52 protein-coding genes and 1 pseudogene (2 of these 53 running past the window's edge) are annotated in these 56,578 nt (G+C 64.3%); 25 read left to right on the plus strand and 28 right to left on the minus strand.

Translation table 11 applies throughout. The features are described 5' to 3' along the window. Nucleotides 1–637, minus strand: the start of a protein-coding gene (locus IVB29_RS06720) for a GMC family oxidoreductase (RefSeq protein WP_247502609.1). It extends 962 nt beyond the left edge of the window; the window shows 637 of its 1,599 coding nt (coding positions 1–637); its start codon is at nt 635–637; its stop codon lies off the left edge, out of view. Nucleotides 638–839: 202 nt separating this feature from the next. Here IVB29_RS06720 and IVB29_RS06725 point away from each other — a divergent pair, with 202 nt between their 5' ends. After that, nucleotides 840–1,628, plus strand: coding sequence for a thermonuclease family protein (locus tag IVB29_RS06725; RefSeq protein ID WP_247502610.1), 789 nt, complete (start codon nt 840–842; stop codon nt 1,626–1,628). Nucleotides 1,629–1,842: 214 nt separating this feature from the next. Here IVB29_RS06725 and cyoD read toward each other — a convergent pair whose 3' ends face one another. Genes cyoD through IVB29_RS06745 form a run of 4 tightly spaced genes read right to left on the minus strand, consistent with a single transcriptional unit; the run spans nt 1,843 to nt 5,693 of the window. Next, nucleotides 1,843–2,232 carry a cytochrome o ubiquinol oxidase subunit IV gene (gene cyoD, locus IVB29_RS06730; protein WP_247502611.1) on the minus strand — a complete coding sequence of 130 codons (390 nt, stop codon included), beginning with the start codon at nt 2,230–2,232 and terminating at the stop codon, nt 1,843–1,845. Then, on the minus strand, nt 2,229–2,870 hold the full coding sequence (locus IVB29_RS06735; protein ID WP_247502612.1) for a cytochrome (ubi)quinol oxidase subunit III: 642 nt from the start codon (nt 2,868–2,870) through the stop codon (nt 2,229–2,231). The genes cyoD and IVB29_RS06735 overlap by 4 nt, the downstream gene beginning before the upstream one ends. Beyond that, nucleotides 2,870–4,870 (minus strand): cytochrome o ubiquinol oxidase subunit I, encoded by a 2,001-nt coding sequence (gene cyoB / locus IVB29_RS06740; RefSeq protein WP_247502613.1) that lies wholly within the window; start codon nt 4,868–4,870, stop codon nt 2,870–2,872. The genes IVB29_RS06735 and cyoB overlap by 1 nt, the downstream gene beginning before the upstream one ends. After that, a complete protein-coding gene (locus IVB29_RS06745) occupies nt 4,860–5,693 on the minus strand; it encodes a cytochrome ubiquinol oxidase subunit II (protein ID WP_247502614.1) in 834 nt (277 codons plus the stop codon). Before IVB29_RS06745 ends, cyoB begins: the two co-directional genes overlap by 11 nt. A gap of 233 nt (nt 5,694–5,926) precedes the next feature. On the opposite strand from IVB29_RS06745, the gene IVB29_RS06750 reads away from it, so the two are divergent. From IVB29_RS06750 to IVB29_RS06760, 3 genes are read left to right on the plus strand one after another with little or no spacing between them, the layout of a single operon-like run. Next, nucleotides 5,927–6,208: an SDR family oxidoreductase gene (locus tag IVB29_RS06750; protein WP_247502615.1), complete on the plus strand. Its 282-nt coding sequence runs from the start codon at nt 5,927–5,929 to the stop codon at nt 6,206–6,208. Between the two features lie 13 nt (nt 6,209–6,221). Next, nucleotides 6,222–6,776 (plus strand): carboxymuconolactone decarboxylase family protein, encoded by a 555-nt coding sequence (locus IVB29_RS06755; RefSeq protein WP_247502616.1) that lies wholly within the window; start codon nt 6,222–6,224, stop codon nt 6,774–6,776. Nucleotide 6,777: 1 nt separating this feature from the next. Next, entirely contained in the window at nt 6,778–7,578 is an 801-nt protein-coding gene (locus IVB29_RS06760; protein WP_247502617.1) for an SDR family NAD(P)-dependent oxidoreductase, read from the plus strand. Between the two features lie 170 nt (nt 7,579–7,748). Here IVB29_RS06760 and IVB29_RS06765 read toward each other — a convergent pair whose 3' ends face one another. Then, a complete protein-coding gene (locus IVB29_RS06765; RefSeq protein WP_247502618.1) occupies nt 7,749–9,080 on the minus strand; it encodes a sorbosone dehydrogenase family protein in 1,332 nt (443 codons plus the stop codon). Between the two features lie 256 nt (nt 9,081–9,336). Here IVB29_RS06765 and IVB29_RS06770 point away from each other — a divergent pair, with 256 nt between their 5' ends. From IVB29_RS06770 to IVB29_RS06785, 4 genes are all read left to right on the plus strand, one after another. Then, nucleotides 9,337–10,527, plus strand: a complete 1,191-nt coding sequence (locus IVB29_RS06770) for a urate hydroxylase PuuD (RefSeq protein WP_247502619.1) — start codon at nt 9,337–9,339, stop codon at nt 10,525–10,527. 142 nt (nt 10,528–10,669) lie between these two features. Further along, nucleotides 10,670–11,527 (plus strand): VOC family protein, encoded by an 858-nt coding sequence (locus tag IVB29_RS06775; RefSeq protein WP_247502620.1) that lies wholly within the window; start codon nt 10,670–10,672, stop codon nt 11,525–11,527. Nucleotides 11,528–11,604: 77 nt separating this feature from the next. After that, complete coding sequence (locus tag IVB29_RS06780) at nt 11,605–11,880, plus strand: hypothetical protein (protein WP_247502621.1); 276 nt, start codon at nt 11,605–11,607, stop codon at nt 11,878–11,880. A 205-nt stretch (nt 11,881–12,085) separates the two neighbouring features. Then, entirely contained in the window at nt 12,086–13,039 is a 954-nt protein-coding gene (locus tag IVB29_RS06785; RefSeq protein WP_247502622.1) for a lytic transglycosylase domain-containing protein, read from the plus strand. 1 nt (nt 13,040) lies between these two features. Here IVB29_RS06785 and IVB29_RS06790 read toward each other — a convergent pair whose 3' ends face one another. From IVB29_RS06790 to IVB29_RS06800, 3 genes are read right to left on the minus strand one after another with little or no spacing between them, the layout of a single operon-like run. Continuing rightward, a complete protein-coding gene (locus IVB29_RS06790) occupies nt 13,041–13,424 on the minus strand; it encodes a cupin domain-containing protein (protein WP_247502623.1) in 384 nt (127 codons plus the stop codon). A gap of 11 nt (nt 13,425–13,435) precedes the next feature. Further along, nucleotides 13,436–14,140 carry an SDR family oxidoreductase gene (locus IVB29_RS06795; protein WP_247502624.1) on the minus strand — a complete coding sequence of 235 codons (705 nt, stop codon included), beginning with the start codon at nt 14,138–14,140 and terminating at the stop codon, nt 13,436–13,438. Nucleotides 14,141–14,185: 45 nt separating this feature from the next. Continuing rightward, nucleotides 14,186–15,985: a thiamine pyrophosphate-binding protein gene (locus IVB29_RS06800; protein ID WP_247502625.1), complete on the minus strand. Its 1,800-nt coding sequence runs from the start codon at nt 15,983–15,985 to the stop codon at nt 14,186–14,188. Nucleotides 15,986–16,214: 229 nt separating this feature from the next. On the opposite strand from IVB29_RS06800, the gene IVB29_RS06805 reads away from it, so the two are divergent. The 4 genes from IVB29_RS06805 (at nt 16,215) to IVB29_RS06820 (ending at nt 21,953) form a co-directional block, all read left to right on the plus strand. Further along, the gene (locus IVB29_RS06805) at nt 16,215–17,126 is read left to right on the plus strand and encodes an IclR family transcriptional regulator (protein WP_247502626.1); all 912 of its coding nucleotides are present in this window, start codon (nt 16,215–16,217) and stop codon (nt 17,124–17,126) included. A gap of 142 nt (nt 17,127–17,268) precedes the next feature. Next, nucleotides 17,269–18,513: an ABC transporter substrate-binding protein gene (locus tag IVB29_RS06810; RefSeq protein ID WP_247502627.1), complete on the plus strand. Its 1,245-nt coding sequence runs from the start codon at nt 17,269–17,271 to the stop codon at nt 18,511–18,513. Between the two features lie 27 nt (nt 18,514–18,540). Next, nucleotides 18,541–19,416 carry a branched-chain amino acid ABC transporter permease gene (locus IVB29_RS06815; RefSeq protein WP_247502628.1) on the plus strand — a complete coding sequence of 292 codons (876 nt, stop codon included), beginning with the start codon at nt 18,541–18,543 and terminating at the stop codon, nt 19,414–19,416. Continuing rightward, nucleotides 19,413–21,953 (plus strand): branched-chain amino acid ABC transporter ATP-binding protein/permease, encoded by a 2,541-nt coding sequence (locus IVB29_RS06820; RefSeq protein WP_247502629.1) that lies wholly within the window; start codon nt 19,413–19,415, stop codon nt 21,951–21,953. The genes IVB29_RS06815 and IVB29_RS06820 overlap by 4 nt, the downstream gene beginning before the upstream one ends. Before the next feature lie 6 nt (nt 21,954–21,959). Here the strand turns inward: IVB29_RS06820 and IVB29_RS06825 are convergent, their stop codons facing one another. Further along, nucleotides 21,960–22,943, minus strand: a complete 984-nt coding sequence (locus IVB29_RS06825; RefSeq protein WP_247502630.1) for a tripartite tricarboxylate transporter substrate binding protein — start codon at nt 22,941–22,943, stop codon at nt 21,960–21,962. A 431-nt stretch (nt 22,944–23,374) separates the two neighbouring features. On the opposite strand from IVB29_RS06825, the gene IVB29_RS06830 reads away from it, so the two are divergent. From IVB29_RS06830 to IVB29_RS06835, 3 genes are all read left to right on the plus strand, one after another. After that, on the plus strand, nt 23,375–23,983 hold the full coding sequence (locus IVB29_RS06830) for a hypothetical protein (RefSeq protein ID WP_247502631.1): 609 nt from the start codon (nt 23,375–23,377) through the stop codon (nt 23,981–23,983). A gap of 29 nt (nt 23,984–24,012) precedes the next feature. After that, a complete protein-coding gene (locus tag IVB29_RS38485; RefSeq protein ID WP_276576848.1) occupies nt 24,013–24,249 on the plus strand; it encodes an HGGxSTG domain-containing protein in 237 nt (78 codons plus the stop codon). A gap of 159 nt (nt 24,250–24,408) precedes the next feature. Beyond that, a complete protein-coding gene (locus IVB29_RS06835) occupies nt 24,409–27,486 on the plus strand; it encodes a patatin-like phospholipase family protein (RefSeq protein ID WP_247502632.1) in 3,078 nt (1,025 codons plus the stop codon). A gap of 55 nt (nt 27,487–27,541) precedes the next feature. Here IVB29_RS06835 and IVB29_RS06840 read toward each other — a convergent pair whose 3' ends face one another. The 6 genes from IVB29_RS06840 to xylB form a co-directional block, all read right to left on the minus strand. Continuing rightward, nucleotides 27,542–28,111, minus strand: a complete 570-nt coding sequence (locus IVB29_RS06840) for a c-type cytochrome (protein ID WP_247502633.1) — start codon at nt 28,109–28,111, stop codon at nt 27,542–27,544. Between the two features lie 123 nt (nt 28,112–28,234). Beyond that, on the minus strand, nt 28,235–29,500 hold the full coding sequence (locus tag IVB29_RS06845; protein WP_247502634.1) for a PQQ-dependent sugar dehydrogenase: 1,266 nt from the start codon (nt 29,498–29,500) through the stop codon (nt 28,235–28,237). Between the two features lie 238 nt (nt 29,501–29,738). Continuing rightward, nucleotides 29,739–30,686, minus strand: a complete 948-nt coding sequence (locus tag IVB29_RS06850; RefSeq protein WP_247502635.1) for an ABC transporter substrate-binding protein — start codon at nt 30,684–30,686, stop codon at nt 29,739–29,741. A 97-nt stretch (nt 30,687–30,783) separates the two neighbouring features. After that, the gene (locus tag IVB29_RS06855) at nt 30,784–31,824 is read right to left on the minus strand and encodes a ribose ABC transporter permease (protein ID WP_247502636.1); all 1,041 of its coding nucleotides are present in this window, start codon (nt 31,822–31,824) and stop codon (nt 30,784–30,786) included. Next, nucleotides 31,817–33,340: a sugar ABC transporter ATP-binding protein gene (locus tag IVB29_RS06860; protein WP_247502637.1), complete on the minus strand. Its 1,524-nt coding sequence runs from the start codon at nt 33,338–33,340 to the stop codon at nt 31,817–31,819. Before IVB29_RS06860 ends, IVB29_RS06855 begins: the two co-directional genes overlap by 8 nt. 210 nt (nt 33,341–33,550) lie before the next feature. Beyond that, entirely contained in the window at nt 33,551–34,996 is a 1,446-nt protein-coding gene (gene xylB / locus IVB29_RS06865; RefSeq protein ID WP_247502964.1) for a xylulokinase, read from the minus strand. Between the two features lie 105 nt (nt 34,997–35,101). Here xylB and IVB29_RS06870 point away from each other — a divergent pair, with 105 nt between their 5' ends. The 6 genes from IVB29_RS06870 to IVB29_RS06895 all read left to right on the plus strand — a co-directional run bounded on the left by IVB29_RS06870 (nt 35,102) and on the right by IVB29_RS06895 (nt 42,002). Continuing rightward, nucleotides 35,102–36,346 carry an MFS transporter gene (locus IVB29_RS06870; RefSeq protein WP_247502638.1) on the plus strand — a complete coding sequence of 415 codons (1,245 nt, stop codon included), beginning with the start codon at nt 35,102–35,104 and terminating at the stop codon, nt 36,344–36,346. A gap of 233 nt (nt 36,347–36,579) precedes the next feature. Next, nucleotides 36,580–37,341: an outer membrane beta-barrel protein gene (locus IVB29_RS06875; protein WP_247502639.1), complete on the plus strand. Its 762-nt coding sequence runs from the start codon at nt 36,580–36,582 to the stop codon at nt 37,339–37,341. 157 nt (nt 37,342–37,498) lie between these two features. Beyond that, nucleotides 37,499–38,704 carry a M20/M25/M40 family metallo-hydrolase gene (locus IVB29_RS06880; protein ID WP_247502640.1) on the plus strand — a complete coding sequence of 402 codons (1,206 nt, stop codon included), beginning with the start codon at nt 37,499–37,501 and terminating at the stop codon, nt 38,702–38,704. 12 nt (nt 38,705–38,716) lie between these two features. Continuing rightward, nucleotides 38,717–39,556 (plus strand): alpha/beta hydrolase, encoded by an 840-nt coding sequence (locus IVB29_RS06885; RefSeq protein ID WP_247502641.1) that lies wholly within the window; start codon nt 38,717–38,719, stop codon nt 39,554–39,556. 103 nt (nt 39,557–39,659) lie between these two features. Next, nucleotides 39,660–40,748 (plus strand): mandelate racemase/muconate lactonizing enzyme family protein, encoded by a 1,089-nt coding sequence (locus IVB29_RS06890; protein ID WP_247502642.1) that lies wholly within the window; start codon nt 39,660–39,662, stop codon nt 40,746–40,748. Nucleotides 40,749–40,853: 105 nt separating this feature from the next. After that, complete coding sequence (locus IVB29_RS06895) at nt 40,854–42,002, plus strand: amidohydrolase (protein WP_247502643.1); 1,149 nt, start codon at nt 40,854–40,856, stop codon at nt 42,000–42,002. A 28-nt stretch (nt 42,003–42,030) separates the two neighbouring features. On the opposite strand, the gene IVB29_RS06900 is transcribed toward IVB29_RS06895, so the two are convergent. Next, nucleotides 42,031–45,135: a DEAD/DEAH box helicase gene (locus tag IVB29_RS06900; protein WP_247502644.1), complete on the minus strand. Its 3,105-nt coding sequence runs from the start codon at nt 45,133–45,135 to the stop codon at nt 42,031–42,033. 494 nt (nt 45,136–45,629) lie between these two features. Further along, nucleotides 45,630–45,845: a hypothetical protein gene (locus IVB29_RS06905; RefSeq protein ID WP_247502645.1), complete on the minus strand. Its 216-nt coding sequence runs from the start codon at nt 45,843–45,845 to the stop codon at nt 45,630–45,632. A gap of 124 nt (nt 45,846–45,969) precedes the next feature. Here IVB29_RS06905 and IVB29_RS06910 point away from each other — a divergent pair, with 124 nt between their 5' ends. Continuing rightward, on the plus strand, nt 45,970–46,692 hold the full coding sequence (locus IVB29_RS06910) for a DUF72 domain-containing protein (protein WP_247502646.1): 723 nt from the start codon (nt 45,970–45,972) through the stop codon (nt 46,690–46,692). A gap of 8 nt (nt 46,693–46,700) precedes the next feature. On the opposite strand, the gene IVB29_RS06915 is transcribed toward IVB29_RS06910, so the two are convergent. From IVB29_RS06915 to IVB29_RS06925, 3 genes are all read right to left on the minus strand, one after another. Continuing rightward, complete coding sequence (locus tag IVB29_RS06915; protein ID WP_247502647.1) at nt 46,701–46,874, minus strand: hypothetical protein; 174 nt, start codon at nt 46,872–46,874, stop codon at nt 46,701–46,703. Nucleotides 46,875–46,893: 19 nt separating this feature from the next. Continuing rightward, nucleotides 46,894–47,970 (minus strand): flavodoxin family protein, encoded by a 1,077-nt coding sequence (locus tag IVB29_RS06920; protein ID WP_247502648.1) that lies wholly within the window; start codon nt 47,968–47,970, stop codon nt 46,894–46,896. Between the two features lie 253 nt (nt 47,971–48,223). Then, nucleotides 48,224–48,832, minus strand: coding sequence for an isochorismatase family cysteine hydrolase (locus IVB29_RS06925; protein WP_247502649.1), 609 nt, complete (start codon nt 48,830–48,832; stop codon nt 48,224–48,226). Nucleotides 48,833–49,145: 313 nt separating this feature from the next. Between IVB29_RS06925 and IVB29_RS06930 the strand changes: the two genes are divergently transcribed. Beyond that, on the plus strand, nt 49,146–50,030 hold the full coding sequence (locus IVB29_RS06930; protein ID WP_247502965.1) for a hypothetical protein: 885 nt from the start codon (nt 49,146–49,148) through the stop codon (nt 50,028–50,030). A 62-nt stretch (nt 50,031–50,092) separates the two neighbouring features. Here IVB29_RS06930 and IVB29_RS06935 read toward each other — a convergent pair whose 3' ends face one another. The 3 genes from IVB29_RS06935 to IVB29_RS06945 all read right to left on the minus strand — a co-directional run bounded on the left by IVB29_RS06935 (nt 50,093) and on the right by IVB29_RS06945 (nt 51,685). Continuing rightward, nucleotides 50,093–50,485: a VOC family protein gene (locus tag IVB29_RS06935; RefSeq protein ID WP_247502650.1), complete on the minus strand. Its 393-nt coding sequence runs from the start codon at nt 50,483–50,485 to the stop codon at nt 50,093–50,095. Between the two features lie 86 nt (nt 50,486–50,571). Continuing rightward, nucleotides 50,572–50,874 carry a hypothetical protein gene (locus IVB29_RS06940; protein ID WP_247502651.1) on the minus strand — a complete coding sequence of 101 codons (303 nt, stop codon included), beginning with the start codon at nt 50,872–50,874 and terminating at the stop codon, nt 50,572–50,574. 25 nt (nt 50,875–50,899) lie between these two features. Next, a complete protein-coding gene (locus IVB29_RS06945; protein ID WP_247502652.1) occupies nt 50,900–51,685 on the minus strand; it encodes an SDR family NAD(P)-dependent oxidoreductase in 786 nt (261 codons plus the stop codon). Between the two features lie 122 nt (nt 51,686–51,807). Here IVB29_RS06945 and IVB29_RS06950 point away from each other — a divergent pair. Beyond that, nucleotides 51,808–51,876: pseudogene (locus IVB29_RS06950) on the plus strand (oxidoreductase); the annotation flags it as partial. 153 nt (nt 51,877–52,029) lie between these two features. On the opposite strand, the gene IVB29_RS06955 reads toward IVB29_RS06950, so the two are convergent. Beyond that, the gene (locus tag IVB29_RS06955; protein ID WP_247502966.1) at nt 52,030–53,055 is read right to left on the minus strand and encodes an ATP-dependent DNA ligase; all 1,026 of its coding nucleotides are present in this window, start codon (nt 53,053–53,055) and stop codon (nt 52,030–52,032) included. A 62-nt stretch (nt 53,056–53,117) separates the two neighbouring features. Next, a complete protein-coding gene (locus IVB29_RS06960; RefSeq protein ID WP_247502653.1) occupies nt 53,118–53,306 on the minus strand; it encodes a hypothetical protein in 189 nt (62 codons plus the stop codon). A gap of 102 nt (nt 53,307–53,408) precedes the next feature. Between IVB29_RS06960 and IVB29_RS06965 the strand changes: the two genes are divergently transcribed. Next, a complete protein-coding gene (locus tag IVB29_RS06965; protein WP_247502654.1) occupies nt 53,409–53,924 on the plus strand; it encodes a ferritin-like domain-containing protein in 516 nt (171 codons plus the stop codon). Nucleotides 53,925–53,975: 51 nt separating this feature from the next. Here IVB29_RS06965 and IVB29_RS06970 read toward each other — a convergent pair whose 3' ends face one another. Then, entirely contained in the window at nt 53,976–54,263 is a 288-nt protein-coding gene (locus IVB29_RS06970; RefSeq protein ID WP_247502655.1) for a hypothetical protein, read from the minus strand. Between the two features lie 136 nt (nt 54,264–54,399). Further along, nucleotides 54,400–56,578, minus strand: partial view of a two-component system VirA-like sensor kinase gene (locus tag IVB29_RS06975; protein WP_247502656.1) — the 3' portion only. The gene runs 323 nt beyond the window's last position; the window shows 2,179 of its 2,502 coding nt (coding positions 324–2,502); the start codon falls outside the window, past its right edge; its stop codon occupies nt 54,400–54,402.

The raw sequence follows: 56,578 nt of genomic DNA on the forward strand, positions 1-56,578 counted from the left end.
ACTTTGCGCCCTGCGCGCAAGCGGGCGTGCAATGGCCGAGATTGATGCAGCGCGCGCGGCCCTCATAGTCAGTGGTCGCGACCGTCGTGTCGGACGGCCACCAGTGCCAGCCGAGCTTGTTCATGGCCTTGCCGAAGATCGCCCCCGTCAATCCCATCGGCTGCTGCGGCATCGGCGGGTGCGTCAGCGGCGACAGCGGATCGCCCGACAGGCCTGAAGTCCCCATCATGCGGTCGTTCTCTTCGAAGAACGGGGTCAGCGCGTCGTAGTCGATCGGCCAGTCGTCGGCGACGCCGTCGAGCGTCTTCACCTTGAAATCGGACGGATGCAGCCGCGGCCAGTGCGCGGTGTACATCACCGTCGAGCCGCCGACCGCATTATAGTTCACGACCTTGATCGGCGAATTGTCGTCGTTGATCGGATAGTCCTCGGGACGGCCGCGGATGTTGGGGCTGGTCGCCCACTCGCCGTAGAACTTGGCCTCCCAGTCGCGGCCCGTGCTCGGATATTCCGCCGGGTTCATCCAACCGCCCTGCTCCAGGCAGAGGATGTGCATCTTGGTCTCGGCCAGCGACCACGCCATCGCCGCGCCTGAAGCGCCGGCGCCGATGATCAGGACGTCCACGGGGTCTTTCATTGAAGCACTTTCCTCCCGCCCTCGCCGCTTCCCGGGCGATTCGGCCTACGCTGGCTTGCCTATTCTGCCAAACGATAGGATCAGAGCTACGGCCGAGTAAAGCCACAGGCGGGGAATGTCGCACTTCGCAGGGCGCAGACCATTGGTGTTGCCACGCCCGGATGCTAGGAACGAGGCGCCAGAGCAATCGTAGCGAGACCGTATGTCCTTCAGGAATTCATTTGCCGCCGCCCGCGCTTTCGCGCTTGTTCTGTTTCTCGCTCTGCCCGGGTTTCTGGGATCTGCCGGTCCGGCCTCCGCGCTAACGGCGGCTGCAACCGTCCGGGATGCCAATTCGATCCAGCTCGGCGACGTCACCTATCGGCTCGACGGTGTCGACGCCCCCGAGCTGGACCAGGTCTGCATCGACGATCATGCCGACCCCTGGACCTGCGGCATCGAGGCCCGCGACCAGTTGGCGAAGCTGATCAACAAGCGCTCCGTGCGCTGCGACGATGTCGGACCGGAAAAGAGTTTCGGCAAGCGCCACCGCGCGATCTGCACGGCCGAGGGCGACAAGACCAGCCTGAACGAGCAGCTGGTCAAGCTCGGCTTTGCCATTGCCCGCGAGCCCATCAAGGCGAACGTCAAGCCGGCGGCAGCGGATGCCAAGTCCGCCTCGGCCGGCTTGTGGAAGGGCTGCTTTGTTGCGCCGCAAGAGTTCCGCACCGGCAAGAAGGACGGCACGCTGCTGGGCGCCGCCTGCCGCGCCGACCGCGACAAGGAGATTCGCGGCGTTCTGTTTCCGGAGGACCTGACGATGCCGCCGAGCTGCGCCATCAAGGGCAAGCTCGCCGTGCGTGCGCGCGTCACCGGCAATATCGGCATCTATCATTTACGGGGCTGCCCGAGCTATCCCGCGACGACCAAACCAGACCGCTGGTTCTGCTCGGAGGACGACGCCCAGGCCGCCGGCTTCCGTAAGGCCTACAATTGCCGCCGGCCAAAGTGAACAATTGGTTCACGCAGCCGTGAGTGGTAGCCGGAGACAGTATTGATCCGGAATTGAACTCCAACGCGAGTTGCTGCACCTATATGTGTACGCAAGCGCTTTGCGCGAGCGTTTCCTTGGCAGACGATCCTCATCGGATTGTTTTTGCTCGGGCGTTTCCTCCCTAGACTTGGGCCGCTTGTCACAACAGGCGGCTCTTCTTTTTTGGATGCCTCTACATTCGCGTCTTCATGATCTGGTCCATCGGCGGCATGTTCGCGTTCAGATGCCCCATGATCCAGACGGTGCCGCCGACCACCAGGAAAACGACCATGAGGCCGAAAGCCAGCGCCAGCACATTGTTGGTGTTGTCGGGCCCCGTCGTGATGTGGAGGAAAAACACGAGGTGTACGCCCATCTGAGCGATCGCGAGCACGATCAGCGCAACGGGGATCGAGGGTTGCCAGACCAGATCGGTGCCGGCGATGAAGAACGAGGTCGCCGTGAGCAGCAGCGCCAGGCCGAGACCAACGACGTAACCGATCACCCGCTCGGCGACGCTGTGTTGCTCTTCATCGCCCGGTGCGATGTCATGTTCGGTCCGCGTGTGCGCTTGATCGCTCATACGCCACTCCCAAGCAGGTAGACGACGGAAAAGACTCCAACCCAGACGATGTCGAGCGCATGCCAGAACAGCGCAAAGCACATCATCCGGCGCAGGACATCGGCGCGAAAGCCTTTTGCAAAGACCTGGGCCATCATGGTGAGGAGCCACAATATGCCGGCCGAGACGTGCAGGCCGTGGCATCCGACCAGCGAGAAGAACGACGACAGGAACGCGCTGCGCGACGGGCCATAGCCGCGCGCGACGAGGTCGGAGAATTCGCGGAACTCAATGACGAGGAAGATCAGGCCGAGCACGCAGGTCACAGTCATGCCGAGATAGAACCAGAACCGATTGCGCACGTCGGCGGCAATACTGGCCATGCCGCAGGTGAAGCTCGACAGCAGCAGGCAGACCGTCTCGATCGCGACGTTCCTTTGCTCGAAAATCTCCGAACCCTTCGGGCCGCCGGCGGTCTGGCCAGACAGCACCGCATAGGCTGCGAAGAAGCAGGAGAACATCACGATGTCGGAGAGCAGGAAGACCCAAAATCCGTAGGCGGTCACGGTACGTTTCGGTGCCGGCCCGGGATGCTCGATCACGACGCCGATGTGATGGGGATCGGCGTGAGCGCGGCCTGCGGTCGCAGTCATGGCCATCAGATTGTCCCCGCCATGCTGACGAGGCCGCGACGCTCCTCGAGGTTGACGCGGTCGATCGCTGCGACCTCATCGGCCGGGATGACGTATTCGTCATGGTCGCGCCAGGCAAACACGACGAACGTCGCGAACGCGCCGATGCCGCCAAGAATCACCATCCACCAGATGTGCCAGATCAGCGCAAAGCCCATGATGGTGGCGAAGAACGCACAGATGAAACCGGTCGGCGAGTTCCTGGGCATCTCGATGTCACGATACTCGGGCGGTTCGTGCTCCAGCGATTGCTGCTGGGCGCTCGCCTTCATATCCCAATAGGCATCCTCGCCGCGCACGTCGGGGTAAAAGGCGAAGTTGAATACCGGCGGCGGCGACGAGGTTGCCCATTCCAGCGAACGGCCGTCCCAGGGATCGCCGGTGCGATCACGCAGCGCCTCGCGATTGCGGATACTGACGACGATCTGCATGATCTGGCAGATCACGCCGATCGACAGGATCAGCACGCCGAATGCCGCAACGAACATCCATGGCCGCCAGGCAGCGACATCGTAGTGCTGCAGGCGTCGGGTCATGCCCAGCATGCCGGCGATGTAGAGCGGCAAGAACGTGACATAGAAGCCGAGGAAGGTGAACCAGAACGCGGCCTTGCCCCAACGCTCGTCGAGGCGGAAGCCGAACGCCTTCGGGAACCAGTATTCGAAACCGGCGAAGGCGCCGAACAGCACGCCGCCGATGATGACGTTGTGGAAATGCGCCACCAGGAACATGCTGTTGTGGAGCATGAAGTCCGCCGGCGGCACCGCGACCAGCACCCCCGTCAGGCCGCCGATGATGAAGGTGACCATGAAGCCGACCGCCCATAGCATCGGTGTCGCAAAGCGGATGCGGCCGCCATACATCGTGAACAGCCAGTTATAGATCTTCACCCCCGTCGGCACCGCGATGATCATGCTGGCGATGCCGAAAATGGCGTTGACGTCGGGCCCCGCCCCCATCGTGAAGAAATGATGCAGCCAGACCATGAAGGAGATGACGCAGATCGCCATAGTCGCCAGCACCATGGAGCGGTAGCCGAACAGCGGCTTGCCGGAGAAGGTCGAGACGACTTCCGAGAAGATGCCGAACGCCGGCAGCACCAGGATGTAGACCTCGGGATGCCCCCAGGCCCAGATCAAATTCATGAACATCATGACGTTGCCGCCGGCTTCATTGGTGAAGAAGTGGAAGCCGAGATAGCGGTCGAGCAGCAGCATCGCGAGCGTGGCGGTGAGGATCGGGAACGCCGCGACGATCAGGAGATTCGATGCCAGCGTGGTCCAGCAGAACATCGGCATGCGCAGATAGTTCATGCCCTTGGTGCGCAGCTTCAGCACGGTCGTGACGAGATTGATGCCGGCCACCAGCGTACCGACGCCAGATATCTGCAACGACCAGGCGTAATAGTCGACGCCAACGCCGGGCGAATAGGAGAGTTGCGAGAGTGGCGGAAAGGCGAGCCAGCCGGTGCGCGCGAACTCGCCGACGACGAGCGAGAGGTTGACCAGCAGCGCGCCGGTCGCGGTCAGCCAGAAACCAACCGAATTGAGCGTCGGGAATGCGACATCGCGCACGCCAAGCTGGAGCGGAACGATGAGGTTCATCAGCCCGATCACGAACGGCATCGCCACGAAGAAGATCATGATGGTGCCGTGCGCCGAAAAAATCTGGTTGTAGTGCTCGGGCGGGAGAAACCCCTGCGACTGGTACGCCACCGCCTGCTGAATCCGCATCATGATGGCGTCGCTGCCGCCGCGCAGCAGCATCACCGAGGCCAGCAGGATGTACATGACGCCGATCCGCTTGTGATCGACGCTGGTGATCCATTCGTGCCAAAGATAGGGCAGATGCCCCTTCGCCACGACCCAGATCAGCACGGCGAGGATTGCCACCAGCACGATCGCGCCCGCGATGAGCGGAATGGGTTGATCGAACGGAATGGCCGACCAATCGAGCTTACCGAGCATCGTGGGCTCCACTGTGGGGACGGCCTGCGTCGGATAGCAGATCCGGTCCTGGTCCAGGCGGAATGTGCTGGGTCGCGATCAGGTCGAACAGCCGGGGATCGTCGAGGCGAAAGGTCAGTCTGTTCTTCTCGATGCCCTGCTGCATCAGCTTTGTGTAGCTCTCCTCGTTCAGCACGGCATCGGTCTTCGCTGTGGCCGCCACCCAGTCCGGAAAGGCGAGCGGCGAGACCACGTTGACGTCGAACATCATGTCGGGAAAGCCGTCGCCGGAGAAATGCGCCGACAGGCCCTTGAGCTTGCCCTCATTGTCGGCGCGCAGGTTCAACCGCGTCACCATCCCGTTCATGGTGTAGATCATGCTGCCGAGTTGTGGGATGAAGAACACGTTCATCACGCTCGACGAGGTCAGCTGGAAATTCAGCTCGGCGCCGGCCGGCACCGTCAACGTGTTGACGGTGGCGATGCGCTGGTCCGGATAGATGAACAACCATTTCCAGTCGAGCGAGACGGCTTGAATCCTCACCGGGCTGCCGGTGCCCGGCACCGGCGCGGCAGGATCGAGCTGATGCGAGCCGATCCAGGCGACGCCGCCGAGCAGGATCACGGTGAGCGCGGGGATTGCCCACACCACCATCTCGACGCGCCCGGAATAGACGAAGTCCGGTTGGAAGCGCGCCTTCGGATTGGAGGCGCGAAACCAGAACGCAAACCCAAGGATCGCGATGATCGTCGGCACGACGATCGCGAGCATGATGAAGACGGAATCGACCAGTATGGTGCTGTTGGCGGCAGCCACCGGCCCTTGTGGATCGAGCAGATTCATCGGCAAGCCACTGGCGATTGGGAAACCCCGAGAAGGAGCGTAACGCGAAAAACGCCCCCGCAGCAAACGCAAGCGCGTGAGGACGGTTCCTCAATACGCCCGCTCGATCGCACGCCATGCCGCCCGGCGGCATGCAATTCCATGCGATGTCAATGACATCTGCGCGGAACAGCCGGCCTTCTCACCCCCGCACTCGATTGCTAATCTGCACGAAAATATTGGGATGAAACAACATGAAGGGCCCCGAGGACGATGCCGGCCTCGCCGGCAAGGTGGCGCTGATCAGCGGCGGCGGCGCTGTGGGCATCGGCAACGGCCGCGCTGCAGCAATTCTGTTGGCCCGCGCCCAGCGGGCCAAAGCTTCTTTATTGAAGACCGAAGGCACCGGTTGGGATGTCGGCCATTCCGTCAAATTCCTGCTCAGCAATTTTTCCCGCTACATCAACGGCCAGTTGCTGGTGGTCGACGGCGGCGTGACGCTGCAAGCTCCCGAACGCGAGTCACAAGAACACTAGAGGAAACACAGAAATGGCCCGCTTGCCCTATCTCGAAGCCGATCAGGTCGCACCCGAATATCGCGACATGCTCAAGCGCAACACCAATCTGCACAAGCTGCTGGTCAACTCGCCGGAGATGGCCCGCGCTTTCAACGGCATCGGCGGTTACATCCGCTTCAAGAGCAAGCTAGATCCGCGCCTGCGCGAGCTTGCGATCCTCCAGGTGGGCTGGATGGAGAAGTCGGAATACGAGTTCACCCATCATGTGAAGATCGGTAGGGAGTTCGGTGTCACCGACGAGGACATCGCCGGCCTGATGGCGGAGACCGAGGGCAAGCCGTCGAAGCTCGAGCCGCTCGCCAAGGCAATCCTGAAAGGCGCCCGCGAGATGGTGCGGGAGCTCGCGATGTCGGATGCGACCTTCGCCGAGATCAAGAAAGATCTTTCCGACGAGCACATGGTCGACCTCGTCCTCACCATCGCCTTCTATTGCGGCGTGGTGCGCGTGCTCGCCACCATGAAGATCGACAACGAGCCGTATTACAAAGAGGTACTCCGGCAGTACCCGATTCCCGGAGTGAACTGAGATGCGCCTGAAGGACAAGGTTGCGATCGTCGTCGGCGCAGGGCAAAGCCCCGGCGAAGGCATGGGCAATGGCCGCGCCACAGCACTGACCTTCGCACGCGAGGGCGCAAAGGTGCTGTGCGTCGATCATCATCTGGAATCGGCGCAGGAAACAGCCGCCATGATCACTGCGCAGCAAGGCATCGCCGCAGCCTTCAGGGCGGACGTCACAAGATCCGCCGACATCAAGGCGATGGTGGCGGAGGCGCAGGTGCGCTGGAGCCGGATCGACGTGCTGCACAACAATGTCGGCGTCAGCCTCTCCGGAGGCGACGCCGAGCTGCTGCAAATCACCGAGGAAGCCTTCGATCGCGTCGTCGCCATCAACCTCAAGAGCTGTATTCTGGCGGCCAAAGAGGTGATCCCGATCATGCGCGCCCAGCAAAGCGGCGTCATCATCAACATTTCCTCGATGGCCGCCATCACCACTTACCCTTACGTTGCCTACAAGGCGACAAAGTCGGCGATGATCGCCTTCACCGAACAGCTCGCCTACCAGAATGCCGAATACGGCATTCGCGCCAACGTCATCCTGCCGGGCCTGATGAACACGCCTATGGCCGTCGATACCCGCGCCCGCGAATGGCACAAGACCCGCGCCGAAGTCGAAGCCGAACGCGACAGCAAGGTGCCGCTGCGCAAGAAGATGGGCACGGGGTGGGATGTCGCCAATGCGGCGTTGTTCCTGGCGTCGGACGAAGCGAACTTCATCACCGGCGTGACGCTGCCGGTGGATGGCGGTGCCAGCGTGAGAAGGGGGTAGGTCCTCTCCCTCTCCCCGTTCTTACGGGGAGAGGGGCGGGGTGAGGGGCCGCCTCCGCGAAAACGGCGACAGATGGACTCGCGGAGACTTCCCCTCACCCGGAATTCGAGCTGCGGTCGAATTCCGGCCTCTCCCCGCATGCGGGGAGAGGCGAAAGAGCTCGCTTGGCGTTAATGCGTCACCCGCCAGATCGTGCCGTTGCCATCCTCCGACACCAGCAGCGATCCATCTTTCGCTACCGCCACACCCACCGGCCGCCCCCACACCTCGGTATCACTCACCACGAATCCCGTGACGAAATCCTCGTACTCCCCGGTCGGCTTGCCGTCCTTCATCTTGATGCGGATCACCTTGTAGCCGGTGCGCTTCGACCGATTCCAGGAGCCGTGCTCGGCGGCAAAGGCATCGCCCTGATACTCGGACGGAAACTGGGTGCCCTGATAGAAGATCATGCCGAGTGACGCCGAGTGCGGCTGCACCAGCACATCGGGCACTGTCACCTTGTCCTTCAGATCCGGCCGCGCGCCGGGGTGGCGCGGGTCTTCATTGCTGCCGATGTAGAACCACGGCCAGCCGTAGAACGCGCCCTCCTTCACACTCGTGACATAGTCGGGCACGAGATCGTCGCCGAGGCCGTCGCGCTCGTTGGTCGAGCACCACGGCAAACCGGTCTGCTGCTGGATCGCAAGGCCGACGCAGTTGCGGATGCCGGTAGCGTAGATCTTCCGCTCCTTGCCGTCAGGGGCGAAGGCCAGCACCGTGGCGCGCTCGGTCTCGCTTGCCCAGGCCGCACCAAGCGGTTGCGCTTTCAACCACGCCTCCAACCCGCCCGGCGGCGTGCCCATGCCCTCGGCGACGTTGCTGAGCGAGCCGACCGAGACCAGCATGCGTTTGTTGTCAGGCGTGAAGACGATATCGCGAGTGGAATGGCCGCCGTCATGCGGCAGGGTCGCCACGATCGTCTCCGCCTTGCCGCGCGCCTTGAGATCGCCGGCCTGATATGGAAAGCGGACGACGCTGTCGGTGTTGGCGACATAGACCCATTGCGGATTGTCGCCGTTCGGAAAGAAGGCGATGCCGAATGGCTGCCGCAGTCCACTGGCGAACAATTCGTTGGTGGCGACCTTGCCGCCCTCGCCGGCGCGAAGCACGCGGATGGTCCCTCCCCGTGTCTCCGCGACGAAGACATCGCCGTTCGGCGCAACCCTCAGGATGCGCGGCGCGCGCAGGCCTTCGGCGAACAGCTCGATCTTGAAACCTGCTGGCACCTGAAGCGCGGCCTCAGGCGGACGCGGCACCACCCGCGACGAACTCGCGACCGATCGCGTGGCGCCGGGCCTGACCAGATCCTGCGGCCGGATCAGCCTGACGGTGCCGGGCTTGTCGGCCTGCCAATCGCCGTAGGCGTCCTTGCCCTGTAGCACCGGCTCGGCCTGCGCAGATGTCGCAGCCGCAACCAGAAATCCCACGACCAACGCCACTGACCATACCATGCTTTTCACGTCGTCTTCCTCCCGGCCTGCATGTCTCGCGCGTCAACGCCGATCGACCCGCAATTGGTCTGCAACAGGCAAAACGCCTGCCGCATCCCACATCAGCTCATGCCCGCACGATGTGCATCAGCCGCAGCCCATCGTACTGGAAAACACCACGGATAGGTGCGACACATTGGAAGGGCAAGATAGGGCCGAGGCCGCCGGTTGCGGTCATCAAAGCTACGAAAGCTACGGCATTTCTGTCGCAATTGATGGGGTGATCATGTGGGGATCCATCATATCGGAATGGGCGAGCCTGCTGCTCCGCTGGCTGCACGTGGTCGCCGCGATCGCCTGGATCGGCAGTTCCTTCTATTTCATCGCCCTCGACCTTGGCCTCAAGCCGAAGTCTGACTTGCCAGACGGCGTGCAAGGCGAAGCCTGGCAGGTCCATGGCGGCGGCTTCTACCGGATCATGAAATATCTGGTCGCCCCGAGCCAGATGCCGGACGAGCTGACCTGGTTCAAATGGGAGGCCTACACCACTTGGCTGTCCGGCTTCGCGCTGATGGTGGTGGTGTATTATCTCGAGGCCGATCTGTTCCTGGTCGACAAGTCGATCCTCGACCTCACGCCGTTCCAGGCCGGGCTGTTCAGCTTCTTTAGCCTCGCGCTGGCGTGGCTGCTTTATGAAGCAGCCTGCCGCACCGGGCTCGCGCAGCGCGAGTTGCCCTTCGCCATCGGCGGCTATGTGTTCCTGGTCGTGTTGACCTTTGCCTTCACCCATGTGCTGAGCGGCCGTGGCGCCTTCAACCAGATCGGCGCACTGATCGGCACCATCATGGTCGCCAACGTCTTCGCGGTGATCATCCCGAACCAGAAGAAGATCGTGGCGGCGCTGATCGCGGGACAGGCGCCCGATCCGAAACTCGGCAAGACCAGCAAGGAGCGCTCGGTTCATAACAACTATTTGACGCTCCCCGTCGTCGTGCTGATGATCAGCAACCACTATCCCCTGCTCTACGCCACCCGCTTCAACTGGATCATCGTCGCGATCATCTTGGCGCTCGGACCGGTGATCCGCCATTTCTTCAACGAGGGCCATGCCGGGCGCAAATCGCCATGGTGGGTGTGGGGCGTGGCAGCCGTTGGCGTGATCGCGATCCTCTTCCTCTCCGCCGCCGGCCCGCGCGAGGTAAAAACGGGAGCGCTGTCGGCGCCGGTCACGGTCGCCAATGTCGAGGAGATCGTGATGTCCCGCTGCAGCATGTGCCACGCAGCTGAGCCGGTCTGGGCCGGGATCGTGACCGCGCCGAAGGGCATCTTGCTCGATGCGCCCGAGCACATCCATCGCAACATCCGCCTGATCGGCCGGGTCGCTGCGTGGTCCAATGCGATGCCGCCCGGCAATATCACCGAGATGACCAGCGAGGAGCGCGCCATCCTCGCTGCCTATATCGAGCAGGCGCGTTGACGCCGTCGCCTCGACGTTTCGCCGAACGGAATTCCGCATTTCCCACCGATTTGAAAATGACTTGACCGCTCATCCGGCGTAGACAGGGCCAGCGGCCGTTGATGCCGCGGTTCAAGTCAGTTTGCATTCGGGGATAAGAACAATGGCCCTCAAGAACGTCATCGGTATCGACCACGCCGTGGTCATGGTTCAGGACCTCGACAAGGCCGCCGAGAGCTACCGGCAGCTCGGTTTCACCCTCTCCCCGCGCGGCACCCACAGCGCGCATATGGGCACCGGCAATTACACCATCATGTTCGACCCCGACTATATGGAGCTGCTCGGCGTGCTGGTCGCGACCGAGCACAATGCGCCCGCGCGCGCCTTTCTCGACAAGCGCGGCGAAGGCATCGAGCGCATCGCCTTCACGGCGGTTGATTCCGCAGCCGGCGCGGAGGAGATCCGGGCGCGCGGCCTGACGCCGATCGGCCCGACCGATTTCGAACGGCCGGTGACGCTGCCGGACGGTACGGTTTCGGCGGCAAAATTCCGCACCTTCATGTGGCCGACCGCGGAAGCACCAGGCGGCGTGCGCATTTTCGCCTGCCAGCACAAGACCCGCGACACCGTGTGGATTCCCGAATTGATGAAGCACGCCAACGCGGCCAAGCGGATCAAGCAGACGCTGATCGCAACGCCCGAGCCCGCGCAGGAAGCCGCGCATCTCGGCCGGCTGATCGACCGCGAACCGAAGGCCGAGGCGGACGGCGCGGTCACCGTGCCCTCCGGCGGCGATCGCGCCGACTTCGTCTATTTGACGCTGGACCAGCTCGGCAAGCGCTATCCCGGCGTACCGCTGGGCGGTCTCTCCAAGCGTGGCGGCGCGGCGCTGGTCCTCGTCAGCGGCGATCTCGCAGCGACCGAGAAGGCGCTGGGTTCGGCGGCGTTGCGCAGCGGACCTGCGATCTGCGTGCCGCCGGCCAAGGCCAATGGCACCCTGCTCGCCTTCGTTGCCGGCTGATTTTAACTAATTCTTTAACGAGTATTTACCCGGCGGCTCTAGGATTCCCGGCAGTCCAAGCCGTCGGGGCCAAGCGCATGTTCAAAGAGGAATCGCCGATCGCTTATGACGCGCCGGCCGAACTGAAGAAGTGGCCGTCGCTGAAGGGCGAGAGGCAGAAGGACCGCGGTCCTCCCTATATGGTCTACAACGGCACGCTCGCCGACTGCGTCCGCGAGCTGATGGGCAAGCCCATCAAAGGCATCTCGCTCTACGACATCATGACGAGGCCGCAAGTAGCGTTCGACCAGACCGTGCTGTCGCCCGGCGATGCCGCCGAGATCGCGATGCGCAAGGATTTTCCCAAGGCGTAAGCGCCAACCTCCCGCCGCAAGATCACTCGCGCGTCGCGTTTGCCCGTAGCCGCGGGGCCAGCGGCGCGTGTTCCACTATTGGACTCCCGTACTAATACCTGCCGCCCTGCGGAATCGCAGCTTTGCCGCAATTACGGTTAATGAAGTCCTCGTCACCGGCGCCCCCCGCTGGTCGTTCCCCCACAGTTCGAGGACTCTTATCGAGATGCGATTTCTCGTCGCGGCTTGCGCTGCGTTCCTGATTCTGATGTGCGACGTCGGCACGTCGCCGTCCACGTCAAACCTCAATCGCGCCACGTCCAACACCGATCGCGCGCCCTCGCTGGTTCCACTCGTCGAGCTTTTCCTCGCAAGCGTGCAGGCCATCGAACTCGCGAATGCGCGCGCGGCGTACGAGGAGACGAGCGAGCCGGTGCGCGCGGTCGAAGCCGTCGTGCAAGTCCCGGCTTCACCGACCGAGCAATTCTGCCACGCGCTTCGCGAAGCCGCCGAGGCGAGCGGCATTCCCGTGCCGTTCTTCGCGCGCCTGCTCTGGCAGGAGAGCCGCTTCAAGTCGAACGAAGTCAGCCCGGCCGGCGCCCAGGGCGTCGCGCAGTTCATGCCGGAGACTGCCGCCGAGGTTGGGCTTGATGATCCCTTCGATGCCATGAAGGCGTTGCCGGCATCGGCGAGGTTTTTGCGAAAGCTTCGCGATGATTTCGGCAATCTCGGCCTCGCCGCGGCCGCCTACAACGCAGGGCCGGGCCGCATCCAGAAGTGGCTCGCCCGAGAAAGCGAGCTGCCGCGCGAGACACGCGACTATGTCCGCATCATCACTGGCACCAGGGCCGAGGACTGGACCGAGCGCGCGGAAGCTCTCGCGATCCGGATCGACCTGCCGCGCGAGGCGCCCTGCGAAGGCATCGGCAGCCTGTCGAAGACCAAGGAGGTCGCCTGGGTTCCGGTGAACCTGACGCCGTCGGTCGTCACCATCATGCGCAAGGCCGAGCAATTGGCAGCGCGCCTCTCGGCAAACCGTGCGCGCAAGCGGTTCGTGTCCCTGCTGCACAAGAACGCCTCGGCCCATGGCAAGGCGCGCAGCATGATCGCGACCCGCGCGGCGAAGGGAACGAAAACGCGCGCCATCCGCATGGCGGCGCGCGAGCGCTCCTCCGGCTAGGTCACACCGGCTTCTCGTCGTCTGTGACCGGCGACGTCACCACCAGGAACACGAGGTCGGTCAGGCCCGAATTCGAGATCGCGTGCTCGACACCGGGCGGCAGGAAGATCACGTCGTGCCTGCGCACGACATGGTTCTTGCCGGCGATCTCCATCAGTCCCTCGCCGTCGAGCATGTGATAGACCTGCTCCTGCACCTTGTGATGATGCCGCGCGACATAAGCCATCGGTTGGTACATCGAGATTCGATAGTCGATGTGGCGCGCGGCAGAGTTCTCCGGCATCACCAGCGGCTTTGACAGTGCGCCGCCAAAATGGTTGGCGAATTCGCGCCAGGGCACTTCTGCGATATTGCGGATGAAGGCGCCGCCAGTCTCCTCGGCCATGATCGTGCTCCCTAGTTCACCAGTGCGCCGCCATCGACATAGACGATCGAGCCCGTAGCAAAACCGTTCGCCATGAAGCTTCCTATCTGCCGGGCAATGTCCTCGGCCATACCGACGCGACCAACGGGCAGCGCAGCCGCCGTCTTCGCCAGCATCTCCTTCCGCGCCGCCTCCGGCATCGCCGCCCGGATCGGCGTGTCGATCACGCCCGGCGAGACCGCGTTAACGCGCACCGGCGCAAGCTCGAGCGCGAGTGCACGGGCGAGCGATTCTAGTGCACCGTTCGCAGCACTGATGATCGCCGAGTTCGGCCGCGGCCGAATGCTGAGAAAACCTGTGACCAGCGTCAACGAGCCGCCGGGCCGGATCTCGGCCTCGCGGGCGACGCGCCATGCACCCCAGAATTTTCCTTCCATCGTCGCACGCACGTCCTCCATCGAGACCGTCTTGAATGGACCGGTGCGAAGCTGAGCGGCCGTCAGGACGACGTGATCGACGGGACCAGTGCGGCGGAACAGATCAGCGACGCTCTGGTCATTGGTGACGTCGGTGGAAATGGCCGTCACCTTCAACCGCTCCGCGACGGGATCGAGCTTTGCCGCACTGCGCGAGGCGATGACCACGTCGGCGCCCTCTCTCTTCGCGAGCTCTGCCGTGGCAAGCCCGATGCCTGAGGAGCCACCGATCACGACGACCTTCTTGCCTGCGAGCGTCATTCCCATCTCCCCTGGTTTTCTTGATTGATGATTTGCGCTGCGCGATCAGCCAGGCTGGAAGCGCGTGCCGATGCCGGCCTTGCTCTGGCCAAGGCCCGGCAACTCCCAGACACCGGCGCCAACCGGATTGATGTCAGCGGCGATGTCGACGTCGATCAGATACGGCTTGTTGGCGGCGATGCCCTTGCGAATCGCCTCGCCAAGATCGCTGGCGCGATCGACCCGCACGCCCTCAACGCCGCAGGAGCGCGCCATCGCCGCGAAATCCGGATTGTAGCGCTGGCCCGTCTCCGGATGCTTGAAGTCGGTCGCGAGCTCGCGTCCGCCGAGATAGCCGCGCTGAAGCCCGCGGATCGAGGCGTAGGCGTAATTGTTCCAGACCACCCAGACCACGGGTAGATTGTACTCGACCGCCGTGCCCAACACGTTGGCGTGCATAAAGAAGGCGCCGTCGCCGCACACGGAGACGCAGGGCCGATCGGGCGCGGCGAATTTTGCGCCCATCACGCCGGCGACGCCAAAGCCCATCGGGCCGAACCCCATCGATCCGATCAGCGAATCCGGCCGCTTCGGCTTGCAGAAGCCGAGCAGCCAATTGTGGTGCACGCCGATGTCGGAGACCAGGATCGCATCCTCCGGCAGCGCCTTGTCGATCTCGGCGGCTGCGCGCTGCGGGTTGATCGGCGTGGTGTCGTCGGAGAAGCCGGGCGCGACGAACTTGTCCCACTCCTTGCGATAGCCGTCGATCTGCGCCAGCCATTTTTTGCGCGCGTCGGACTTTTTAAAGAGGTTGTCGCGGCGATCGAGCTCGGCATGCACCTGGCGCAGGAATGTGCGGACATCGGCCATCAATCCGAGTGCGACGGGATAATTGCGGCCAATCTCTTCAGGATCGATGTCGACGTGGATCAGCCGCGTCGGCGGGATCGTGAAGGAATAGCCGGGGATCCACGAGCTCGAGGTGCGGTCGTCGAAGCGGACACCGAGCGCGAGAAGCACGTCGGCCTGGCGCGTGGCGTGATTGGCCTGATAGTGCCCGGCACGCGCGACGAGGCCGAGCGCGAGCGGGTGCTTGACGTCGAGCGCGCCGAGCCCGCTGGCCGAGGCCGCAACCGGAATCTGAAGCCGTTCGGCGAGCATGCGCAGCTCGTCCGCCGCGCCGCCATAGCGCACGCCCTGCCCGACCAGCATCACCGGCCGTTCGGCCGCAAGCAGCATGTCGACGGCCTTCTCCACGCCTTCCGGATCGGCACCGCAGCGGCTGGAAATATTGGCGCTCCACTCGCTCGCCTTCGGCGCCTCTTCGGCGGCCGCCTCCATGAAGACGTCGAAGGGGACGTCGATCACGACAGGCCCCGGCCGTCCCGTCACCATGGTCTTCCAGGCCTGCCGCACCGCGAGCGGCACCATCTCCCCGCGCGTCGGCTGAAACACTTTCTTGCACATCGTGCGCACGGTGGAGGGGAAGTCGGCCTGATAGTGCCGGTACATCTCCTGGAACGCGCCGCGGTTGAACTGGCTGGTCGGCACGTTGCCGGTGATCGCCATGAACGGCACGGAATCGAGGAAGGCATTCGCCAGCGAGATCGGCAGATTGGCCGAGCCCGGCCCGCAGGAGGTGAAGGTCGCCGTCGGCCTGCCCGAGACCCGGTAATAGACGTCGGCCATAAAACCGGCGACGCTCTCGTGATGCACGGAGATGGTCTTGATCTCTTGGGAGCGCTCATACAGCGCGTCGATGAACTGGATGTTGCCGTGGCCGCAAAGCCCGAACACCTGCGGCACCTTTTCCTGGATCAGATAATCGACAATGACCTGGGCGCCATTGAGCATGTTCTTCGACATCAACCCGTCTCCCTCTCGGCCCCTCGAACTCTTCTGTACCGATGCGGGGAACGCGGCCGGTCATCACTGGGCCGCCGGGAGCCTATTTCTCATAATGCTATACGTCAATTTATATTGTGGTAGGCTCTTCCCCAGAGGAAACGCAGAGCTCCGCGCCGACGGCCGCGCTTGTTGCGTGCTAGTCTCGCAAGAACGGAGCCATGACGATTCACCAGAGGGGGCCTTGTCCTTGAAATCGCGTACCAAGCCCACGACCGGCGAGAGGCCCGCAAGCCCGCGCAAGGCTGCGATCGCCAAGCTGGTCCCTGCTCCCAAAGCCGCTGGCGGCGACGAGGCCGACGACAAGCAGCGCGCCGGCGGCGTACAGTCGCTGGGCCGCGCCTTCTCGATCCTCGAAGAGGTCGCGCGACATCGTGAGGGCATCGGGCTTGCGGAGCTGAGCAAGCTGGTTGGGCTGCACAATTCGACGACCTTTCATCTCGCCAAGACGATGGTTTCGCTCGGCTACCTCCGCCAGGAGAAGGACAGCAAGCGCTATCGCATCGGCCGTCCCTTGTTTGCACTCGCGGCAAGCGCGCTCGACGAGATCGAGATGGTCAATGTCGCAACGCCCGTGCTGGAGGAGCTATCGCGCCAAACCAGCGAAAGCAGCCATTTTGCCGTGCGAATGGGCGATGCCGTGATCGTCATCGCCCGCACCAGCGGCCCCGGCGCGTTCCAATTGACCGACCGCGTCGGCGTGGTGCGCCCGGCTCACTGCACCGCGCTCGGCAAGATCATTCTGGCCTCGCTTCGGCCCGAGCAGCTCAAGCGCTTCATCGATCGCGCCGAGCTGAAACCGTCGACGCCAAAATCCATCACCGATGCCGCCGTGCTGATGCGCGAGATCGCGGAGATACAGCGCACCGGCGTCGCCTTCGACGACGGCGAGTTCAATCCGGAAGTGCGCTGCGTCGCCGTGCCGGTCACCGATTTCACCGGACAGGTGATCGGCGCGCTCGGCATTTCAGGTCCGATCTGGCGTCTCTCCAACCAGGCGCTGCACGCCGGTGCCCAAATCGTGCAGGCCGCCGCCGACCAGCTGTCGATCGAGTTCGGCGCCAAGGACCGGGCCCACAAGGCGTTCACGCAAAAAGCCTGAGACGCAACCCAAGCGCCGATTTTGCCGGTTGACACCGGCGACGGCGTTCGGGATTATCCTCCAGCATTAGAACAAGGTCTCTCACAATATCGGATATCCGGTTTTGAAGGGAGGCAGGCGATGCACCCGGGAGGAGACAGACATGATCCGCTACCCGCGACGGAGGTTGTTGCAGGCCGGCGCAGCGTTCGCTGGCGCAACTGCATTTGGGTTTCCCGCAATCGTCAGGGCGCAGGCCGAGAAGATGCGGATCGGGCACCTCACCCCGCTCACCGGCTTCCTCGGCGTGATTGGCAGCTACGCCCAGCTTGGCGTGAAGCTCGCCGCCGAAGAGATCAACGCGTCCGGCGGCATTTTGGGCAAGCCGATCGACCTGCTCTCGGAAGACTCGATTAATCCGGCAACCGCCGCGACCAAGGCACAGCGCATGCTGGAGCAGGATGGCGCGGTGGTGCTGCTGGGAGAGATCTCATCGGCCTCCTCGCTCACCATCATGCAGGTGGCCGAGCGCAACAAGAAGGTGTTCTTCTCGACCGGCGCGCGCTCGGACGCGCTGCGCGGCAAGAACTGCAACAAATACTCCTTCCACTGCGACATCCCGAACACCGTGATGGTCAACGCGGTCGGCACCGCGCTGTCGCAGAAGGGCATGGTGAAGGGCAAGAAGTTCTTCACCCTCACGGCCGACTACATCTTCGGTCATGACCTGCTGAAGGCGGCAAAGACCTTTTTCGGCGCGCATGAGGCGAATTTGATCGGCGACGAACTGATCGCAACTGATGTCACCGACTTCAGTCCGTACCTGCTGAAAGTGCGGCAGGCAAAGCCCGACGTGGTCTGCTGCAACCTCGCCGGCAACCAGGTGACCAACCTCGTCAAGCAATATGCCGAATTCGGCTTCCCCTATCCGCTGGTCGGCTTCAATCTCAACACCGGCGATGCCTGGGCCGCGGGCGCCGGCAATCTCAGCGGGACCTGGCCCACCGTCTGGTATCACACGCTAGCCAATCCCACATCGCAGGCGTTCGTCGCGGCGTTCACCAAGAAATACGGCAAGCCGCCGGAGAACCACGCTTGGATCGACTACATCACGCTCAAGCTCCTTGCGGAGGCGATCAACACGACGAAGTCGACCGACAGCGGCGAGCTGATCGCTTATTTCGAGAAGCAGGCGCAGTTCGACATCGGCAAAACGCGAAAGGCCTATTTCCGCTCGTGGGATCATCAGCTGGTGCAGGAGGCCTATCCCTTTACGGTGAAGCCGAAGGACCAGATGAAGGACCAGTGGGACATGCTGGTGCTCGGCGACGTGGTGCCGGCGGCGAACGATGCGCTGGAGACGATCTATCCGACCAGAGAGCAGAACCCCTGCGAGATGAAGGCCTGACGCGCACCCACGCGGCAAGGACGCAACATGCAGTTCGAGTTCCTGCTGGAACAGGTGGTCAACGGCCTCGTGCTCGGAGGCTACTACCTGCTCATCGCGCTCGGGCTATCGCTGATCTTCTCCGTCGGCGGCATCGTCAACCTCGCGCATGGCGCTTTCTATGCGCTCGGCGCCTATGTCTGCGTCGAGCTGACGAAACGGGTCGGCTTCGGCGCCTCGGTGGTGATCTCGCCGTTTGTGGTTGCCCTGCTCGGCATTCTCTTTGAACGCTTCATCCTGCGCCGCTTCTACACGGCCGATCCCATTCTCAGTCTGCTCGTGACCTTCGGACTCGCGATGGTCGCGGAGCAGGCGATCCGCATGATCTGGGGTGCAGCACCCGTTTCAACGGAGATCCCGCAAAGCTTTCGCGGCTCGGTCATCGTCGGCGATTTCCTGTTCTCGCGCTATCGCCTGCTGATCCTCGCCGTCGTCGCCGCTATGCTGCTCGGCATCTGGCTGCTGCTGCAAAAGACCTCGTTCGGCCGCGTGGTGCGCGCCGGCATCCAGCGGCCCGACATGGTCGCAGCGCTCGGCATCCGCCTGCAGCCCTACATGACCGCGGTAGTGATGCTCGGCGTCGGCATGGCCGCACTCGGCGGCGCTTTCTTTGCGCCGATCACCACCGTGCATCCGGCGATGGGCGCCGAGATCATGACGGTCGCCTTCGTCGTCGTCGTGATCGGCGGCCTCGGCAGCTTTTGGGGCGTCGTCATCTCAGCCCTCCTCGTTGGCGTGGTGCGCGGCATCACCATTCACTTCGAACCTGCGGCCGGTGAAGCCTCGATCTACGTCCTGATGTTCCTGGTGCTGCTGGTGCGCCCACGCGGACTGCTCGGCGAGCGCATCGAGAAGTTCGAATGAGAAGCACCCCGACCATCGACAGGCTGAGGCCGCTGCTTATCGCGACCGCGGCGGTCGTCGCTCTGCCCTTGCTGTTGAAGGCATTCGGCCTGTCACTGAACACCGGTACGTGGATCGTCGGTCTCGCGATCGCGACCATGGGGCTCAACCTCTGCATCGGCTATACCGGCCTCGTCTCGTTCGGCCACAGCGCCTGGTTCGGGATCGGTGCCTACGCCGCAGGCCTGATCCAGCTGTGCTTCTTCCCCGGCGAGATCTGGCTGCCTCTGCTCGGGTCGATGGTCGTTGTCGCCCTCGCATCAAGCGCGATCGGCATGCTGATCCTGCGCCGGCGCGGCGTCTATTTTTCGCTGCTCACGCTGGCGCTCGCGGCGCTGGTCTACACCACCGCGTTCCGCTGGACGAGCCTCACCGGCGGCGAGGACGGGCTTGGCGGGCTGAAGCGCGGCGGCATCGGACCCATCAGCTTCGACACCGCGCTCAACTATTACATCGTGGTCGCGATCATCGGGCTCGCCGTGCTCTATGTGCTGATGCGCCTGGTGCGCTCGCCGTTCGGGCATGTGCTGGTGGCGATCCGCGAGAACCAGCTGCGCGCGAGCTTTCAGGGCTATCCGGTCGAGCGTTACAAGCTTGCGATGTTCGTGATCTCCGCCGTCGTCACCGGCCTTGCCGGCGCGCTGATCGCATTCCTGAACTATCTCGTTTCGGCCGAAGCCGTCTCGGTGCCGTTCGCCGGCGAGCTGCTGGCGATGGTGGTCATCGGCGGGATGCGCAGCCTCTTGGGCCCCGCGCTCGGCGCGCTGTTCTTCATCCTGTTCCGCGAGCTGTTCTCGATCTGGACGTCGGACTGGCTGTTCTGGTTCGGCCTGACCTTCGTGGCCTTCGTGATGTATTCGCCCGGCGGCCTCGTCGGCATCGGCTCGCTGATCATGCGGCGGCTCCGTCCGCCTGCGGAAGAGACGGCCGCGATGAGCCGGCGCAAGATCTATGACGGTTTGCCGCTGCCCGACTTCCTGCGGCCGGAAGCATTGAAAGGCACCGTGCTCGAAGTCAGCGGCGTCTCGCGGAAGTTCGGCGGCATCCGCGCGGTCGAGAATGCCAGCATCAAAGTCGCCGCCGGCGAGATCCATGCGCTGATCGGGCCGAACGGCGCCGGCAAGACCACGCTGTTCAATCTGGTCTCCGGCCTCTACGCGCCGGACCAGGGCACGATACGTCTGCAGGGCCGCAACATCGCCGGCGTGCGCGCCAACCAGATCTGTCATCAGGGGCTGGCGCGCTCGTTCCAGATCACCAATCTGTTTCGCGGGCTCTCCATCTACGAGAACTTGCGGCTATCGCTGCAAGCGCGCCGCCCGATGCGATTCAACATCTGGAATGACATCGACGCGTATCCAGAGATTCATGCCGAGACCGCGGCGCTGACAAAATTCCTCGGGCTCGAAGGCATCGAGGAGATCGAGGGCGGCGAGCTCTCCTATGGCGGACAGCGGCTCGTCGATCTCGGCATCGCGCTCGGCTCAAAACCGCAGGTGCTGCTGCTCGACGAACCGCTCGCAGGGCTCGCCGCTGCCGAGCGCGAGCGCGTCTCCAACCTCGTCAGGAACATCGCAGCCAACATTCCCGTGCTGATCGTCGAACACGACATCGATCGCGTGCTCGGCTTCTCGCAAATCGTCACCGTGATGAACCAGGGCGAGGTCCTGATGTCCGACTGTCCGAAAGCTGTTCGGGCCGATCTGCGGGTGCAGGAGATCTATACTGGCAAGGGCATTCCCGCCGTCGAGCATCGGCGCAGCCCTGAGGAGGCCGGCGAGCACGAGACCGTGCTGCGCCTCGATCGCGTCAACACATTCTATGGCAAGAGCCACATCCTCAACGACGCCGCGCTCGACGTCCGCGAGGGCGAAATCGTCGCGCTACTGGGCCGCAACGGCGCCGGCAAGTCGACGCTGCTCAAGTCCATCGCCGGGCTGGTGCCGGCGGCGTCAGGCAGCATCGAGTATCGCGGCATCGACATCGCGCGCCTTCCCGCTCCCGACATCGCGCGCCGCGGCGTCGGCTATGTGCCGCAGGGGCGCGGGCTGTTTGCCGGCATGACCGTGCGCGAAAACCTCGCGCTCGGCCGCCTCGCGCGCAAGACCGATGGCAGCGACGGCGTGGTCTGGAGCGAGGAGCAGATCCTGCACACTTTCCCGCGCCTGAAGGAACGCATGAACGTCGCCGCGGACTATCTCTCCGGCGGCGAGCAGCAGATGGTTGCGGTCGCTCGTGCGATGTCCGGCAATGTCCGCCTGCTGCTGTTGGACGAGCCGTTCGAGGGTCTCGCGCCGGCGGTCACACTCGAATTGTTCAAGGTGTTCGACCAGCTTCGCCGGCACATGTCGATCGTCGTCGTCGAGCACAATCTCGACCTCGTGCTCGCACTCGCCGACCGGGTCTTTGCGCTCGAGCGCGGCGCCGTGTTCCACCAGGGACCGGCGGCGCCGCTGCTGAACGATCTCGGCTATCGCAAGCAGATCCTGTGGCTCTAGGGCCCCCTACTCCGCCTTGATGTTCGCGGCCGCGACGACCTCGGCGAGCTCCTTTGTCTCCTTCGCGATCTTCGCGGCATACTCGGCCGGGGTCAGCATGCTGACGACGCCCTGCGAGCCGAGCTTCTCCTCCACTGCCTGATCCTTGGCGGCCGCGACGATCTCCCGGTGCAGCGTCTCCAGGATCGGGGCAGGTGTCGCCTTCGGCATGAAGAAGCCGACCCAGAACGAGAGATCGAAGCCGGGATAGCCGGCTTCCGCGACGGTCGGCACGTCGGGCAGCGACGGCAACCGCTCGGCCGATGACACCGCCAGCGCACGCAGCTTTCCGCCTTTCACCAGCGGCACCGCAGACAGCGGATCGAACACCGCCAGCACCTCCTGCGCGAGAATGCCGACCTCGGAAGCCGCGCCGCCGCGATAGGGCACGTGAATCATCTTGATGCCGGCCTTCTGGCTGAGCAGCTCCATGGCGAGGTGGGCGAGGTTGCCATTGCCGCCGGAGCCGTAAGCGAGCTCGCCCGGCCTGGCCTTCGCCGCGGCGACGAGATCGGCGACGGTCTTGATGTGGGCGGTCTTGGGGTTCTCAGGATTGACGACGAGCACGAGCGGCGCCGAGACGACGGTGGTCAGCGGCGCGAAGTCGCCTTGCGGATCGTAGCGGATATCCTTGAACAAGGTCTTGTTGAGCGTGATCGTGGATGAGTTGCAGGCGAGCATGGTGTAGCCGTCCGCGTCCGCATGCGCCACGCCTTCGGCAGCGATCATGCCGTTGGCCCCGGCGCGGTTCTCGACCACGAAGGGCTGTCCGAGTTTTGCACCTAACCGATCGCCGATGATGCGCGCGACGACGTCGACCGGACCTCCTGCGCTGAAGCCGACCATGACCTTGACCGGCCGCGTCGGGTATTTCTGGGCGACGGCCTGGGTCGAGAGTGCAGAGGCGAACAATCCGGCGATGACTGCCAGCAGGCGAGCCGTTCGTTGCATTCGTTCTCTCCCCGGACCGCATTGCGCCGCTTGTGCATGTTTGTTGATACGGCGCGTGTGACCCGCATGATTAGCGGTCTCGCCGGAATTCGCAATCGCGTTTGTGCGCCGGCATTCCGCCGCGCGGCAGGTGAGACCGGCGTCCAAATAAGAAATGCGAAAACAACCCCATGCACAGTAGCCGGCGCCTGCGAGAACAAGGACTTACGCGCGAGGTAAATTTTTCGGATACAGCGAATTAGATGTTGACCCGTCGGGCAAAACACTGGCAGAATGCCACTATCGCAACAATCGTCGGCGTCCGCACCGGACTGGCCCAGGCCATGCCGACGCTGTTGCGCGCAAACCCTTCATCGACATCTCGAAATTCGCAATCGCGCGCAGCAAGCGAACGATCGCTCGCGCGCCTGCGCCAGCAAAGGACACAGCACATGACAACGACAGCTCCGAACTGCCTCGGCACTGCGCCGGCTGCGGCAAACGATCGCAGAGACTTGCCTGCGAGCCCGCGCGTAAAACTCTACAAGCGGCGCATCGCGATCCGCCATCCGGACCCGCAAGCCGGCGAGCGTCTTCTGGCCGATTCACTTGGCGCCGTCGACCTTGACGCCATGCACGGCATTCTGAAGCAATTGGTCAAAGCGAGCGCGATCGGGCAGAAGCCTGATGAGGCCAATCTCGCCTTCATGATCTCGATGATCAGGAGCATCGCGCCGAGGGATTCCATCGAGGCCATGCTGGTATCTCAGATGGTCTCCGTTCATATGGCCGCGATGCGCTGCGCTTGTCGTCTCGCGTGCACGGACGATCTTGCGCAGCAGGAGAGCGTCACACGCGCCCTGACCCGGCTCACCCGCACCTTCGCCGCTCAGGTCGAGGCGCTGAGCCGTCACCGCAACAGCGACGAGCGCGCGATCACGGTGAAAAACCTGTCCGTGCAGGACGGAGGACAGGCAATCGTAGGCAACGTCACCCAGCATGCCAACGTGCTTGTTGCGGAGGCGGCAACGGGGGGGACGCGGCAAGGCGCAGGCCTGTGACCGGCACTCACGCCCGCAACACCGGCCCGATGCGAGCCAGCCCCCGCTGCGGCGCCCGAACTCGCGACGGCGCCGCGTGCCGCGCACCGGCGGCACACGGGAAGGAGCGATGTCGCATGCATGGTGGGGCGCGGAGAAGCGGTGCGCCGAGAGGAAACGGGAATGCCAAACGGCACGGGCTGTTCACGAGCGATGCGATCGCCGAACGAGAACAGGCCCGGGTGTTGCTCGACGAAGCACAAGAATTGCTGCAGAAGTTGAGGTGATCGACCGTCTGGCCCTGCCACCTCTCCCTGGAATGGGTCGGCTTCGCTTCCCATCCCTCCGCCCTGACAATTTATGCGTGCCTGTGAACTGCTTCACACGCGTGCCTTCGCCGATCTCGGTAGTCTGGGCCGATCTCGGTGAAACAGGCGGAGGGTGTCATGGGGGCATTAAACCTTTCACAGGTTCTTTGGGAAGAGCGGCGGGCGCTCGCCGGCGCTCCTCTGGGATTCCCGCGTAAAGACGAGAACGGTCCGGCACCCGGCCCTTCGCCGGTGGCGGCACAGCCAGCGGCCGAGGCTTCGCCAAAACCAGCCTACGACTTATCGGTTTCGAATTCGATTTCAAATCAACCACCGTCCTCCGAAACCCCGCCGGACTCGTTGCCGCCGCCGACGGCTCCCGTGCCAGAGCAACTCCTCACCGTCTACCGGGCCCTGAACGCGGACGACCGATGGGCGCTGTGCCTGTCCGGCGGAGGAATCCGCAGCGCGGCGTTTGCGCTCGGCATCCTGCAAAGGATTGCGGCGCTGGAGGTCACGTCGAAGCGCAAAGGCGATGCGCAAGGTTCGGCACTGAAGCAGTTCGAATATCTTTCGACCGTGTCGGGAGGTGGATATATCGGCAGCTGGCTATCGGCCTGGCTCTATCAGCAGCGTAAGCCACCTCGTGACAGGGCTGGCGATCATAGGAGCGACGTCAGTCAGGGCTCCACTCCGGACCCGGTGGTTTCAGCACTGAATCGGCGAGAGAGCCGCGGCCAACTCGGAGATCACGAAGAAGCAGAGCCGATTTCCAACCTTCGGCGCAACTCGCACTTTCTCTCGCCAAGCTTCTCGTCGTTGTCTCCCGACCTGTGGAGCGATGTTGCCAGCGTCCTGCGCAATCTGTTTCTCAACTGGATCCTGCTCGTCCCTCCCATGATCCTTGCGGTGCTTGTCACCAAGGCGCTCTCCTTTGCTCTGATCGACGCCCACGGCATCACAGAAAGGTCGATCTGGTTCCTGGTCGTGATGGCCATACCAACGCTGTGCTTGTTGGTTTCCCTGTCCTTCTCTGTCGCGAACCGCCCCGCCCGCGGCTGGATCAATGTCCCGCAACCCCGCTTTCTCCTGTGCGATCTCACCCCCTTCCTTGTCGGCGCCGCACTGCTGGTTTTCGTGTTGCAAAGTCCGTATGGCCTGAAGACGCTTTCGGGCCTGCTCGCCGCCGGAGGATTCGGATTTCTCGAGCAATTCGAACGCGACCACCTGCTCGCGGCTGTGCTGATCCGCGGAACGATCCTTGGGGTGGTCTTTTTTCTCGTGTCCTGGGGGCTGGCGCCGCTGTGGACCGTCATTTTCGGGAGATCGGCCCGCCCACCACCTGCGGCGCGTCCCAAGCATCCCGCGCTCGAGCCCTTCGCCTGGGCCATCGCCGGCGCGGCTTTCGGTCTGCTGAGCGCCGCGGGACTGATTTTGCTCTGGAGCATCAACCCGTCCGACTCCGCCGCGACGGCAGCGGGCTTTGCCTGCGTGCTCGGGCTGCCCTGGATCGTGCTGGCGCGCATCGTCGCCGACGTGATCTATATCTCGTTTGCCGAATTTCTGTCCGAGGTCGACGTCGGGCTCGAATTTCAGGCGCGGTCGAGCGGGCTTTTCACGCTGGCCTATCTCGGCTGGCTGTTGTGGTTCGGGCTCGTGCTCGGCGCGCCACCGGCCGCAAGATGGATCGAGAGTCAGCTTGGTGCTGCAACCGTCCCCTCGCTCGCAGCCGGGGGAGGCCTTTCCGGCCTGTTCTCCATCATTCTCGGAGCGAGCTCGAAGACAAAGACCGCCGCCGAGCAGGTGTCGGGCCTGAGGCAATATCTCGGACTCAACACGATCGCAGCCGTCGCGGCGGCGATCTTCGCGGCGGTTCTGGTTGCCCTGCTGTCCATTGGTTGGGATGCGGCTTTCAAATTGCTCGCCCCTGGGGCCGTCGGCCACATGCCCTGGACCATCGTGTTGGTCGTGGGCGCCTTGCTCGGCGTGCTGATCTATGCGGCCGCACATGTCCTCAGCATCAACCGATACTCACTCCACGGCCTCTACCGGAACCGTCTGGTTCGTGCCTTTCTCGGTGCCTCGCGCAACGAAAAGGAGCGTGACAAAACTAAGAATGCCTTTACGGATTTCGACGGTCGCGACAGCCCGCTCCTGCACGAGCTTTGGGAGCATGGCGTCACACCGACGGGCGCCAATTGGAAGCCGTTCCACGTCATCAGCGGAGCGCTCAACCTCGTCTCGTCCAAGAACTTGGCATGGCAAGAACGGATGGCGGCGCCTTTCACGTTCTCGCCGCTGCATTGCGGCAGCGCCATATTCTCAGACGGTGCGTACCGGACAACCTACGCCACGACCGACCAGCCGCAGCCCTATGGCGGAAACCTGACGCTCGGAACCGCCATGGCGATTTCCGGCGCGGCCGTGAGTCCGAGCATGGGCTACAACTCGTCGCCTGGCGTCGCCTTCCTGATGGCACTGTTCAATGTGCGCCTCGGCTGGTGGCTGGCCAATCCGCGCAGCGACAACCCCTATTATTCAGAGATCAAGCCGACAAACGCACTCCGACCGTTTTTCATGGAGATGTTCGGCCTGACGAGCGAGACCGAGCGCTGGGTCTACCTCAGCGACGGCGGACATTTCGAAAACCTCGGCCTCTACGAAATGGTTCGCCGACGCTGCCGCGTGATCGTGGTCAGCGATGCCGGCTGCGACCCCGACTACTCCTTCGAGGACCTCGGCAACGCGCTTCGCAAGATCTGGATCGATCTCGGTGTGCGGATCGACCTGCACGGCCTGGACCTTCTCAAGAAGCGATTCACGGAACGGCCCAGCCCTGCAAAGCAAGGACCGTACTGGGCGGTCGGCGATATCCTCTATAGCGAGGCCGACGGTGGCAAGTCGCAGAACGGCGTGCTGCTGTATTTCAAGTCGGGCCTGCACGGCACGGAACCCATGGGCATATTGAGCTATGCGATCGCCCACGCGACCTTTCCGCATGAGTCGACGCTGAACCAGTTCTTCTCGGAATCGCAATTCGAGAGCTATCGTTCGCTCGGTTACGAGATCGCAGACCGCGCATTCGAAACCGGCGAGGGCCTTGCGGTCGACGCAGCGACCGGGGCGCCCCCCACGCTCCTGTCGATCATCGGGAAGCTCAAAGGCAAGAATTGGGGAGAAGTTGAGTCTGTCGCCACACTGTCCGGCAAGTCGTAGACGCACCGCCTCCGGCGGGCCCTTAGGATGAGGTCGCGTTGTGGGGCTGGACCGCTCAGCGGACATGCGCGAGATAGTAAGCGAGGTCGCCGATCTGGTCCTTGCCGACGGTCTGCATCACGTCGGCCATGGTGGCATCGTAGCCGTGACGGGTGTTGTCCTTGTACTCCGCGAGCGTCTTGGCGAGATAGTCCTCGCGCTGGTTGGCGATCCGCGGGACGCTCTCCTTTCCGGAGTAGTCGGTGTTGTGGCAGGTGTTGCAGCGGTTCTGCTTTGCCAGCACCTCGCCGCGCGCCATGCGAGCGGCGTCAACGGCATCAGTCGGTGCCGCCGGCTTCGGCAGCGCGGCGATGAAGTCGGAGAAAATGCGCAGATCATCGTCCGTCAGCGACTTCGCCATCTCGTTCATGGGCTCGAACACGCGCAGCTTCTCGCGGAACATGAAGAGCTGGATCAGCGCGTAAGGCGCCTGCTGGCCGCCGAGCGAAGGGGTGTTCTCGGTCTCGGAGGCGCCACGCTCGCCGTGACAGGCAAGGCATGGCGCGGCGCGCTCCTGGATGGTTTCTGCGGATGCGGAGAAGGCGATTGAGGCAAGCGCCAGAGCAGCGATTATTGTTTTTTGCATTGGCCGCTCTCCGCGTACTCCGTCATTGCGAGGAGCGAAGCGACGAAGCAATCCAGTCTGTTGCCGTAGAGGCATTCTGGATTGCTTCGCTTCGCTCGCAATGACGGTGGGTGTGGTTGGCACTTACTGCGCCGCGACCTTCTGCTTGCCATAGGTGATGCGGTAGACCGCGCCGTTCCAGTCGTCGGAGACGAGCATGGAGCCGTCCTTCAGCAGCATGACGTCGACGGGGCGGCCGACATATTTGTTGTCCTCGATGAAGCCGGTCAGGAACGGCTCCATCGACTTCACGGTGCCGTCCTTGTTCAGCTTGACGACGACGACGTCTCCGCCCTGCTTCTGCGACTTGTTCCAGGAGCCGTGGCGCGCGACGAAGATCGCATTCTTGTATTGCTTCGGGAACATGCTGCCGGTGTAGAAGCGCATGCCGAGCGCCGCGGTGTGCGGGCCCATCAGGCCGACCGGCGCCGAGTAATTCTTGCAGTCCTTGCCCCAGCCGAGCTCCTGGTCGATGATGTTGCCCTGGTAGCAGAACGGCGCGCCGAAATCTTCGCCCGCCTTGGTGACGCGGTTGAGCTCGTCCTCAGGCACTGATTCCGACAGCCAGTCGCGGCCATTGTCGGTGAAGTAGAGCTGCCTGGTCTCGGGATTCCAGTCGAATCCGACCGTGTTGCGCACGCCGACCGCGTAGACCTCCGCGCCGGAGCCGTCGAGATTCATCCGGCGGATCTGGCCGTGATCGGCATCGTGCAGCACGTTGTTGCCGGGCTGGCCGACCGGGACATAGAGCTTGTTGTCGGGGCCGATGCCGATGAACTTCCAGCCATGCGCCTCGTCCTTCGGCAGTTTGTCGTAGATGAGCGTCGGCTTCGGCGGGCTGTCCAAGACGTCGTCGATCTTGTCGATCTTGGAGATCTTCGACAGCTCGGCGATGTAGAGCGTGCCGTCCTTGAAGGCGACGCCGTTCGGACGATAGAGGCCGGACGCGATCACCTTGACCGACCGTTTGCCGTCCTTCTCGGCGATGGCATAGACCTTGTCGACGAGACGGCTGCCGACGAACACGGTGCCCCTGTCGCTCTGCGCGAGCGAGCGTGCATTGGCCATGCCGGACGCATAGACCTCGACGTTGAATCCAGCGGGTACCTTGAGCTTGGCAAGCGGCAGTTTGTCTGCCGAGGCCGGAATCGGCGGCGGCGCAACGGGGGCGAGCTTGGCGGCAGCCTCACCGTCCGGACGCCCGATCATGGGTGAGCCTGGAGGAAGCGGTTGGGCCGCAGGCGCGGCGGGCGGAGTGGCGGGCTGCTGCGCCGCGGCGGACAGCGTGAACGCACCGAAGACAGCGCCGGCCAGCAACAGGCGGCGCGACGCGGACGACATACTCATCATGTTGATCTCCCCAGAAGCGGAAGCCGTCTTCAGACGCGGGCGCGTCCGCGGCTTTTCCGAGTCATAGTGTGTGAACTTGTCCGAACAAATGCAATCGGAAACGAAGCTGAGGACACCTGACATCGCGTCCGGTCGTTTCCACTTCAAATCGCAAGCGCTGGCGAGCCTCACGCCATGCAAGCAGTTCCCACCACGCGCGCCGGCCGGCGCCGCATCCGGCGCCGGCCATATCCCACCCCTACTGTGTCCGATCCGAGGTCCAGCCCTTGTACTCGCCGACATTGTCGCGCGTCACGAGCTTCGACGGCAGCAGCTCGACCGTGGACGCCGGCTTCTGGCCGTTGAGGATGCCGACGCCGACCTGCACGGCGCGGCGGGCCATGAAGAACGGGTCCTGCGAGGCGGACGCCTGGATCTGCGCCGCCTGCGGGTCCTTCAGCGCGGCTTCGATGTCGGGCGCGCCGTCGACCGCTGTGATGACGATGCCGGTGCGCTGCTGCTGGCGCGCCGCAAGGTCGGTGCCGATGGCCTGCGGATCGTTGATGGCAAAGATGGCGTCGATCTTGGCGAAGCGGGTCAGATAGCCTTGCGCCACCGTGAGGCCGCCTTCGCGCGAGCCCTTGCCGTCCTGGTCGTTGGACAGGACCTTGATGCCGGGGGTCTTGCCGAGCACGTTCTTGCAGCCGACGACGCGGTCGATCACCGCGGAGACCTGCGGGCCGTTCTCGATGATCACGTCACCTTTGCCTCCCAGCTTGTCGACGATGTACTGGCAGGAGATCTCGCCGGCCTGGACGTTGTTGGTGGTCACCGTGGCGTCGGCGCCGTCGGCGGCGGTGTCGACGGCAACGACGACGATGCCCGCGGCCTGCGCCTTCTTGATCGCGGGGCCAACCGCCTTGGGATCGCCGGGATTGAGCAGGATCAGGTCGACGCCGGCTGCGATGAAATTGTCGATCTGGGTGACCTGCTTGCCGAGATCATACTCGAAGCCGACGGTGGTGATCTTGACGTTGGGATTGGTCTTTTTGGCCTCGAACTCGGCGCCCTTCGACAACGCGACGAAGAACGGATTGCCGAGCGAGCCCAGCGAAATGCCGACCGATTTGAGCTCCTTGGCGAAGGACGGCGCGGAGCTCAGGACGAGCGCCATCGCGGCGCCGGCAAGCGAGATCGTCTTCAACATTGGCTTCCTCCCTGGTCTGTTGAATCTCCGGCGCGGCGACCAGTTGCCGTGACGGAATGAACATGACGGCGCAGCGCCGGCGACATTTCTCTCCCGCTCAGGTCCGGGCCGAGCCCTGCAGCCGATAGCGGTCCAGCGCCACCGCGCCGATGATCACCAGGCCCTTGATCACATATTGCCAGACGTCGGACACGCCGATCAGGATCAGGCCGTTCGACAACACGGCAATGATCAGCGCGCCGACCAGCGTTCCCCAGATCGAGCCGATGCCGCCGACAAAGGAGGTGCCGCCCAGGATCACCGCGGTGATGGCGTCGAGCTCGTAGGACTGGCCGAGCTGCAGGCCATTGGCGGCGTAGAGGCGCGCCGCCTGCATCGCGCCGCCGAGGCCCGCGAGCAGGCCGGACACGGCATAGACGAAGATCAGCACGGCCCAGACCTTGATGCCGGCGAGCCGCGCTGCGCTCTCGTTGCCGCCGACCGCATAGATGTGCACGCCGAGCACGGTGCGCTTGAGCACCAGCCACGACACCAGGATGACCAATAGCGCGATCACCCAGAGCCAGGGTATCGACACGACGCCGGGAATGAGGGTCACGGCGCCGTTGCCGATGAATGCATAGGGAATCGAGGGATTGAACACCGTGGTGTCGGCGCCGAGCAGGCGTGCCGCGCCGCGCACGGCGGTCAGCGACCCCAGCGTGACGATGAAGGGCGGCAGGCGCAACAGCGCGATCAAGGCGCCATTGAGGATGCCGAAGACGGCGCCGGTGAGCACCGCTGCCGGCAACCACAGCGGCCCGAGATCGGGGAATTTGGAGACGATCAAACCGGCCATCGCCGACGCCGCCAGGATGGAGCCGACCGAGAGGTCGATGCCGCCGGTGAGGATGACGAAGGTCATGCCTGCGGCCAGCACGGTATTGACCGCGGACTGCTGCACCACGATGCCGATGTTCTGGCCGGTGAAGAAGCGGCCATCCGACAGGACGTGAAAGCCGATGCACAGCAACAGCAGCACCGGCAGCATGCCGACCGCGCGAATGATCATCCGCGTCCGCTGCCGCTTGGTCTCCTGCGCGGCGGCGCCACCTGACGCGGCCGGGGCAGCCTTGGTGATCGCACCGTTCTCAGGCATCGAGCTGCTCCGTTCCGGTGGCGAGTGCCATGATCTCCTCCTGACTGAGCGGCGATGTCGCGTCGCGCCGGATCTGGCCGGCGATCTGCCCTGCGCGCATCACGATGACGCGGTCGCAGATGCCGATAATCTCGGGCAGGTCGGACGAGATGACGAGAACCGCGGTGCCCGACTTCGCGAGATTGTCGATGATCGAATAGATCTCGGACTTGGCGCCGACATCGACGCCGCGGGTCGGCTCGTCCAGGATCAGGATTTTCGGACCGATCGCCAGCAGCCGCGACAACAACACCTTCTGCTGGTTGCCGCCGGAGAGCCCGCCGGCGGCAACGCCGACATTGGCGGCACGGATGCCGAGCGCCGCGAACGCGCGCTTGGCGCGGTCGCGGGCCTTGTCGCGGTCGAGGATGCCGCCGAATTTCGCATCGCGTCCCAGCACCGCGAGATTGATGTTGTCGAGACAGGACATGTCGAGGAACAGGCCGAGCGCCTTCCTGTCCTCGGTGAGATAGGCAATGCCCGCGTCCAGCGCCTCGGCGGGCGTGCGGATGCGGACCGCGCGGCCCTCGATCTCGACATGGCCCGAGATCATTGGCACGGCGCCGATGATGAGATGCGCAAGCTCGGTGCGGCCGGCACCGACCAGGCCGGCAAGGCCGACCACCTCGCCCGCATGCACCGTCAGCGAACATCCCTTGACGCGCCTGTGGTCGGCGATGTCGACGGCCGCGAGCACCGGAGCTCCCGGCCGCGCCTTGAGATCATGCTCCTTCTTGTAGAAGGACGAGATGTCGCGCCCCACCATCATCCGGACGATGGCGTCGGCGCGGATGTCCGGCTTGTCGAGCGAACCGACCAGCGTGCCGTCACGCAGCACGGTGACGCGGTCGCCGAGCGCATAGACCTCGTCCATGCGATGCGAGATGTAGATGATGGCAAGACCTTCGGCGCGCAGCTGGCGGATCAGGGCGAACAGCCTTTCGCTCTCACCGGCCGACAGCGCGGTGGTCGGCTCGTCCATGATCAAAATCCTGGAGCGGGCGTGCAGCGCGCGCGCGATCTCGACCAGTTGACGCTGACCCATCGAGAGGTTGGCAACCTGCGTCTGCGGCGTGAAATCCGCGCCGAGCCGCGCCAGGATCGGCCCCGCGCCGGCCTGCATCGCCTCGCGCGCCAACAAGCCGCCGCGGGAAACCTCGCGACCGAGATAGATATTCTCCGCGACGCTCAGATTGGGGGCGAGCGAGAGTTCCTGATAGATGATCGCGATGCCGGCCGCGCGGCCGCCGAGCGGGCCGCTGATCTGGACCGGCTGGCCGTCGATGCGGATTTCGCTGCCCGGATCCGGCCGGTAGGCGCCCGACAAGATCTTCATCAGGGTGGATTTGCCGGCGCCGTTCTCGCCCATCAAGGCGTGGATCTCGCCCGCATAGACGGTGAGGTCGACGTCGCGCAGCGCCTTGATGCTGAAGAACGATTTGGAGACCCGGCGCATCTCGAGGATGGGCTCGCTCATCACACCTCCCCGACGCGCCGACGGCGGCATCGTAATCTCACCCGCGTCTCGTTGGTCCCTGGCGCGGGTGCGAGCATTAAACAAAAGGTTGTGGCGCAGGGCAATACCTCCCGCATGCCGACGAACGGTCCGCCGCTGCTTTTATCTTTTGCGAACGGAACCGATCTCGAACGTGACGCCTTTTCTTCGCCACATCATCGCGTATCGCGATCAGCGCCGCGGCCGGTACAGGCGGCGCCATTCCGGAAGCCGCTCGGCATAGGCCTGCGCAAGCGCGGGCTCGGGCTCGAACGTCTCGACGCGTTGCGGCGCGGTGCAGACGGCCTCGATCGCCTCCCCGGTGACGGCGATGCGGCCGAGCCGCGCCGCACCGAACGCCGCGCCCGTCTCGCCGTCGGCAAAGCGATGCACGGGCACGTTCAGGACATTGGCCAGCACCGACAGCCAGAACCGCGAGCGCGAGCCGCCGCCGATGACATCGGCTTCCGCGATCGCCAATCCGGTCTCGGCAAGCACGTCCCGGCAATCCGCCAGCGCAAAGGCAACGCCTTCGAGCACGGCTTGCACGATGGCGTCACGATCGGTGGCGTGACTGAGCCCGTCGAGCATGCCGCGCACATCCGGGTCGTCATGCGGGGTGCGTTCACCGGAGAGGTACGGCAAGAAGCTGACCGGCGACGGCGCCCTCGGGCGGAACCCGAGCGGCGCCAGCAGGTCGGCCTCGGAGGTCCCCAACAGCCGCGCGATCCAGGCCAGGCACGATGCCGCCGAGAGGATCGCGCCGGCCTGAATCCATCTGTCGGGGACGGCATGACAGAACGTGTGCACGATCCGCTCCGGGTTGGCCGCGATCGTCTTGGTCGGCACCAGCAATGCGCCGGAGGTTCCGAGCGAAATGAAGGCCGCGCCGGGATTGATGGCACCGATGCCGACGGCTCCCGCCGGATTGTCGCCGGCCCCGCCTGCGATCATCGGCCGCCCGGTCATGCCCCAGCGCTGCGTCATCTCGGTCCGCAGCCGCGCCGACGGCACGCAGCCCTCGACCAGACGCGGCATCTGCCGGCGCGACAGAGCGGTCGCGGCGAGCCCCTCATCCGACCAATCGCGGCCGACAACATCGAGCCACAGCGAACCCGAGGCGTCCGAGACATCCTCGATCGCTTCGCCCGTCAGCACCAGGCGCAGATAGGCCTTGGGTTGCAGCACGAGTTTTGTCGCCGCGAAAATCTCCGGTTCGTGCCTGGCGACCCACAGCAATTTTGGCGCCGTGAATCCCGGCATCGCCTTGTTGCCTGTCGTCGTCCGCAATGCGGGCCAGCGCTGCTCCAGCTCGGCGCATTCCGCGACAGACCGTCCGTCATTCCAGAGAATGCAGGGCCGCAACGGCACGAGACCGGCGTCGAGCAGCGTTGCGCCATGCATCTGGCCGGACAGACCGATGCCCTCGACAGCGGCCAATTCGCGCGCATGATCTGTCTTCAGCGCGTCCAGCGTCGCGAACGTGGCCTCGATCCACTGCGCCGGGTCCTGCTCGGAATGGCCGGGACGCTTTGAGCTGACCGTCAGCGACCGGCTGCGGCTCGCCACCACGTGTTGCGAATCGTCAACCAGAACGATTTTGACGGCCGACGTGCCGAGATCGATGCCGAGATACATGATGCCGCTTGCCTCAGGCGTCCATGACATTGCGGACATGGCGTTCCCGATGTTGGCATGCTCCCGCTAATCATGTAACCCCACCCGAAACCTTCTCGGGACGGGATGCTCATGACTGCCACCGACGACGCGGGCGAGGCCACCCGCGCGCTGATCCTTGCGCTGGTTGCGCTGGCCTGCGGGCACATGCTCTCGACCTTGCTGCGCACGATTCCGGCGATCAGCCTCGATTTGATGGCGGCGGATTTCCACATGGAGCCGCAGGCGCTGGCGAGCCTCACCTCGGTCTATCATTTCGCCTTTGCCGCGTCGCAGATTCCGGTCGGTGCGGCGATGGACCGGTTTGGCGTGCGGCCCGTGTCGCTTGCTTTGCTGGCGGGAACCGTGCTCGGCGCGATCGCGTCGGGGTTTGCAACGGGGCCGGAAAGCTTTGCGGTCGGGCAGCTGATGCTGGGCGTTGCCACCTCGGGCATGCTGATGTGCCCGATGACGCTGGCCGCCAAGCAATTGTCGGCTGCGCGCTTCGGCCTGTGGTCGGGCGCGATCCTCTCGATCGGCAATATCGGCATGCTGCTGTCGTCGAGCCCGCTCGCTTTCGTGATCGACACTTACGGCTGGCGCGCCGGCTTTTGGATCTCCGCGATCGGCGGCGTCCTGGTCGCGCTCGCGGTGTTCGTGCTGGTGCCGAACCAGCCAGCCGAGCACAAGGACGAGTCTTCGCCACTGTCGCAGATGATGGAGGTGCTCAGGCTCGGCCTGTCGCGTCCCTTGCGCGGCCTGATCGCGCTGGCGCTGGTGTCGCTGGCGAGCTCGCTGGTGCTGCGCGGCCTGTGGGGCGGGCCGTGGCTGATGCAGATCAAGGGACTGACGCGGGTCGAGGCCGGCAACCAGCTCGGCGCGTTCACGTTGGCGATGATCGCAGGGCCGCTGCTGGTCGGCATGATCGACCGCAGGATCGGCCGCCGCCGCGCGCTGGTGGCCGGTACCCACGCGTTCGCGGCGCTGCTGCTCGCGCTGATGGCGCTGGGCGCGCCGCACTTGCCGGTCGCATGGCTGTTCGGCGTGACCGTGATGCCGCCGTCCTACGATCTCGCGCTGTTCGTGCTGATCGGGCTCTTCACCTCCGCGCAGCCGCTGCTGTTCGGCATGTCCAGGCAGCTCGTCGACGCGCAGGTCGCGGGCAAGGCGCTCGCTGCGGTGAACCTCGCCTTCTTCCTCGGCACGGCGCTGATGCAATCCATCACCGGCGCAGTGGCCGCGCTCGCGGGGCTGCCGGCGGTGCTGCTGTTCATGGCGGCCGCGCTGCTTGTTGGTGTGGTGATTTTCCTGGCGTACACGCGGAGTGAATGAAGCAGTAAATTTGCAGTTGCCCCTGTCGCGACAGCCTCAGTGGCAAGTCGCGACTCGCAGTGGTCGTTATTTCCAATGTGGCCCGGTGGTTACAGCCCGCGCATGACATGCGGGGTAGAGTGACCAGATCGCGAAGTCGCACAACGCACCAGATGAAGTTGCTGGCCTGTGCAGTACCGGCTCGCGGGATAGGCTTCAGGCGCCGTCGCCGTTAGTTGAAGGAAAATTCTCTCATGACGACCAAAACCATTTTCGGCGCCATTGCGCTGGCAGTTTCGACCTTGACCTCAGCCATGGCGGCGGACGTGTCGATGCCCTACAAGGCGGCGGCCGCGGCCCCCGCCTTCTCCTGGACCGGTTGCTATGTCGGCGGCAATGGCGGCGGCGGCCGCGGGGTTAACGAGCAGCAGCCGCTCGCCGGGCTGACATTCAATGCCGATCACAACAGCGGCTGGCTCGCCGGCGTGCAGGGAGGCTGCGACTATCAGGTCGGCTCCCTCGTGGTCGGCGTGGAAGGCCAATTCGATTGGGCCGACATGAAAGACACCAGCGCGACCCTGCCTGCGGGTGGCGCCATCGGCTTCCTGCTGACGACGCAGCTCGACCGCGTCGCTACCGCGACGGGCCGCATTGGCTACGCTTTCGACCGCGTGCTGTTCTACGCCAAGGGCGGCGCCGCCTTCGCCCACTTCACCCATCAGTTTACCCAGACCGATTTCGCCGGCTTGGCGATCGATTTCAAGGGCTCACGCGATGTGGCGGGATTCGTCGTCGGCGCCGGCCTCGAATATGCGCTGCTGCCGAACTTGTCGCTGAAGGCCGAATACAATTATTTCGACTTCGGAACGAACGGTTACACCTTGAACTGTTCCGGCAATCCGGGATGTGCCGGCACTCCTTTCTTCCCGGTCAGCGTCCGGCAGAACATGCAAACCGTCATGCTCGGCGTGAATTGGCGCTTCAATACCCTCGCCCCGCTCGCCGCGCGATACTGATTGATTTGCTGAACACATCGGCGGCGCGTCGGGTTCGACGCGCCGTGTCGGTGATTCGGCGCGCCCCGACCCAAATTCACCGGACTGTCCAAGAGGCCTTGCGAAACACGGCGCAGCGAAGGATGCTAGCGCTTGCCGTGCATCAAAGGAACGCCTCATGCCTGTCGACACCAAAGCCGCCACTGACCGCCTTATGCGCTTCCTCGCCATCGAGGGCGTCACCGGACAGGAGGCGGCGATCGGGCGTGACCTTGCCGCTGCGCTGAAGGAGGTCGGCGTGCCCGCGAAGGCGATCCGGCTCGACGATGCCAACACGCGCATTCCGGTGCCGACCGAGACGGGCAATCTCATCGTCGACCTGCCCGGCCGCGGCGCGCTGCACAACCAGCCGCGGATCATGTTCATGACCCATATGGACACCGTGCCGCTCTGCGCCGGCGCCAAGCCCAAGAAATCCGGGCGCAAAATCGTCAACGAGGCCAAAACCGCGCTCGGCGGCGACAATCGCTGCGGCTGCGGCGTGCTGGTGACGCTCGCGGCCGAGCTCGAAAAGCAGAAGCTCGATCATCCGCCGATCACGCTGCTGTTCTGCGTGCGCGAGGAGAGCGGGCTCTACGGCGCGCGCCATGTGAAGCTCGACGAGCTCGGCTCCCCGCTGATGGCCTTCAACTACGACGGCGGCTCGGCCTCCAATGTCGTGATCGGTGCCGTCGGCGCAGACCGCTGGAATGTCGAGATCTTTGGCCGCGCCTCGCATGCAGGCGTCGCGCCGGAGCGCGGCATCTCCTCGACCATGATCATGGCGCTGGCGCTCGCCGACGTGAAGGCCGGCGGCTGGTTCGGCAAGGTGGTGAAAGGCAAGGGTGCGAGCGCGCGGCAGGGCACCAGCAATGTCGGCCCCGTCACCGGCGGCGAAGGCCGCCCCGCGGGCGACGCCACCAACGTCGTCACCGACTACGTGCATGTGCGCGGCGAAAGCCGCAGCCATGACGGAAAGTTCTTCAAGGAGATCACGAAAGCCTACAAGGCCGCGTTCGAGAAGGCGGCCAAGAAGGTCACGAATACACAAGGCAAGTCCGGCAAGGTCAAGTTCAAGGCCGAGACCGACTATTATCCGTTCCGCATGAAGGAGAACCTCCCCGTCGTGAAGCGTGCGATCGAGGCGGTGTCCGCGGTCGGCGGCACGCCGAACGTTCGCGCCGCCAATGGCGGACTGGACGCGAACTGGATGGTCCGCCACGGCGTTCCAACCGTGACCTTCGGCGCCGGCCAGAACGAGGCGCACACGATCGACGAGTGGATCAATCTCGACGAATATGATCGTGCCTGCGCACTGGCCGTGCAGCTCGCGACGATGCGGTGAGGCGCGCCTTGCGTGAGCGCTGAGAGATCGTTGCTCGCGAAAGACGGCACCGTCATCGGGTACCGACAACTCGGTTCAGGTCCTGGCCTGGTGCTGCTCCATGGCGCGATGCAGAGCGCAGCGAGCTTTGCCGACCTTGGAGCGGCACTGGCTGACCGCTTCACTGTCCTCATCCCGGACCGCCGGGGTCGGGGCCTGAGCGGAGCATTCCGGCCCGATCACTGCATGGCGACCGAGATCGATGATCTCGGTCGGCTTCTCGCCGAGACGGGTGCGCGCAATGTGTTTGCGTTGAGCGCCGGTGCATCGATTGCCTTGCACACCGCGCTCGTCAATCCAGCGATCTCGCGCCTTGCGCTTTACGAGCCGCCGCTCGAATTCGGCGCGGTCCAGCCGAGATGTTGGGCCGCTGGCTATGAAGCGGCCTTGGCAAAGGGGGATTTGCCCGCGGCCTTGGTCGCCGTGCTCAAAGGCACCGGCGACAACGAGGTCATGACAAAGCTCCCTGCGTCTGTCCTCAGGTCGTTCTTCGCCATGATGATGCGGCTACGGCCAAACGCAGCGGCGGGCAATGGGCCGCCTCTGGCGACGCTGATCCCGACGGTTCATTACGATATCGAGCTGATTGCGGAGACGGCCGGCGATCTCGATCGCTTCAAGGGCTTGACAACGGAAACACTGCTGCTTGGCGGCGACCGAAGCCAGGAATATCTGACTGCCGCGCTCAATGCGCTCGTCGAGATTCTGCCAAACGCCACACGCGTCGAATTCAAAGGCGCCGGCCATATCGCGGCCGACAACGAAGGCGACCCAGCCCGGGTCGCCGCGGAGCTGCGTCGCTTCTTCACGTGATGTCGAAAGACGTACCAGCGTTGCCGCAAACGCGGTTGCCTGGCGGTGCACGCCGCTCTAGCCTGCAAAGAAAACGTAGGGAGGCCAAACGTAGGGAGGCCAAATGGCACGCATCGCAGCGATCGAGACCGGATTCTACCGGATCCCCCTTCCCGTCACGCTGTCCGACTCCACCCATGGCGAGATCGAGGCGTTCGAGCTGATCACCTGCCGCATCCGCGATGCCGACGGCGCGGAGGGCGTGGGCTACACCTATACGGTCGGGCGCAATGGCGGGGCGGTCGCCGATATTCTCAAGCGCGAGATCCCGCCACTGGTCGAGGGCCGCGAGGCCGATGACACCGAGGCCGTCTGGCATCACGTGTGGTGGGCGCTGCATTATGGCGGCCGCGGCGGGCCGGCGGTGCTGGCGCTGTCCGCACTCGACATCGCGCTGTGGGATTTGAAGGCGCGGCGCGCGAGCCTGCCGCTGTTTCGTTTGCTCGGCGGCTTCGACGCGCACGTGCCCTGCTATGCCGGCGGCATCGACCTCGATCTCTCGGTCGAGGCGCTGCTGGAGCAGACCGACGGCAATCTCGCCAAGGGCTTTCGCGCGATCAAGATGAAGGTGGGCCGGCCCGATCTCAAAACCGACGTAGCGAAGGTCTCCGCGATGCGACAGCATCTCGGCGACGGCTTTCCGCTGATGGTGGATGCCAACATGAAATGGACGGTCGAGGAAGCGATTCGCGCCGCCCGAGCGTTCCAACCCTACGATCTCACCTGGCTCGAGGAGCCGATCATCCCCGACGACGTCGCGGGACACGCCCGCATCATGCAGGCCGGCGGCGTGCCGATCGCGGCCGGCGAGAATTTGCGCTCGCTGTGGGAGTTCAAGAACTACATCGCCGCGGGCGCGGTGTCCTATCCCGAGCCCGACGTTACCAATTGCGGCGGCGTCACCGCCTTCATGAAGATCGCGCGGCTCGCCGAGGCCTTCAACCTTCCGGTGACCAGCCACGGCGCGCACGACATCACCGTGCATCTGCTCGCGGCCTGCCCGAACCGATCGTACCTGGAAGCCCACGGATTCGGGCTGGACACATATATCGAGCACCCGCTGGTGCTCGAGGACGGCAAGGCGCTGGCGCCGTCGCGGCCGGGCCACGGCATCGGTTTCGACTGGAAGGGGCTGGCGAAGCTTTCGCCTTAGGCAACGCGCGTTGCTGCACGCGAGCCATTCCAAGGCACTGGATGCAGGGCGCGGATAATCGGCTAGGGTGGCGGTAGCCGGCCCTCCCCAGCGAAAGCCCCCGCCTTGACCCCCGAGCTGCACCAGAAACTGACCGCGTGGCGCCGGCATCTGCACGCCCACCCCGAACTGTCCTTGCAGGAGAAGGCCACTGCCGCCTTCGTGCAGGAGAAGCTCACGGAGCTTGGCATTCCCTTCGAGGCCGGTGTCGGCGGCCACGGCGTCGTCGCGACCTTGACGCGCGGGCAGGCACAGGGCCGCGTCGGCTTGCGTGCCGACATGGACGCGCTGCCGATCACCGAGGACACCGGCCTGCCCTATGCCTCGACGACGCCAGGCGTGATGCATGCCTGCGGCCATGACGGGCACACCGCCTCGCTGCTCGGAGCGGCTGCGCTGCTCGCTACTGATCCCAGCTGGAGCGGTAAGGTCGATTTCATCTTCCAGCCGGCCGAGGAAGGTTTTGGCGGCTCGCGCGCGATGGTCGCGGCGGGGCTGTTCGAGCGCTTTCCGATGGACCGGGTATTCGGCTTCCACAACTGGCCGGGTCTTCAGGCCGGCACGGTTGCGGTCCATGACGGTGTGGTCATGGCCTCCGGCGGACGCGTCAGCATCACCATCGATGGCCATGCGGGACATGCCGGCATGCCGCATCTGACGCGCGATCCGGTGATGGCGGCGGGCCATCTCATCGTGGCGCTGCAATCGATCGTGTCGCGCAGCGTCGATCCGCTCGACACCGCCGTGCTCTCGCTGTGCACGCTCGAAGGCGGCACGGCGCGCAACCAGATCGCAGGACGTGTCGCGATCGGCGGCACGCTGCGGTACCATCGCGAGGCGGTGAAGGACGTCCTGCTTGCGCGGATCGGCGAGATCTGCGCCGGCATCGCCACGAGCTTCGGCGTCAAGGTCACGCCCGAGACCGTCATCGGCGTCGGCGTCGTGATCAACACGCCGGCAGAAGCGGACCTGGCGCGCCTCGCCGCCGAGAAGGTGCAGACGCCGGTTCGCCGCGATCTCGCGCCCAGCATGGCCGGCGAGGATTTTGCCCACTATCTCGCGCACCGGCCCGGCGCCTTCGTCTGGATCGGCAACGGCGAGCTGCGCGACGGCGCCGAGCTGCACGGTCCGCGCTACGATTTCAACGACGCGATCCTCCCCGTCGCATCCGGCTGGATGGCCGAGGTCGCGAAGACGGCGCTGGCATCCAACTAGCGATGCGCCGGCTCTCAGGCCGCCGCCATCACGCCTCGTCGAGCAGCTCGAACAATTCCTCGACCCTGTCGAACGGGGCATCGCGCAGCTGGCTGTGATAGACGACGCGGTCGCCGTCGCGTTGCAATGATCGCCCGCGCGATTTCCGCAAGCGGCCCGGCAGGAACGTCGCGGCCACCGCACTTGTGCCGACGTCGAGGCGGACGATACCCCGCCGCCTGCAATCCAGCCTCAGCCTTGCCGCAGCGAAGAAGTCGCAGGCGATCTTCGGCAGCTGCCCGAACCGGCGCGAGGTTTCCTCTTCGAGATCGTCGAGCTCGTCCTCGCTCCGGCACCGCGCGGCCCGGGCATAGAGTTCGAGCCGCACGGGCTCGGACTGCACATAGGTTTCGGGAAGCATGTCCGCGATCGGCAGATTGAGGTCGGGCACCCACATCTCGACCCGTCCGTCAGCGACCTTCTCGGAGGCCATTTTCAGCAGGTGGCTGTAGAGCACCGGCCCGAACACCTGGACGTGGCCGGACTGCTGCTCCGAAAACAGATCGCCCGCGCCTCGCAAGTCCAGATCGCGCTCGCTGATGGCAAAGCCCGCGCCCGGCCGGCTGAACTCCTCGAGCACGGCGAGCCGCTTCTCGGATTGCTCGGAGCCGGTCTCGTTCAGCAAATAGGCGAAGGCGCGGATGCCGCCGCGGCCGACGCGCCCGCGCAGCTGGTGGAGCTGGGCGAGACCGAATCTCTCGGGCCAGCAGACCACGATCGTGTTGGCGCGCGGGATATCGAGGCCGCTTTCCACGATGTTGGTCGCGAGCAGCACGTCGGCCTCGCCCTCGACGAAGCTCATCATGCGGTCGTCGATCTCGTCGGCCGGCAATCTGCCGTGGAGACAGACGATGCGCAGATCAGGAGCCACTGCCTGCACGCGTGCCAGCATCGGCTCCAGATCCTGGATGCGCGGACAGATCAGAAAACTCTGGCCGTGACGCCTTTGCTCGCGCAACAACGCCGGAGCGATCGCGGCGTCCGACAGGGGCGCGATCTTGGTCGCGACCGGAAGCCGGTGAACCGGCGGCGAGGCGATGACGCTGAGGTCCCGGAAGCCGGCAAGACCCGCGGCGAGCGTCCGCGGGATCGGCGTGGCGCTCATCCACAGCGTATGGACATTCTTGGCAAGGCCCGACAGCTTCGCTTTCTCGGCTGCACCAAAATGCTGTTCCTCGTCGATGATGACGAGGCCGAGATCATCAAATTTTACGTCCTTCGAGCCGAGCGCCTGCGTGCCGACCACGATTTTCATCCGGCCGCTGCGCAAGGCCTCCTTGGTCTGGCGCAACTCCGCACCCGACGTCGCACGCGACAAATTGCCGACGTCGATGTCGAACGGGGCAAAACGCTTGCGGAAGGTCGCGACGTGCTGCCGTGCCAGCACCGTCGTCGGCACCGCGATCGCCACCTGCTTGCCCGACAGCACCACGGCGGCTGCGGCCCGTAACGCCACCTCGGTCTTGCCGAACCCGACGTCGCCGCAGATCACCCGGTCCATCGGATGGCCGGAGGCGAGATCGTCCAGGACGTCATTGATGGCTTTGGCCTGATCGACCGTCGTGAAGTAAGGAAAGCGCGCGACGAATTTCTCGTAGGCCGAGCCAGGCGGCACCAGCTTGGCAGCCCGCCGCCGACGGCGCTGGCTGATGTGTTTGGCGAGCGCCTTGCCGGCGAGCTGGATCTCCTGCTCGGCCGAGGTGCGGCGGGCCCACCATGTGCTCCCATCCGCCTTGTCGAGCGCGAGCTTGCCGGGCTCGGTCGCATAGGGCCACATCAGACCGAGATCGGGCGGCGGCACGAGAGCGGCATTGCTTCCCGCAAACACCAGCCTGACCATCTCGCGCAAGGCGCCGCCGCCGGTGTTGACCGTCTGCAAGCCATCGAGCACGGCGAGGCCGCGCTGGAGATGAACCACCACCGTGCCCTGCTCCGGCACGTCGGCATGATCGAAGGCCGCGATCCAGCTGCGCGCCATCGGCTGCGGATGATGGGCCCTGCTGCCGAGCACGTCGGACGCGGTCAGCACGACGACGGCCTTTCGCCCGGGCATGACAAAGCCGGCGTCGAGATCGGCGATCAGTGCCGCTTCGCGATTGCGCGTGCGCATGGCCGCGTCCCAATCCGCGACGCGTTCCGCCTTCACGCCGCTCATCCGCTCCATCGCGCGCAAATCCTCTTCCTGCGCGGCGACGAAGATCAGGCGTGAATCGGCTCGCCGCGTCTCCTCGACGAAGGCGCGAAGGGCTTTGCGCGAAGATGTCAGCTTCGAGAACTCGGGCGTGGGCTGAAACGGCGCCTTCCGCGGCAGCACCTTCATGCCCCGGGTCGCCTGCTTCCAGTCGCGCGACCCGAGATATTCGCGCTCCCGGTCCGCGCGCACTGCTGCGTCCTCGATCGTGCTGAGCCAGCCGTCGGCGTGCAACGGAACCCCGGCATCGGCGATCCATTTGGCGCGTCCGCAATAATCGAACAGCGTCGCGCGCTTGCCGCGGCCGGCCATGGCGAGCCGCTCCGACATCGGATCGACGAGCAGCTCCTTGGTCTCGAAAATGACGTCGTGCTCTCTGGGGTCGAACGCCACGATCCGGCTGATGGTGCGCCCCGAATGCTCGATCCGGAACGGACCGAGCGCGCCAGCTGGGAATATCTCGAAGGTCTGCCCGTGGAACAGGGCGCCGCCCGGATAATCCGGCTCGTCCTCCAGATCGTAGCCCAGCGCCTCAAGACGCACGCGAAGCTCGGCTTCCGAGAAGGTCCCGCCGACCTTCAGGCTGGTGTTGAGGCGGAGCAGGCTCGCCGGCAGTGGCAAGCGCTCCATCACCGCTTCCGCCGTCGAGATCAGAAAGATCGGACTTTTGGATTTCGCCAGGCGCCGCAGCACGGATGCGCGCCGGCCGGCGATTTCGTGAGACGGTTCCAGTTGGTCGAACGGCAAGGTGTTGAGCCGCGGAAACACCAGCACCTCGCAGGAGGGGTCGAGCCCGTGAAGGATGCTGCCGAGCCGCTCCGCCCTGTTCTCGCTCTCGGCGAGGAACACCAGACCGCTGCTGCCGGACTGCTTGTATTGCTCGAGTAGATGAAGCGCCATCAAACCAAGGGGCGACGACGACGAGACCGCGGCGCGTTGCGACGCCTTGCTCTTCGCCGGCGCGCTCTTGCGCGGCGAAACCTTGCGCGAGCTGTTCCCTGAACTTTTCCTTGAACTTTTCTCTGGCGAACTCTTCTTTGGCAAAGCCTTCTTTGCTGAAGTCTTGCGCGAGAGCGTGTCTCCCGACTTCTTGGCCAGCCGCGTTTTTGTGGAATGCCGCACGTTCATCTGTCTCAAATCGTCAACAATCATCGATGGCACGCGCGCCGAGCCTGCTTCGATTCGGCGGTCCGTTGCCATGCATATGGGATTTGCCGTGCGAACGCACGCGTTCCGCCGCGTGGATTCGCCCGGCACCGCGGTTCTTTTTTGCCTGCTTCAGCAGGGCGGTACTGCGATAAACCGGATTGCAGGGGGGACGCGGCACGCTGCGGCATCAGCGCGTCACTGTCAAGGACGATGGCTGCGTCTGCGAACTTGCGGAAGCGCGAACCTGCTCACGAGATTTCGCGGGGCAGCTTCCAGTCCGGCCGGGGCTCGCAGATCTCGTCCACCCGCGCGACGTGATATCCGGCCGGAAGAAGCTGGCCGCCCTCCTCGTCCGCAACCGGAACGTCGGTGACCAATCCCTCGATCAGCGCAGCCTCCCACACCTCTTTCTCGGTGGGAAAGGGATCGCCGATCTGCTTGTTGCCTTCGAACAGCGCATACATCGATCTAGGCCTGCCTGAATGGGACGGAGGTCGAGCCTCCTTTCAAGCAACGTATTTTCTCCATGGACGTTCCTCCACGAGCAGGCGCGGCCCGTTCCCACCGCGCGATGGTGGCACGTGACCAATGGCGCGTATTCTGATCGGAACCTCCGGCTGGCACTACGATTCATGGCGGGGCCCGTTCTTTCCCGACGGCCTGCCGCTGAAGCAGCAGCTTCGCTACTATGCCGGGCAGTTCGAGACCACCGAGCTCAACGGCGTGTTCTACCGCACGCCGACGCCGGAGGCGGTGAAGGCGTGGCGCGAGCAGACCGGGCGCGATTTCGTCTTCGCCTGGAAGGCATCCAAGTTCATCACGCATTGGAAGCGTCTGTCGGACCGCTCCGTCAACAGCCTCGCGCTGCTCGAGCAGCGGATCTCATTGCTGGGCGGTAAGGCCGGTCCGATCCTGTTCCAGCTCCCGCCCCAGTTCGAGGCGAACGCCGACAGGCTCGCGTCCTTCTTCAAACTGCTGTCGAACAAGCGCCAGTACAGCTTCGAGTTTCGTCATCCGAGCTGGTATCAGCCCCGCATCCTGCGGATGCTGGCCGACGAAAATATCTCGCTGTGCCTGTCGGACCACCATGACGCGCCGGCGCCCTGGAAGCGCACCGCGGACTTCGTCTATGTGCGCGGACACGGCCCCGGCGGGCGTTATCGCGGCCACTATTCGCCGGCGGCCCTCGCGCAATGGGCGCGGCGGATCAAATCCTGGAAGCGGCAAGGCTGCGACGTCTATGTCTATTTCGACAACGACCAGAAGAGCGCAGCTCCGGCCGATGCGCTGAAGCTGAAGGCCCTGCTTTGACGGGCGAGCTACGGCCCGCCGGCAACAGAACCCGCGATCACCATCACCAGATCGGCAAGATCGATCTTGCCGTTGACGACCAGCTCTTCGGACGAGCCGTCGACCTTCAGCGCTTGCGGCCGGTTGGCGGCCTGACGCTTGAGCTCACCGACGATGGCTTCCTTGAGTTTCTCTTCCAGCATCCTTCATCCTTTCGGGCAGTCATTTGGGATTCGGGTCTTCAAGGCCGGCCCCAGGCTCATCGAGCCGTCCGCTCCGTGCGAGCCGCACCGCGCCGCCGAGCGCGCGCGCGGCATTGCGCACCTCCTGCTGAAATTCACCGTCCTCGTCCAGCTCGCGGTGGGATGTCGCGTATTGCTCCATGTAGCCGACATAGCCGTCGAGCTCGCCGAAGCGCCCCGCTGAGATCAGGTGCATGTCGGTCAGCCAATCGGACAATGTCCGGCGCACCCCCTCGGCGCCGACACTGTCGCCGTGAACGACGACGCCGAAATGGCGGCCGGCGAGGTGACGCGGATAAGGCCAGCCCTTCAGCTCGATGGCTTTGGCTTCATCCGCCTTCTTGCCGTGCGTCGAGGTCGGATCGGGATTGCCGCCGTCGGCACAGACCAGACGATCCATCATCGCCTTGAGCCCGCCCGGCACGTGATACCAGTTCACCGGCGCCACGATCAGGATGCCGTGGGCCGCGACCCAGAGCGGATAGATCTCGTTCATCCAGTCGCCGGTCTGGCCCAGCGAATAGTTCGGATAGCAGCTGCACGGCCAATGGCACAGCGGCATGGCGGTGGAGACGCAGGATTTGCAGGGATGGATGTTCCTGCCGAACTCCGATGTCAGGCGCGAGAGATCGAGAATATCCACGGCAAATCCCATCTCGGCGAAGACGGGCTCGGCCAGCTTGACCATGCGCCAGGTCTTGGACATTTCGCCGGGACAGGTGTGCTCGCTGCGGGCCGAACCGTTGACGATGAGGATGCGCGGTGTCGCGCTGACATCGTCATGTTGCCGCTGCGCCTCCAGAATCGAGGCGCGCGTCGCAAGCCAATCCACGGCGAGGTCGTAGTCGGGATCGGCGAAGCCCACACCCGCCTTGCGCGTCACAGGCGCTTTGCGCGAATGACTGTAGGCATCCCAGGCGGCGGCGACGATGGCATCGAGCTCGCGCTGGAGCGTTACAAAGGCCGGATCGACGAACTGGCTCCTGTAACGCCTCTCGAATGCCTCGCGCGACAGTTTGACGGGCGGCATTCCCTTGCGAACGTCCGGTTCCGTCATTCTCGCTCCTCGTTTAATCGGTACAATCCGACCAACCCGGGGCCCCAAGCACGGTTCCAAGCGGCGCGAGCAGCGAACCAAAGCGCCTTGGCAGCGTTGACCGACGCACCGCCGGGTGACAACCGGACACAACGGGGACGATGAGCGTGGCGCATTTTTCCGGTTTCTGCCCACGATAGCAACGCATTGGTACGCGCTGACATCTGACCTGTTCCCGGCGCGTGCAGCTCGTGAACCCCAGACGCTTCGCGTCCTACTCGCGCCAGAACTCCGTCAGCTCTTCCGCCGTCACGAGATCGACCTGACCGTGAAAGCGGGTGCGGTACATCGTCATGAGCGCATCGTGCCCGACGTCTGACGAGCTGCACAGCGCGTCCTCGACGATGACGACCCTGAAGCCGAGATCGACCGCGCTCAACACCGTCGAGAGAACGCAGACATCTGTCTCCGCGCCTGATATCACCACCGTGCCGATGTTCTTGTCGATCAGCAGGCTTGCAAGGCCCGGATTGCTGAATGCGGAATAGGCCGGCTTGTCGATAAGCCGGGCAGGAGGGACGTAGCGCGCCAGCGCCGGCACGAGATCGAGGGCAGACGGTGCCAAGCGGCTGCGGGTTGCCTCGCGCCAGCGTTGAAAATAGGCGCGCCACTGGCCGGGACGGTCTTCCGGATCCTGCGGCGTGATGAAGCGCGTGAAGATCGTCCTGGTCTGATGCCGCGAAACGATCGACGCGATCGTCGGCAGCACCTTTTCCATCCACGGGGTTTCCCAGAGCCCCCCGGGCGCAAAAATGTTCTGCATATCAACACAGAGATGAACGGCATGCCGGATCTGGCTCACGGTCGACCTTTCGTCCCTCATGGTCTTCTCTCCGGCCTCGCGCGGGCAATCAGAACGGTCTGCGTTAGCAGCGTGGCATCAAATGCAGGCCACGAATTCCGTTCCGGAGCTAATGCCGATGACACTCCACCATGATGCCTCGCGGGGCTCGTACAGCTCTTCGTCGCAATAAATCATCAGGATTACCGCACCGCACATTAGGAACCACTACAGACAGATCGAATTGTCCCGCCACAAATTGGAGGACCCAGCATGGACGGGATCATCTACCTTGTCGGTTTGATCGTGATCATCATGTTTGTCTTATCCCTTTTCGGCCTGCGGTAGTGTCGCCATGACAATGGAAACGCCCGTTGCAACCAACGAGACAACGCTTCGAATGCCTGACAGGGGCGAGACCTGGGGACTGCAATGGCCCCCCATCATTGCCGGTGCCTTCGTAGCATCAGCGCTCTCGCTCATCATGATTTCGTTCGCGACGGCTCTCGGCCTCGGTGTCGCCTCGACAGCGCCGACATGGCGGGATGCATCCTTCGCACTCTGGTTGCTCTCGGGCATCTATCTGATCTTCCAGGCCCTCATCAGCTTCGGCTGCGGTGGCTATTTCGCGGGCCGCGTCAGAATTCCCTATGTCTCCGCCGCCGAAGACACAGAAACCCGCGACGGGCTTCATGGTATTGCGTCGTGGGCGCTGGCGGTTTTGATCGGCGCCGTCCTTGTCGCACTGGTTGCCTGGGCCTCCAGCAGACCGGCCTCGACTACGCAGCCGTCGTCGTCGTCCGAGCCATCGGTTCTGAGCTACGAGCTCGATCATTTGTTTCGCGCACCGCGTCGGCCACCGAATGTCGACCTGACGGCAGAGCGAGCCGAGGCCGCACGGATTCTGATGACGTCCTCCAGCCATAACGGCGTTGCGACCGACGACAGGGCCTATCTCATTCAACAAGTGACCGCTCTGACAGGCCTCGCTGCACCGGATGCGGAAAGGCGGGTCGACACAACAATCGCCAATGCGAGGAGCGCAATTTCAAGAGCACGCGCTGCAAGCATCATCGTTGCCTTTTCTGCCGCCGCGGCGTTGCTGTTCGGCGCCGTCGCTGCCTGGGCCGGAGCTGCGGCCGGAGGGCGACATCGGGACGGAGTACCCATTTCGGATTGGATGGTCCATTCAAACCGGTGGTCTCGGCGCCGAACGCCGGTACCGCGGCCGATGCCCTAGTAGCCTGGCATGCAGAAAGTAGAGAAGACGGCGCGACGACTAACACAAGACTTCAGTCCGATTCAAAGGCCGAAGCTTTCACGCGCCGTGTAGGTCACAGCTTCGATCTTGTTGCCATCGAGATCGCGCACGAAGGCTCCGTAGCAGTTGGCGTTGTAGTGTTCACGGATACCCGGCGCGCCCTCATCGCGTCCGCCATTGGCCACGGCCGCGCTGTGGAAACGCCTCACCGTTTCCCGGTCGGGCGCCTGGAAGGCGATATGAACGCCGTTTCCCGCACTGGCGGGCGCGCCGTTCACCGGCGTTTCGAGACTGAAGACAATGTCGGATGCGCCGTAGTGAACGGAGCGATCCGAACACTTGAGGACCCGAAAGCCGATCAACGCCATCAACGGATCGTAAAACGCGCGCGCCCGAGGCACGTCGTTCGTTCCGAGGGATACGTGATGGATCACCGGCTCAGACCCCAATCACAACGGCGCGCAGCAGAGCACGAGAACAAGCGAGCATCGGCTCGCGCTCCGCCGGGATTTCCGATGAGTTAGCAATCCTTGCCGGCGGTGCTGGTCGTTGTCTTCGACTGTTCGGCGGCCGTCGGCTGGCTTTGCATCTGACGCTGCGCGTCCTGGGACGAGGTCGCCGTGCTCTCGGTTGCCTTGTTCATGGCTGAGGTCGGCGGATGCTCCGTGGCACCTGGCGAGGTGACACCGGTCGTCCCGGTCGCCTGGCCGGTCGTGACCGGTCCCGAACCGGCGTCGCGGTTGGCGATGTTGCAGGGACCGCCCAAAGCGATGGTCGAGCTGGCTGCCAGCATGGCGCCAACCAGCATTGATCTTGTAAGCATGACAATCTCCTTCCTGCAGGGCAGGCTAATGCTCGGCGGAGCCGGGTTCCGCCATTTTGCGATGCTGTTTCGCGAGCATTTCCGCAGGCGTGACGTTTGCCACCGCGGACTGAATCTTGTTCTTGAGGCCCGTGACGATATCGCCCTCGCCCTTCATCATGGCGTCGAAGCCCTGGCGCGCGACCATGGCCGGATCGTCCTTGTCCTGCGTGCCCACTTTGGTGTCCAGCATGTCGGCGCGCTCGAAAAACGCGGTTTCAGTCGCGCCCGGCATCAGACACGTCACGGTGATCGCGGTATCGCGAAGCTCCTCGCGAAGCGCAAACGACAGTGAGTTCAGATAGGCCTTCGATGCGTTGTAGACCGCCTGAAAGCTGCCCGGCGTAAAGCCGGCGATCGAGCCTGTGATCAGGATGCGCCCTCGATTGCGGCGCCGCATGTCATTTCCGACCTTGTGAAGCAAGCTCGTCGTTCCCGTAACGTTTGTGTCGATGACATCGCGGATGCGTGCGAGCTCCTGATCGAGAAACGCGTGCCCGAGACCACGCCCGGCATTTGCCATCAGGACGTCGATCGCGCGGCCCTTGGCGGCAGCGTAGAGCTGCTCTATCCCTTCCTGCATCGCAAGATCAACGTGGAGAGCTTCAACGGTTCCAGCATCAGGTTCGCCGCGCAGGCTGGCTGCTGCCGTCTCGATTTCAGGTTCGTCCGCTGCAATCAGCAGGTCAAATCCTTCGCGTACGCAAATGCGCGCAAGCTCGTAGCCGATCCCCGTCGACGCGCCAGTCACGATCGCAAACGGCCTGTCCATCCTCGCTCTCCGCTGTCTCGAAAGTTGTTTGTCTAATCGCGCAAGGCATTGGCTGTTCCTAAAGCAATAGGAACTTCGCGGCAGGGGATCAGCTTAGCTGTCATCCCGTTTTGGAGTTCCCGATGAAAGCTCTCACTTGGCACGGCAAAGGCGACATTCGGTGCGAGAGGGTGCCGGATCCAAAGATCGAGCGCAGGGAGAAATCGCGCTGATGCACGGCTATGCCGGCATCGAAGCGGTGCGCCGGGCCACTCGAAATATGCTGGCAAACAATTATAAAGCGGCGCAGGGACAAGCCGCGAGATCAGACCGGTATTAGCCGCTGCAATCGTGCCCACACGCGCTCATCGCGCGTCCGGCTCCATGGCCGTTTTGCGGTGCGATTTCGCCGACGTTTGCCGAAGCTGTTCCATACGACACTGGGAAGGCTTCTTGTCCGGTCGCCAGCGCAGGATCTTCGTGCCGTGGCGAAACCGGTCACCGGACACATGGTCATAGCAGACCTCGACGACGTGAATGGGACGCACCGGCTGCCATTCGGCAGATCGCTTCGTCGACCATCGGCTCGGACCGCCCGGCGTTTTGCCGGTAAAGCTGCTCTTGCTGATGATCTTTTCGAATTTGTCGGTCAAGCCGGGCCGATCCGACGTCTTGATCGCCGAAGTGAAGCCGACGTGATGCAGGAGCCCTGATTCGTCGTACAGGCCGAGCAGGAGCGAGCCGATCACCTTGCGTCTGCCCTGCTTTTTCTCGGCATATCTGAACCCACCGACCACGCAATCGGCCGATCGCAGCAGCTTGATTTTTTGCATCCCGTCTCGCGTGCCGCTGCAATAGGCGAGGTCCAGCCGCTTCGCGACGACGCCGTCGTGGCCGTCTTCCACGCGTTGGAGCCAGGATTTCGCCTCGGCATAATTGCGGGTCTTGGGCGAGAGCGCGAAAACGTCGGTGCCCTTGAAGTGGCGCTGCGCGAATTTTTCGAGTGCGGGCCGGCGCTTCGCCAGCGGCAGCGCCGCGATATCCGTTTCGGCCGATCGCAGCAGGTCGAAGGCCATGAAGCGGGCCGGCGTCTCGCCGGCGAGGCGCTTGACCCGGCTGGCCGCCGGATGGATGCGCTGAAGCAACGCGTCGAACGCATAGCCATCCTCGCGCTGGATGATCAGCTCCCCATCGAGGGTGAATGAGCCGGCAGAGAGAGCCAATGCGGCGGAGGCGACTTCCGGGAAATAGCGGACGAGATCGCGCCCGCCTTTCGACTGCATCCTGACCCTCTGTCCATTGCGGACGAGCAGGCAGCGGAAGCCGTCCCATTTCGGCTCGTATTGCCATTGCGCTCCGCGGGGCAGTTCGGCGACGGATTCGGCCTCCATCAGCTCCATGATCAGCACTCGCAATACGCTTCGACCGTCTCGTTCTTCTCCGTCCCTTGGCTTCAATCGGGTTTGGCGGGATGCGCCGTGCGCGGATGACGATCGTGCAGCAGTCGCGCGAGCGCTTCCCGGTCTCCGGCATGGCCTTTCATCGCCGTCTCGAACAGGGCTTCCTGGACGTCGCGCGGCATATCGCCCCACACGTCCATGGCGGCCTGGCCCAGCAATGTGGCGAAGCGCTCGTCGGGCATATCGATGCTCCCTGTCCGTTCCGTGAATAGGAACTCCGAGCGCTCGCCGACGTTCCAGAAACAGTCGTCAAGACCAGCCATTGCGAGAGGGAGACATTGCAGATGGGACTGTTCACCAAGGACATCAAATCGATGGAAGACCTGCTGATGCACGGTCTTCAGGACATCTATTACGCGGAGCAGCAGATCCTGAAGGCTCTGCCCAAGATGATCGACAAGGCCACCAGCCGCGACCTCGTGACCGGACTCACGAACCATCTCGAGGAGACCAACAAGCAGGTGGAGCGGCTCGAGAAGGTGTTCGCGAAGCTCGACAAGGAGCCCAGCGGGACCCAATGCCCGGCCATCGACGGCATCATCAAGGAAGCCGACGAGACCGCTGGCGAGATCGAGGACAAGGCCGTGCTGGACGCCGCCATCGTGGCAAACGCGCAGGCCGTCGAACATTACGAGATGTGCCGCTACGGGACGCTGATCGCCTGGGCCGAGGAGCTCGGGCACAACGAGATCGTGCGTTTTCTCACGACGAACCTGAACGAGGAAAAGGCCGCGAACACCAAGCTGAACACAGTGGCCCTGCGCAAGGGCGTCAACGCCAAAGCATCCAGCGCGGCGTAGCGCGGGCGAAGACGGCGGGCCTGGCACGCAGCCCGCCGCCTTCAAGGACGATCAGCAGCCGCGGCAGATGATCAGCTTGCGATCGATCTCCACATCGAGCCGTCGCAACTCGACGTCGGCGGACGACGCCTGCACAGGCTCCGACATGTCGCCGGGCCGCGGCTGCCGGTGACCGATGGGAGCTTGCCGGTACAAATCCGCGAACCTTGTCGGGCCGGGATTGCTGATCGGAACGAACGTCGTGCGGGCGCCGGCACTTTCTCCTGCCCTGAGGCTCGAAAGCGGCCAGCACAACAACGCAGCTGCGACGATGGACGGACCAAGTCTGATCGACATCATGTATCTCCTCTCGCGGTGACATTGCGAACACGCGCCCGCGAGGATTAGGAGATGCCGGCTACTCCGCCATTTCGCCCGTGGCGATATCGCGTTACGGCTGAAACCGCCTGCAACGCCGTCGCGCGCCGGACTGGCGTTACGAAACCCCGGCCGCCCGCCTCGATGTTCCGCTCCTGACTGATGCGACAAGGCTCCGCGCCAGCGCACCGGCGAGCTCCGCCGACACCAGCGGGTGGTGAACGAGCTCAGTGATTCCTGACGTCTTGAGCGAGGGAATCGCCAGGTCGCGCGTCGAGGGCGCTGCCAGGATGATCGGCAGATCAGGCACGGCATCATGCAATGCCGCTGCGAGTTCGAGCGAGGAGCCTCCGGGCAGGTGACACACCAGCGCCGCGTCGAACCGGGCGTGCGCGGCCCGGCAGGCGTCGATCGCCTCCGCCAGCCCGGTGAAGCCGACGGGTTCATAACCCAATGCAGCGAGGATTTCCTCATAGCGCAACAGGCGGCGGCGGTCGGTGTCGATCACGAGCACGGTTTCGCCGGCGCCCCGCAGCGCCGGATCGTGGCCGCATTGAGCCGGCCGCGGCTCGTCGGGGTCGCCCGACGGCAGCCAGACGTCGAAGCGCGTGCCGGCATCGGGCTTGCTCTGCACGGCGATGGCGCCGCCATGTTGCTCGACGATCTCGCGAACCGTTGCGAGCCCGAGGCCGTTACCATCCGGGCGAGTGGTGAAGAACGGCTCGAAGATCTGCTCCAGCGTCGCCTCGTCCATGCCGGGTCCGGGATCGGTGACAGAAATGACGGTGAAGCGGCCAGGACCGACTTCGCTGCGCCCGATCGGTAGCGCCCTTGCAAGCTCCCGCGTCTCGATCCGGAGCTCGATGCGGCCTGGCTCCTTCATCGCCTGCGCCGCATTGTTGCACAGGTTCAGGATGACCTGTTGCAACTGGGCCGGCTCGCCCGTCACGAACGCCGTATCGGCGGCATCGCTGACCTCGAACTTGACGTGCGAGGGTAGTGATGCCGCCAGCAGCGATTTGGTTTCGTCCACCAGGGTCTTGACGCAGACACGCTCCCGCCTGCCCTCGCCGCGGCGCCCGAAGCTGAGAATCTGCTCGACCAATTCGCGCGCCCGCTCGCCGGCCCGGCGGATCTCGGCGAGGCTCGCGGCCGGACGGCTTCCCGACGGGACCCGCGCATCGGCCATTTCGGCATAACCGAGAATGGCACCGACGATGTTGTTGAAGTTGTGGGCGATGCCGCTGGCGAAGGTGCCGATGGTCTCCATGCGGCGCGCATGCTGCAAACTCGCCTGCAGGCGCTCCTTCTCGCCTTCGAGCCGGGCCCGCCTGATCGCGTTGCCGATCGCGTCGAAGGCCATGCGAAACAGGGACACTTCGGCCCAGTATGTGAGCGCGCCGCCGCGCACGGCATCGAAGCCGAGAATGCCGTCGCGGCTGCCATAGGCCGCCATGATGCATAGCCAGCCGCTCACGCCGGCCTCGGCGAGCAGGTTCATCGTGTCATGGCGATGTGAGCCGTTGACCTTGGGAATATAGACGATGCCGTCGTCGCCGCCGTCAAATCGCGGCGCGAGCCCGAGCAGCCGCTCCGGCCAGCCCGGCTCGAACGCGACGCCGTCGCGGGACCACCGGTAGGTGTGCATCGTGGTCCCGACCACGCAGGCAAAATAGGCGCGGTCCGCGCCGATATATCCGGCAAGCTGGTGCAGCGCCATCTCGACATCGGTGGCGATCCGTTCGTTGCTCGAGTTGATGAACAGCATCGAGATGTTGGCGATCGCGTGCTCGAACGTCGCGCGCCGGCGCAGCGTCACGGCCCGTTTGCGGAGCAGCACGCCGAAATAGAGGATGCCGGAGAGCAGCAGCAGCGAGGTGATATACTGAAGCAACCGCGTCTGGCGCGCCGAGGCGCGCGCGGCAAGCTGGCGTTTCAGGATGAGGGCCAGCATGGCATCCTGCTCGCGGTTGTTGGACTCGGCGACGAGCGTCTTCAGGATGATGTCGATATCGGGCAGTAGGTCATGCAGCATCTGTCCATGAGTCAGCAGCGCGCTGACCGAGTCCTTCTCCGCCGGCGGCGTTTGCAGTTGCGCCAGCTCTTCCAGCCGGTCCTCGACCTGGCGCGCCGCCGCGTCCGAGGTATCGAGCGTCAGGCGCAGCATGGCGGCCGCCAATGCGGAGGACGCCGTCACCAGCGGCCGCGTGTCCGATTCAGCCAGCTTGTCGCTGAACAGAACGAAATAGGCGAACGAGTTCTGGAGCAACGCGTTCCTGCTCTTGAACCGTTCGATC

Origin of the sequence: Bradyrhizobium sp. 1, assembly GCF_023073315.1 — a bacterium.
GTDB lineage: Bacteria > Pseudomonadota > Alphaproteobacteria > Rhizobiales > Xanthobacteraceae > Bradyrhizobium.

Coding starts and splice junctions, on each gene's coding strand:
- IVB29_RS06725 (WP_247502610.1), top strand. CDS start 840: ATGTCCTTCAGGAATTCATTTGCCGCCGCCCGCGCTTTCGCGCTTGTT.
- cyoD (WP_247502611.1), bottom strand. CDS start 2,232: ATGAGCGATCAAGCGCACACGCGGACCGAACATGACATCGCACCGGGC.
- IVB29_RS06735 (WP_247502612.1), bottom strand. CDS start 2,870: ATGGCCATGACTGCGACCGCAGGCCGCGCTCACGCCGATCCCCATCAC.
- cyoB (WP_247502613.1), bottom strand. CDS start 4,870: ATGCTCGGTAAGCTCGATTGGTCGGCCATTCCGTTCGATCAACCCATT.
- IVB29_RS06745 (WP_247502614.1), bottom strand. CDS start 5,693: ATGAATCTGCTCGATCCACAAGGGCCGGTGGCTGCCGCCAACAGCACC.
- IVB29_RS06750 (WP_247502615.1), top strand. CDS start 5,927: ATGAAGGGCCCCGAGGACGATGCCGGCCTCGCCGGCAAGGTGGCGCTG.
- IVB29_RS06755 (WP_247502616.1), top strand. CDS start 6,222: ATGGCCCGCTTGCCCTATCTCGAAGCCGATCAGGTCGCACCCGAATAT.
- IVB29_RS06760 (WP_247502617.1), top strand. CDS start 6,778: ATGCGCCTGAAGGACAAGGTTGCGATCGTCGTCGGCGCAGGGCAAAGC.
- IVB29_RS06770 (WP_247502619.1), top strand. CDS start 9,337: ATGTGGGGATCCATCATATCGGAATGGGCGAGCCTGCTGCTCCGCTGG.
- IVB29_RS06775 (WP_247502620.1), top strand. CDS start 10,670: ATGGCCCTCAAGAACGTCATCGGTATCGACCACGCCGTGGTCATGGTT.
- IVB29_RS06780 (WP_247502621.1), top strand. CDS start 11,605: ATGTTCAAAGAGGAATCGCCGATCGCTTATGACGCGCCGGCCGAACTG.
- IVB29_RS06785 (WP_247502622.1), top strand. CDS start 12,086: ATGCGATTTCTCGTCGCGGCTTGCGCTGCGTTCCTGATTCTGATGTGC.
- IVB29_RS06790 (WP_247502623.1), bottom strand. CDS start 13,424: ATGGCCGAGGAGACTGGCGGCGCCTTCATCCGCAATATCGCAGAAGTG.
- IVB29_RS06795 (WP_247502624.1), bottom strand. CDS start 14,140: ATGACGCTCGCAGGCAAGAAGGTCGTCGTGATCGGTGGCTCCTCAGGC.
- IVB29_RS06800 (WP_247502625.1), bottom strand. CDS start 15,985: ATGTCGAAGAACATGCTCAATGGCGCCCAGGTCATTGTCGATTATCTG.
- IVB29_RS06810 (WP_247502627.1), top strand. CDS start 17,269: ATGATCCGCTACCCGCGACGGAGGTTGTTGCAGGCCGGCGCAGCGTTC.
- IVB29_RS06815 (WP_247502628.1), top strand. CDS start 18,541: ATGCAGTTCGAGTTCCTGCTGGAACAGGTGGTCAACGGCCTCGTGCTC.
- IVB29_RS06820 (WP_247502629.1), top strand. CDS start 19,413: ATGAGAAGCACCCCGACCATCGACAGGCTGAGGCCGCTGCTTATCGCG.
- IVB29_RS06825 (WP_247502630.1), bottom strand. CDS start 22,943: ATGCAACGAACGGCTCGCCTGCTGGCAGTCATCGCCGGATTGTTCGCC.
- IVB29_RS06830 (WP_247502631.1), top strand. CDS start 23,375: ATGACAACGACAGCTCCGAACTGCCTCGGCACTGCGCCGGCTGCGGCA.
- IVB29_RS38485 (WP_276576848.1), top strand. CDS start 24,013: ATGCGAGCCAGCCCCCGCTGCGGCGCCCGAACTCGCGACGGCGCCGCG.
- IVB29_RS06835 (WP_247502632.1), top strand. CDS start 24,409: ATGGGGGCATTAAACCTTTCACAGGTTCTTTGGGAAGAGCGGCGGGCG.
- IVB29_RS06840 (WP_247502633.1), bottom strand. CDS start 28,111: ATGCAAAAAACAATAATCGCTGCTCTGGCGCTTGCCTCAATCGCCTTC.
- IVB29_RS06845 (WP_247502634.1), bottom strand. CDS start 29,500: ATGATGAGTATGTCGTCCGCGTCGCGCCGCCTGTTGCTGGCCGGCGCT.
- IVB29_RS06850 (WP_247502635.1), bottom strand. CDS start 30,686: ATGTTGAAGACGATCTCGCTTGCCGGCGCCGCGATGGCGCTCGTCCTG.
- IVB29_RS06855 (WP_247502636.1), bottom strand. CDS start 31,824: ATGCCTGAGAACGGTGCGATCACCAAGGCTGCCCCGGCCGCGTCAGGT.
- IVB29_RS06860 (WP_247502637.1), bottom strand. CDS start 33,340: ATGAGCGAGCCCATCCTCGAGATGCGCCGGGTCTCCAAATCGTTCTTC.
- xylB (WP_247502964.1), bottom strand. CDS start 34,996: ATGTATCTCGGCATCGATCTCGGCACGTCGGCCGTCAAAATCGTTCTG.
- IVB29_RS06870 (WP_247502638.1), top strand. CDS start 35,102: ATGCTCATGACTGCCACCGACGACGCGGGCGAGGCCACCCGCGCGCTG.
- IVB29_RS06875 (WP_247502639.1), top strand. CDS start 36,580: ATGACGACCAAAACCATTTTCGGCGCCATTGCGCTGGCAGTTTCGACC.
- IVB29_RS06880 (WP_247502640.1), top strand. CDS start 37,499: ATGCCTGTCGACACCAAAGCCGCCACTGACCGCCTTATGCGCTTCCTC.
- IVB29_RS06890 (WP_247502642.1), top strand. CDS start 39,660: ATGGCACGCATCGCAGCGATCGAGACCGGATTCTACCGGATCCCCCTT.
- IVB29_RS06905 (WP_247502645.1), bottom strand. CDS start 45,845: ATGTATGCGCTGTTCGAAGGCAACAAGCAGATCGGCGATCCCTTTCCC.
- IVB29_RS06910 (WP_247502646.1), top strand. CDS start 45,970: ATGGCGCGTATTCTGATCGGAACCTCCGGCTGGCACTACGATTCATGG.
- IVB29_RS06915 (WP_247502647.1), bottom strand. CDS start 46,874: ATGCTGGAAGAGAAACTCAAGGAAGCCATCGTCGGTGAGCTCAAGCGT.
- IVB29_RS06920 (WP_247502648.1), bottom strand. CDS start 47,970: ATGACGGAACCGGACGTTCGCAAGGGAATGCCGCCCGTCAAACTGTCG.
- IVB29_RS06925 (WP_247502649.1), bottom strand. CDS start 48,832: ATGAGGGACGAAAGGTCGACCGTGAGCCAGATCCGGCATGCCGTTCAT.
- IVB29_RS06930 (WP_247502965.1), top strand. CDS start 49,146: ATGACAATGGAAACGCCCGTTGCAACCAACGAGACAACGCTTCGAATG.
- IVB29_RS06940 (WP_247502651.1), bottom strand. CDS start 50,874: ATGCTTACAAGATCAATGCTGGTTGGCGCCATGCTGGCAGCCAGCTCG.
- IVB29_RS06945 (WP_247502652.1), bottom strand. CDS start 51,685: ATGGACAGGCCGTTTGCGATCGTGACTGGCGCGTCGACGGGGATCGGC.
- IVB29_RS06955 (WP_247502966.1), bottom strand. CDS start 53,055: ATGGAGGCCGAATCCGTCGCCGAACTGCCCCGCGGAGCGCAATGGCAA.
- IVB29_RS06960 (WP_247502653.1), bottom strand. CDS start 53,306: ATGCCCGACGAGCGCTTCGCCACATTGCTGGGCCAGGCCGCCATGGAC.
- IVB29_RS06965 (WP_247502654.1), top strand. CDS start 53,409: ATGGGACTGTTCACCAAGGACATCAAATCGATGGAAGACCTGCTGATG.
- IVB29_RS06970 (WP_247502655.1), bottom strand. CDS start 54,263: ATGATGTCGATCAGACTTGGTCCGTCCATCGTCGCAGCTGCGTTGTTG.